This window comes from Bradyrhizobium centrolobii (assembly GCF_001641635.1).
GTDB lineage: Bacteria > Pseudomonadota > Alphaproteobacteria > Rhizobiales > Xanthobacteraceae > Bradyrhizobium > Bradyrhizobium centrolobii.
The window spans coordinates 1-57,274 of sequence record NZ_LUUB01000059.1 but is presented as its reverse complement, the minus strand read 5'-3'; the positions used below and the strand labels follow the sequence as shown (position 1 = coordinate 57,274).

Annotated in this window: 53 protein-coding genes and 3 pseudogenes (1 of these 56 cut by a window edge); 30 read left to right on the top strand and 26 right to left on the bottom strand. The window is 58.8% G+C overall.

Annotation, left to right across the window (positions count from 1 at the left end; genetic code table 11):
- The 3 genes from AYJ54_RS18580 to AYJ54_RS18570 all read left to right on the top strand — a co-directional run.
- Positions 1-13, top strand: the end of a protein-coding gene (locus AYJ54_RS18580; protein WP_201724217.1) for a M24 family metallopeptidase. 1,154 nt of this gene lie to the left of the window's left edge; the window shows 13 of its 1,167 coding nt (coding positions 1,155-1,167); its start codon lies beyond the left edge, outside the window; the stop codon is at positions 11-13.
- A gap of 116 nt (positions 14-129) precedes the next feature.
- Positions 130-1,143, top strand: a complete 1,014-nt coding sequence (locus AYJ54_RS18575) for a succinylglutamate desuccinylase/aspartoacylase family protein (RefSeq protein ID WP_063700889.1) — start codon at positions 130-132, stop codon at positions 1,141-1,143.
- Positions 1,144-1,557: 414 nt separating this feature from the next.
- Positions 1,558-2,277, top strand: coding sequence for a GntR family transcriptional regulator (locus tag AYJ54_RS18570; RefSeq protein ID WP_201724216.1), 720 nt, complete (start codon positions 1,558-1,560; stop codon positions 2,275-2,277).
- 427 nt (positions 2,278-2,704) lie between these two features.
- Here AYJ54_RS18570 and AYJ54_RS18565 read toward each other — a convergent pair whose 3' ends face one another.
- From AYJ54_RS18565 to ehuB, 4 genes are all read right to left on the bottom strand, one after another.
- Positions 2,705-3,466 carry an amino acid ABC transporter ATP-binding protein gene (locus tag AYJ54_RS18565; protein ID WP_063700886.1) on the bottom strand — a complete coding sequence of 254 codons (762 nt, stop codon included), beginning with the start codon at positions 3,464-3,466 and terminating at the stop codon, positions 2,705-2,707.
- A 16-nt stretch (positions 3,467-3,482) separates the two neighbouring features.
- Positions 3,483-4,145: an ectoine/hydroxyectoine ABC transporter permease subunit EhuD gene (gene ehuD, locus AYJ54_RS18560; protein ID WP_063700885.1), complete on the bottom strand. Its 663-nt coding sequence runs from the start codon at positions 4,143-4,145 to the stop codon at positions 3,483-3,485.
- Complete coding sequence (locus tag AYJ54_RS18555; RefSeq protein WP_063700884.1) at positions 4,145-4,792, bottom strand: amino acid ABC transporter permease; 648 nt, start codon at positions 4,790-4,792, stop codon at positions 4,145-4,147. Before AYJ54_RS18555 ends, ehuD begins: the two co-directional genes overlap by 1 nt.
- Before the next feature lie 287 nt (positions 4,793-5,079).
- The gene (ehuB, locus tag AYJ54_RS18550; protein WP_201724215.1) at positions 5,080-5,937 is read right to left on the bottom strand and encodes an ectoine/hydroxyectoine ABC transporter substrate-binding protein EhuB; all 858 of its coding nucleotides are present in this window, start codon (positions 5,935-5,937) and stop codon (positions 5,080-5,082) included.
- Positions 5,938-7,507: 1,570 nt separating this feature from the next.
- On the opposite strand from ehuB, the gene AYJ54_RS18545 reads away from it, so the two are divergent.
- From AYJ54_RS18545 to AYJ54_RS53710, 6 genes and pseudogenes are all read left to right on the top strand, one after another.
- The gene (locus AYJ54_RS18545; protein ID WP_063700961.1) at positions 7,508-8,014 is read left to right on the top strand and encodes an avidin/streptavidin family protein; all 507 of its coding nucleotides are present in this window, start codon (positions 7,508-7,510) and stop codon (positions 8,012-8,014) included.
- 341 nt (positions 8,015-8,355) lie between these two features.
- Complete coding sequence (locus AYJ54_RS18540) at positions 8,356-8,817, top strand: hypothetical protein (protein ID WP_136623789.1); 462 nt, start codon at positions 8,356-8,358, stop codon at positions 8,815-8,817.
- 435 nt (positions 8,818-9,252) lie between these two features.
- Positions 9,253-10,059, top strand: coding sequence for a hypothetical protein (locus tag AYJ54_RS18535; RefSeq protein ID WP_063700880.1), 807 nt, complete (start codon positions 9,253-9,255; stop codon positions 10,057-10,059).
- 227 nt (positions 10,060-10,286) lie between these two features.
- Positions 10,287-10,475: a type II toxin-antitoxin system HicA family toxin gene (locus AYJ54_RS47400; RefSeq protein ID WP_082905725.1), complete on the top strand. Its 189-nt coding sequence runs from the start codon at positions 10,287-10,289 to the stop codon at positions 10,473-10,475.
- Positions 10,476-10,480: 5 nt separating this feature from the next.
- On the top strand, positions 10,481-10,879 hold the full coding sequence (locus AYJ54_RS18530; protein WP_063700879.1) for a type II toxin-antitoxin system HicB family antitoxin: 399 nt from the start codon (positions 10,481-10,483) through the stop codon (positions 10,877-10,879).
- A 632-nt stretch (positions 10,880-11,511) separates the two neighbouring features.
- A pseudogene (locus tag AYJ54_RS53710) lies at positions 11,512-11,883 on the top strand (group II intron reverse transcriptase/maturase); the annotation flags it as partial.
- Between the two features lie 72 nt (positions 11,884-11,955).
- Here the strand turns inward: AYJ54_RS53710 and AYJ54_RS53705 are convergent.
- Positions 11,956-14,184 carry a recombinase family protein gene (locus tag AYJ54_RS53705; protein ID WP_063700875.1) on the bottom strand — a complete coding sequence of 743 codons (2,229 nt, stop codon included), beginning with the start codon at positions 14,182-14,184 and terminating at the stop codon, positions 11,956-11,958.
- Between the two features lie 368 nt (positions 14,185-14,552).
- On the opposite strand from AYJ54_RS53705, the gene AYJ54_RS51325 reads away from it, so the two are divergent.
- A complete protein-coding gene (locus AYJ54_RS51325; protein WP_201724214.1) occupies positions 14,553-14,708 on the top strand; it encodes a hypothetical protein in 156 nt (51 codons plus the stop codon).
- The gene (locus AYJ54_RS18510) at positions 14,705-15,532 is read left to right on the top strand and encodes a group II intron maturase-specific domain-containing protein (RefSeq protein WP_245329066.1); all 828 of its coding nucleotides are present in this window, start codon (positions 14,705-14,707) and stop codon (positions 15,530-15,532) included. The genes AYJ54_RS51325 and AYJ54_RS18510 overlap by 4 nt, the downstream gene beginning before the upstream one ends.
- A 672-nt stretch (positions 15,533-16,204) precedes the next feature.
- Here the strand turns inward: AYJ54_RS18510 and AYJ54_RS47390 are convergent.
- The 3 genes from AYJ54_RS47390 to AYJ54_RS49455 form a co-directional block, all read right to left on the bottom strand.
- Entirely contained in the window at positions 16,205-17,215 is a 1,011-nt protein-coding gene (locus AYJ54_RS47390) for a spermine/spermidine synthase domain-containing protein (protein ID WP_161491878.1), read from the bottom strand.
- Positions 17,216-17,450: 235 nt separating this feature from the next.
- Positions 17,451-17,858 (bottom strand): adenosylmethionine decarboxylase, encoded by a 408-nt coding sequence (gene speD / locus AYJ54_RS47385; protein WP_082905723.1) that lies wholly within the window; start codon positions 17,856-17,858, stop codon positions 17,451-17,453.
- 317 nt (positions 17,859-18,175) lie between these two features.
- The gene (locus AYJ54_RS49455) at positions 18,176-18,487 is read right to left on the bottom strand and encodes a hypothetical protein (protein WP_136623787.1); all 312 of its coding nucleotides are present in this window, start codon (positions 18,485-18,487) and stop codon (positions 18,176-18,178) included.
- Positions 18,488-20,092: 1,605 nt separating this feature from the next.
- Between AYJ54_RS49455 and AYJ54_RS18495 the strand changes: the two genes are divergently transcribed.
- From AYJ54_RS18495 to AYJ54_RS18470, 5 genes are all read left to right on the top strand, one after another.
- The gene (locus tag AYJ54_RS18495; protein ID WP_063681771.1) at positions 20,093-20,932 is read left to right on the top strand and encodes an RMD1 family protein; all 840 of its coding nucleotides are present in this window, start codon (positions 20,093-20,095) and stop codon (positions 20,930-20,932) included.
- Between the two features lie 43 nt (positions 20,933-20,975).
- The gene (locus AYJ54_RS18490; protein WP_063700868.1) at positions 20,976-21,218 is read left to right on the top strand and encodes a site-specific integrase; all 243 of its coding nucleotides are present in this window, start codon (positions 20,976-20,978) and stop codon (positions 21,216-21,218) included.
- The gene (locus tag AYJ54_RS18485) at positions 21,215-21,466 is read left to right on the top strand and encodes a hypothetical protein (protein WP_136623786.1); all 252 of its coding nucleotides are present in this window, start codon (positions 21,215-21,217) and stop codon (positions 21,464-21,466) included. Before AYJ54_RS18490 ends, AYJ54_RS18485 begins: the two co-directional genes overlap by 4 nt.
- 535 nt (positions 21,467-22,001) lie before the next feature.
- A complete protein-coding gene (locus AYJ54_RS18475; protein WP_063700867.1) occupies positions 22,002-22,289 on the top strand; it encodes a type II toxin-antitoxin system Y4mF family antitoxin in 288 nt (95 codons plus the stop codon).
- Positions 22,286-23,581: a type II toxin-antitoxin system HipA family toxin gene (locus AYJ54_RS18470; RefSeq protein WP_063700865.1), complete on the top strand. Its 1,296-nt coding sequence runs from the start codon at positions 22,286-22,288 to the stop codon at positions 23,579-23,581. The genes AYJ54_RS18475 and AYJ54_RS18470 overlap by 4 nt, the downstream gene beginning before the upstream one ends.
- A gap of 110 nt (positions 23,582-23,691) precedes the next feature.
- On the opposite strand, the pseudogene AYJ54_RS54010 reads toward AYJ54_RS18470, so the two are convergent.
- The 4 genes and pseudogenes from AYJ54_RS54010 to AYJ54_RS18455 form a co-directional block, all read right to left on the bottom strand.
- Positions 23,692-24,266 (bottom strand): annotated as a pseudogene (locus AYJ54_RS54010) (alpha/beta hydrolase fold domain-containing protein).
- A 39-nt stretch (positions 24,267-24,305) separates the two neighbouring features.
- Positions 24,306-24,560, bottom strand: coding sequence for a hypothetical protein (locus tag AYJ54_RS51315; RefSeq protein ID WP_201724213.1), 255 nt, complete (start codon positions 24,558-24,560; stop codon positions 24,306-24,308).
- Between the two features lie 57 nt (positions 24,561-24,617).
- Complete coding sequence (locus AYJ54_RS18460; protein WP_063681759.1) at positions 24,618-25,718, bottom strand: NAD(P)-dependent alcohol dehydrogenase; 1,101 nt, start codon at positions 25,716-25,718, stop codon at positions 24,618-24,620.
- An 84-nt stretch (positions 25,719-25,802) separates the two neighbouring features.
- The gene (locus AYJ54_RS18455) at positions 25,803-27,278 is read right to left on the bottom strand and encodes a benzaldehyde dehydrogenase (protein WP_063700863.1); all 1,476 of its coding nucleotides are present in this window, start codon (positions 27,276-27,278) and stop codon (positions 25,803-25,805) included.
- Positions 27,279-27,625: 347 nt separating this feature from the next.
- On the opposite strand from AYJ54_RS18455, the gene AYJ54_RS18450 reads away from it, so the two are divergent.
- Positions 27,626-29,404, top strand: coding sequence for a sigma-54-dependent Fis family transcriptional regulator (locus AYJ54_RS18450; protein WP_201724212.1), 1,779 nt, complete (start codon positions 27,626-27,628; stop codon positions 29,402-29,404).
- Between the two features lie 441 nt (positions 29,405-29,845).
- Here the strand turns inward: AYJ54_RS18450 and AYJ54_RS53700 are convergent, their stop codons facing one another.
- Entirely contained in the window at positions 29,846-30,133 is a 288-nt protein-coding gene (locus AYJ54_RS53700; RefSeq protein WP_347336773.1) for a Fic family protein, read from the bottom strand.
- A gap of 292 nt (positions 30,134-30,425) precedes the next feature.
- The gene (locus AYJ54_RS50765; protein ID WP_063700858.1) at positions 30,426-30,632 is read right to left on the bottom strand and encodes a hypothetical protein; all 207 of its coding nucleotides are present in this window, start codon (positions 30,630-30,632) and stop codon (positions 30,426-30,428) included.
- A 463-nt stretch (positions 30,633-31,095) separates the two neighbouring features.
- Between AYJ54_RS50765 and AYJ54_RS18435 the strand changes: the two genes are divergently transcribed.
- The 4 genes from AYJ54_RS18435 (at position 31,096) to AYJ54_RS18420 (ending at position 32,653) form a co-directional block, all read left to right on the top strand.
- Complete coding sequence (locus AYJ54_RS18435) at positions 31,096-31,623, top strand: hypothetical protein (RefSeq protein WP_063700856.1); 528 nt, start codon at positions 31,096-31,098, stop codon at positions 31,621-31,623.
- Complete coding sequence (locus tag AYJ54_RS18430; RefSeq protein WP_063700854.1) at positions 31,595-31,972, top strand: hypothetical protein; 378 nt, start codon at positions 31,595-31,597, stop codon at positions 31,970-31,972. The genes AYJ54_RS18435 and AYJ54_RS18430 overlap by 29 nt, the downstream gene beginning before the upstream one ends.
- On the top strand, positions 31,969-32,208 hold the full coding sequence (locus AYJ54_RS18425) for a hypothetical protein (protein ID WP_063700852.1): 240 nt from the start codon (positions 31,969-31,971) through the stop codon (positions 32,206-32,208). Before AYJ54_RS18430 ends, AYJ54_RS18425 begins: the two co-directional genes overlap by 4 nt.
- A 205-nt stretch (positions 32,209-32,413) precedes the next feature.
- On the top strand, positions 32,414-32,653 hold the full coding sequence (locus AYJ54_RS18420) for a hypothetical protein (RefSeq protein WP_136623784.1): 240 nt from the start codon (positions 32,414-32,416) through the stop codon (positions 32,651-32,653).
- Position 32,654: 1 nt separating this feature from the next.
- Here AYJ54_RS18420 and AYJ54_RS18415 read toward each other — a convergent pair whose 3' ends face one another.
- Together AYJ54_RS18415 and AYJ54_RS18410 are read right to left on the bottom strand one after the other, a co-directional pair.
- Complete coding sequence (locus tag AYJ54_RS18415; RefSeq protein ID WP_063700848.1) at positions 32,655-33,107, bottom strand: hypothetical protein; 453 nt, start codon at positions 33,105-33,107, stop codon at positions 32,655-32,657.
- Between the two features lie 490 nt (positions 33,108-33,597).
- Entirely contained in the window at positions 33,598-34,413 is an 816-nt protein-coding gene (locus AYJ54_RS18410) for a type IV toxin-antitoxin system AbiEi family antitoxin domain-containing protein (protein WP_063700846.1), read from the bottom strand.
- Positions 34,414-34,617: 204 nt separating this feature from the next.
- On the opposite strand from AYJ54_RS18410, the gene AYJ54_RS18405 reads away from it, so the two are divergent.
- The 7 genes from AYJ54_RS18405 to panC all read left to right on the top strand — a co-directional run bounded on the left by AYJ54_RS18405 (position 34,618) and on the right by panC (position 44,548).
- Positions 34,618-36,135, top strand: coding sequence for a Wadjet anti-phage system protein JetA family protein (locus AYJ54_RS18405; protein WP_136623783.1), 1,518 nt, complete (start codon positions 34,618-34,620; stop codon positions 36,133-36,135).
- Complete coding sequence (locus tag AYJ54_RS18400) at positions 36,125-36,763, top strand: DUF4194 domain-containing protein (protein WP_063681770.1); 639 nt, start codon at positions 36,125-36,127, stop codon at positions 36,761-36,763. Before AYJ54_RS18405 ends, AYJ54_RS18400 begins: the two co-directional genes overlap by 11 nt.
- Positions 36,760-40,200 (top strand): SbcC/MukB-like Walker B domain-containing protein, encoded by a 3,441-nt coding sequence (locus tag AYJ54_RS18395; protein WP_063700844.1) that lies wholly within the window; start codon positions 36,760-36,762, stop codon positions 40,198-40,200. The genes AYJ54_RS18400 and AYJ54_RS18395 overlap by 4 nt, the downstream gene beginning before the upstream one ends.
- Before the next feature lie 34 nt (positions 40,201-40,234).
- Complete coding sequence (locus tag AYJ54_RS18390) at positions 40,235-41,419, top strand: Wadjet anti-phage system protein JetD domain-containing protein (protein ID WP_245329065.1); 1,185 nt, start codon at positions 40,235-40,237, stop codon at positions 41,417-41,419.
- Positions 41,397-41,915, top strand: a complete 519-nt coding sequence (locus AYJ54_RS18385) for a hypothetical protein (protein WP_136623782.1) — start codon at positions 41,397-41,399, stop codon at positions 41,913-41,915. Before AYJ54_RS18390 ends, AYJ54_RS18385 begins: the two co-directional genes overlap by 23 nt.
- Positions 41,916-42,812: 897 nt before the next feature.
- Positions 42,813-43,685, top strand: coding sequence for a 3-methyl-2-oxobutanoate hydroxymethyltransferase (gene panB, locus AYJ54_RS18380; RefSeq protein WP_063700959.1), 873 nt, complete (start codon positions 42,813-42,815; stop codon positions 43,683-43,685).
- 11 nt (positions 43,686-43,696) lie between these two features.
- On the top strand, positions 43,697-44,548 hold the full coding sequence (gene panC, locus AYJ54_RS18375; RefSeq protein WP_063700840.1) for a pantoate--beta-alanine ligase: 852 nt from the start codon (positions 43,697-43,699) through the stop codon (positions 44,546-44,548).
- Positions 44,549-45,021: 473 nt separating this feature from the next.
- Here panC and AYJ54_RS18370 read toward each other — a convergent pair whose 3' ends face one another.
- On the bottom strand, positions 45,022-45,210 hold the full coding sequence (locus tag AYJ54_RS18370) for a hypothetical protein (RefSeq protein ID WP_063700839.1): 189 nt from the start codon (positions 45,208-45,210) through the stop codon (positions 45,022-45,024).
- A gap of 238 nt (positions 45,211-45,448) precedes the next feature.
- On the opposite strand from AYJ54_RS18370, the gene AYJ54_RS18365 reads away from it, so the two are divergent.
- Positions 45,449-45,637 carry a hypothetical protein gene (locus tag AYJ54_RS18365; RefSeq protein WP_136623781.1) on the top strand — a complete coding sequence of 63 codons (189 nt, stop codon included), beginning with the start codon at positions 45,449-45,451 and terminating at the stop codon, positions 45,635-45,637.
- Between the two features lie 396 nt (positions 45,638-46,033).
- On the opposite strand, the gene AYJ54_RS18360 is transcribed toward AYJ54_RS18365, so the two are convergent.
- Positions 46,034-46,759: a sulfite exporter TauE/SafE family protein gene (locus tag AYJ54_RS18360; RefSeq protein WP_063700837.1), complete on the bottom strand. Its 726-nt coding sequence runs from the start codon at positions 46,757-46,759 to the stop codon at positions 46,034-46,036.
- A 294-nt stretch (positions 46,760-47,053) separates the two neighbouring features.
- A complete protein-coding gene (locus tag AYJ54_RS18355) occupies positions 47,054-47,398 on the bottom strand; it encodes a hypothetical protein (RefSeq protein WP_063700836.1) in 345 nt (114 codons plus the stop codon).
- A 200-nt stretch (positions 47,399-47,598) separates the two neighbouring features.
- Here AYJ54_RS18355 and AYJ54_RS18350 point away from each other — a divergent pair, with 200 nt between their 5' ends.
- On the top strand, positions 47,599-47,835 hold the full coding sequence (locus AYJ54_RS18350; protein ID WP_063700835.1) for a hypothetical protein: 237 nt from the start codon (positions 47,599-47,601) through the stop codon (positions 47,833-47,835).
- Positions 47,836-48,272: 437 nt separating this feature from the next.
- Here the strand turns inward: AYJ54_RS18350 and AYJ54_RS18345 are convergent, their stop codons facing one another.
- The 7 genes and pseudogenes from AYJ54_RS18345 to AYJ54_RS18320 all read right to left on the bottom strand — a co-directional run.
- Positions 48,273-48,716: a hypothetical protein gene (locus AYJ54_RS18345; RefSeq protein ID WP_136623780.1), complete on the bottom strand. Its 444-nt coding sequence runs from the start codon at positions 48,714-48,716 to the stop codon at positions 48,273-48,275.
- Positions 48,717-49,100: 384 nt separating this feature from the next.
- On the bottom strand, positions 49,101-49,625 hold the full coding sequence (locus tag AYJ54_RS52455; protein WP_245329064.1) for a hypothetical protein: 525 nt from the start codon (positions 49,623-49,625) through the stop codon (positions 49,101-49,103).
- A gap of 442 nt (positions 49,626-50,067) precedes the next feature.
- Positions 50,068-51,180, bottom strand: a complete 1,113-nt coding sequence (nolL, locus tag AYJ54_RS18335; protein WP_063700830.1) for a nodulation factor fucose acetyltransferase NolL — start codon at positions 51,178-51,180, stop codon at positions 50,068-50,070.
- Between the two features lie 635 nt (positions 51,181-51,815).
- Positions 51,816-53,708 (bottom strand): sulfate adenylyltransferase subunit CysN, encoded by a 1,893-nt coding sequence (gene cysN, locus AYJ54_RS18330; protein WP_063700825.1) that lies wholly within the window; start codon positions 53,706-53,708, stop codon positions 51,816-51,818.
- Positions 53,708-54,643, bottom strand: a complete 936-nt coding sequence (cysD, locus tag AYJ54_RS18325) for a sulfate adenylyltransferase subunit CysD (RefSeq protein ID WP_063700955.1) — start codon at positions 54,641-54,643, stop codon at positions 53,708-53,710. The genes cysN and cysD overlap by 1 nt, the downstream gene beginning before the upstream one ends.
- A gap of 951 nt (positions 54,644-55,594) precedes the next feature.
- Positions 55,595-55,819 carry a WGR domain-containing protein gene (locus AYJ54_RS47370; protein WP_347337220.1) on the bottom strand — a complete coding sequence of 75 codons (225 nt, stop codon included), beginning with the start codon at positions 55,817-55,819 and terminating at the stop codon, positions 55,595-55,597.
- Between the two features lie 412 nt (positions 55,820-56,231).
- A pseudogene (locus tag AYJ54_RS18320) lies at positions 56,232-57,221 on the bottom strand (IS91 family transposase); the annotation flags it as partial.
- Positions 57,222-57,274: the final 53 nt, after the last annotated feature.

Genomic DNA, 57,274 nt, shown 5'->3' with positions numbered 1-57,274 from the left:
CGTCGATCTGTGAAAGTACCCGGCCGGGCTCGGGAGCGGCATTCGTGCAGCAAAAGCAAACATCGTTGCCGATGGCCTTCTCAGACGTGAGACCGACGTAATTTGATTATCTACTAATCAGGGTACCTAATGAAGAGCCGCGTCTGGAGTAAGATCGATTTCTCGGCCATCGGAATGCAGGCCGACTATGCTCGCGTCCCCTATTCGTCGGACACATCCGCTTACGGCTGGATACCGGTTCCCATACTCTGTTTCAACGGCGGCAACAGACCAACGGCCCTCTTGACCGCAGGAACGCACGGCGACGAGTACGAGGGGCAAATTGCATTGCGTAACCTTGCCCGGGAATTGTCATCCTGTGCAAATCTGCGCGGTCGTGTCATCATCCTGCCTGCTCTAAATTGGCCCGCCGTCAGCGCCGGCCGCCGCAATTCGCCGCTGGATGAGGGTAACCTGAACCGTGCGTTTCCGGGCGATGCGGATAGTGGGCCAACCGCAATGATCGCCCATTATGTGACGTCAGAACTGTTTCCTTTGGCAGATCTGGTTATCGATCTTCATTCGGGAGGCCGCTCGCTCGACTATTTGCCAGTTGCGCTGGCAAGGCCCGGTCGAAATGACACTGAGGCCGCCGCGATCTTGCGACTTCTAAAATGCTTTGGTGCGCCGTATGGAGCGATCACGGATGGGGCAGGGGCAGGCGCCGGATCAACTCTCTACGCCGCCGCTGAGCAACACGGAATTCCAGCCCTCACAACGGAGTTGGGTCTTGGGGCCACTCTCTCAGAACGTGGTCTCGGGATCGCAGAGCGCGGTCTGAGGAGGGTTCTGCACGATTATGGAATCGTTCCAGCCGTGGGTGCGATCGAGGCAGGCTCTTCCGTGATCCTCAAGTATCAAAGCCCGCACAACTCCATCTACGCGCCTTGCGATGGCCTGTTCGAGCCGTTCGTCAAGCCCGGCGATGAGGTGAAGACGAACCAGCCGGCCGGCCGTGTCTATCCACTGAGTAGTGCCGTTGCCGAACCGGTCGAACTAAAATTCTCGGCCTCAGGTCTGGTTGCTTACCGCCGCTTTCCGACCTTAACTCACACCGGCGATGCTCTCTTCGGCCTAATGTCGGTGATGGGAGAGGCGGCTTGATAGTCCAGGACGACCGCGCCCGATTTCGAGACCACGCAGGACAATGAGGGACGTTGCAGTTGCGGTTTAAGGACCGTGCGGCGCCTCTTCGCTCCTGTCGTGTGCGAGGCGAAGCAAGCCGGTTCGCCTTCATCTCGAATGAGCCGAGATCGGGAACCTGCCCCATCTTCGGCCAATATGGCGCGGTTTGAGGCACGAAAGTTGACATGTGATGGCAAGCATACTAGGTATGCCATGGCTGGATCGCGAGACATGCCCGTTCGCGTCAGGGCGCCTGGATGTGCGATCGAGGTTATCAGGGCGAATGTCCCTTGGCGCCAATCGGAATACAGGGCCTTTCGGCCAGAGCGAGATTGAATCGAAATGTCGGTAGCACCCTCTCGTCTGCGCCCAACCTCGTCGCTCCACGTCACAGTGCGTGAGGAAATTCTCAAGCGCATTTCCAATGGGACATATCAGCCGGATGCTCCGATTCCCTCCACCGCGATGCTTGGGGAGGAATTCGGAGTCAGCCTCATTACGATCAAACGGGCTCTTCGCGATCTTCAAGCTGCCGGCATGATTGTCTCAGTTGCTGGAAAAGGTACCTACGTCAAAAAGCAGACCAGGATTCTGCGCAAGCTGGATATGACGGCGCCCTCTTTTGAGGGGACCACAATGCAATTACTTTCGGTTACCCGTGAGAAGATTGCAGATCCCGTTATGCTTACCTTCAGTCCTCCGAGGGAAGCAATGCTATGCGTCCGCAAGACCATATTTATCGATGATATGCCATTCTTATACGACTCGACATATCTGTCGGCAGACGTCGCCGATGAGATCGTCGATGAGTTTTCCGAGCGGTTGGTCACTGAAGCGCTGCGCCGTCACAATATCCTTGTGACAAATACAGATCTCATCATTGACGCCGCTCCGGCCACTGGCCAGGTCGAAGACGTATTTGGTATTCCGACTGGATACCCAATTCTTCGACGCTTTTACAAGTTCAGCACGGACACTGCGGACATCTCGATCTATGGTGTCCTCCAAGCTCCCTTCGACCGACTTTCGTGTTCTGTCAGCTTCCCGGCGCGCAATGGACGCGCCTCGCGTCCAGGCGCTTCTAGCGTCGGTTCTTCAAAGCATCGCGCCTGACAACCTCAGCATTCGACGAAAGCCGCAGACGTCCGGTATCCGACTGAGCCGCATCCCGAAACGAGCAGAGTGCCATTTTGACGGCAGCTGATCGGCGGTCGACTATAGAGCGGCGATTCCCGTGACCTTGTAAGCTGGTCTGGATCGAGATGTCTCAACAGCGAGGATCAAGCGGGTTAGTGCGTAGCCAGGCGCTTGCGCAGCATAGGCCTGTGAAAGCCCTTAGGGGACTCGGCAATAGCGCGTGTCGCGAAGGGGCGTGGCCCGAGCCGCGTCGATCTTGTCATCGCCCGCTACTGCTTCGGCGCTCAAGCTCGACAGCTCAATCTGCTCGAGGAGCGGGGTCATGCACTGCGACTGCCGGCCCTACAATTTGCGCCTGAGCCTCGCCATGACGGAGCTTGCGTTCTAACCAGTAGCTTGAGGTTCAGTGCAGCATCTGACCGAGGAATTGCTGCGCCCGGGGATGTTCGGGGTTCTTGAAGAACTTGGAGGGCGCGGCTTGCTCGATGATTCTGCCTGAGTCCATAAAGATAATCCGGTCGGCAACCTCACGCGCGAACCCCATTTCGTGGGTCACACAAATCATTGTCATACCGTCCCTCGCGAGCTCGGTCATAACATCAAGGACCTCTTTGATCATCTCTGGATCCAGCGCCGATGTAGGCTCATCAAACAGCATAAGCTTTGGCTTCATGCACAATGCTCGCGCGATGGCGACACGCTGCTGCTGGCCGCCCGAGAGCTGCGTCGGGAACTTATGAGCCTGCTCAGGAATGCGGACTTTCTTGAGGTTCTCCATCGCAATTTCCTCGGCCTGGTCTCTGGCCAGCTTTCGTGCCCGAACGAGCGCCAGTGTGCAGTTATCCAACACCGTCAGGTGTGGAAACAGGTTGAATTGCTGAAACACCATCCCAACATCGCGCCGCAGCTCGGCCAAGCCCTTCATTCCCTTGTACAGCTCTACACCGTTCACGATAAGGCGGCCCTTTTCGTGTGTCTCTAATTGGTTGATGCATCGGACGAGTGTCGACTTCCCGGACCCGGATGGGCCGCAAACGACGATCCGCTCTCCAACCGCAACGGACAAATCCACATTGTGAAGAACCTGGAACGATCCATACCACTTGCAAAGCTGCTCCATCGTTACGGCAGCATTGCCCGAACAGGAGTTCGTTTGAAGAGCCATCTGTTTCTCCAAGACTTTAGTGAGAGGGAGCTGTCAGTCCGAGCCGGCGCTCGAGCTGAGTAATGCCGGCCACCGCAACCAGGGACATCGCTAGGAAAAGGACACCAACGTCGAACATGGGTTCGGCGTAGCGATATGTATCGGATGCAACGTCCAGCGCGCTTCCGAGCAATTCCGGCACGGAAATGACAGCCAGCAACGGTGTCGATTTCAAGATCGAAATCGAATAGGCGCCGAGCGGCGCAGCGACGTTCCGCAGCATTTGTGGAAGAATAACGAACCTGATCATGTCAGCCCAGCTGAGCCCAAGGCTCTGAGCCGCTTCGCTTTGCCCGGCAGGGACGGCATCGATTCCTGCCTTGAATACTTCGGACATGTACCCAGAGTAATAGAAGCTTAGTCCGAACGAACCGACGAGGAGAGCCGGGAGCGTCACACCGTAATAGGGGAGCACAAAGAAAAGAAAATATATCTGCACAAGCGCAGGCGTCGATCGAATCGCGTCAATGACGAATTGGACCACCGGCCGGACAGTGGCGTGAGATCGTCGAAGCAATTCCCAGAACAGCCCAAGAGCAGCTGCTCCAATGAAGCTGATGATCGCGATCATCACCGTATTGCCGATCCCTTCAAGCACCCGGGGAACGATCTCGATTGCGAAAGAAAAATTGAAATTCATTAGCGGGCCTTTCGAGTGGCAAATCGCCGTTCGACGTGGCGACCGAAGATAGTGACCGGGTAGCAAAGGATCAGGTACGAAAGAGCCAAAGCTGAGTAGATACCGACGGGATTATACCCAAGCTCGGAAATCTGCTTCGCGCGGAATGTCATGTCGGTCAGCGCAATAAGGGAGACCAGAGTGGTGCCCTTGATGAGCTGGATGGCCTGATTGATGAAGGTCGGAAACATCGCGGTAATCGCCTGAGGCAGTTCGATCAAGCGAAGTACGTCGAAGCGACTTAGTCCAAGGGCCAGACCGGCTTCTCGCTGGCCCTTATTGAGCGACTGGAGCGCGGCGCGTACCGACTGGCTACCATATCCGCCAATGTTGAACCCGAGCACCATGGCTCCGACAGTGATACCCGAAAGAAAGATACCGAAAGCAGGCAGCGTGTAGTAAAAGGCGTAGAGAAGGACGATGACGGATGAGCTTCGCCAAAACTCAATTACGGCGGTGACAATCCAGCGTAATGGTCCGGTCGCAAAATGCTGCAGAACGCCCGCAATCACCGCGAATGGTATGGCAAATAAGAGCCCGAGGGTGGCCACAGCCGCGGTTATGCCAAAGCCCTCGTAGATTGATCGAAGTATTGCGAAAAAGCTCACCAGTCCCGCTCCCGTTCACGTGTCTGTCGATCTCGGACACTTATGTTCGTTGCGTAGCCCATGTGCTTGAAGCGAGCGCTGTCTTTAGTCGCGCTCAGCAACTCACAATGTGAGAGCCGAGTGCTGGTGCGCCTCGCCGGCGGTTGCAGGCTCTCCCGCCTAAAGGTCAGTCGTCGAGCATATCCGAGCTATGCCAATCGATGAGCTGCAGCACGGATATTTGGTAGAGAATTTGCCGGTCGCACCAAGGCCCGGCTGGCGAGCCGATGGGATGAACGGAGCTATCTCTACCGATAATTGTCACCGCATAGGTCCTTAGCCGTGAGTCCAGCAGGGACCAACTCCGTGTCGGTGAAGTCGTACTTGGCCATGATCTGCTTAATCGTTCCCGTAGACTTCAGGGTTGCAAAACTTTCATTGTATCGGTCGCGCAGCTCTTTATCTTCCGGCCTGAACACCATGGCGGTGTAAAAGGCTGACTCGCGGCCGTTTTCAACGACGCCTTTGAATGGAAGAGCACGCTCGACCTTACCTTGGACGGCGGGGTCCTTGAGCGCGTTGATCGCAGTGGGAACAGACCAAGCGATGGCGTCAATCCGACCGGCGAATAGCGCCGCAATGATCGATTTGCCGCCGTCAAATTGAAGGATCCTTTCTCTTGGGATGCCTGCCTTGAAGGCGTTTTCAACGTTGGTGGTCCCGCGGGCGCCTCCAATGCGCAGGTCAGGGTTATTGGCAATATCGGTGTAGCTGTGAAGGTTTTTCGGATTGCCCGGAAGAACGACAAGCGCATCGCCAATAGCGAGATCGGGTTCGGTGAATATGACCTGCTGGCATCGTACGGGCGTGATCGCCATGCCAGTTGCGACGATGTCAATACGCCTGGACACGAGACTGGGGATCAACGCAGGAAATTCGACAATTGCGAATTCAATGTTGCTGATTCCAAGTGACCCAAGAACGGCTCTGAGCAAGTCAGGGTGGATTCCGGATATGGAGCCGTCTTCGTTCTTATATCCCCATGGCGCGACGTTATAGATGCCGACGGTGATAGTAGCGTTGTTCCGAACGCGATCGGCGAGTGCCTCGGCCGCGCTCTGGTGGTGAACCGCTGCCGCAAGCGCGAGAGATAGCGCATCTGCCAATACAGCCCTTCTCCCGGTCCTATAATTTTCCATCCCTGGTCTCTCAGCTCACAGGCTGGTCCATTAGGTATACTAGGTATGACCCATTGTCAAACGACAAGGAAAGTGGCGGGTAATACGGCGGGGCTGGCAGCGGGTTGCCCGGACACAGCTACGAACGGCCAGTCTTCCGAATGCTGTCCACCTGCGTCATCCCGGTGGGTGCTCCCGAGATCCTCAAAAACACCGCCATAGCCAACTTCCGCCAGAAGACGGATGCGTGCAGTTCTCGTCGCTCGCTTCTTTCGGCGCCTTGGGAATAGACGGTCCGCGGACGGGCCGGCACGAACAAAGTCGCAATCGAAGTTTGCTCAACTCCGTCCGATGAAGGGCATGCCCTGTTCTAAACAGAAGGATGCTTCAACATTAACGAGTGCACCCTCAGGAGCCGCCACGAGCTCGCGGGCGAAAGGGGGCGCTCAAGTGCAACTGCATCGGCAAGAATTCGAGGCAACTCGACGGCTTTGGGCTGGCGTATGTCGAGTTGTGGAAGGCACCCGGATCTGAGATACACGGCCCGGCAGTGGCGGCAGGACGCATTTGGACAAGTCGATACGTGGCTGCGCGCCATGGGCTTTGCGTAGCTGAGGCGCAAAGCTTCGAGCAGGCGGGCGGCAGGCCCGATGTTCTTGGCGGTTTCGGATCAACATTCGACATCTGCGCCATAGGCACTCGCGCAACCTTCGTGAGATCTATGCCGGCATACCGCGATGCTGCCGATGCGCTTGCTTTGAGGTGCGCTCGGTGCGTCTAAAGAGCCGTAAAGCGAAGCTTTGGCTGTTCCGGTGGGTCTGCGATGAGGCTTGAACCCGCTGATCCGAGCACAGACATGGTCGTTCTCGCTGGTCGAGCGCCGACAGGCGCGTCGGCTTCACTCGGACCAGCCGTTAGGGTCAGCGAATACGATTCCGATGGCCGGCTCAGATTGTTATGTTGATGCGGCCTGCTGGACTCCTGCGCAACGGAGGCGAAAACGACGCAAAGGCTACGTCATCCGCTTATGTTCGCAGGTTTGACGCCCGCAGACGACGATAGTTTCGGCCTTGAGACGCGCCGACATAGCGTCGCGGGTTGTTGGCGCACCAGCGGAACGCGTCACGATACGATCCGTCGCGAGAAGGGATCTATTGGAAAGAGCAGAGCTTGTGGCGGTTCCCAATCTCATCGTTTTGGATCGTCCGCTGGCCCGCCCTTTGCTTGTGCCGAAATCTGCGGCTCAGGCCAGTCGAGTGCGGTCCATGGCTAGGACTTAGTGGCTCGGTTCGTACATCAGACCTCGGGAGACAATGATGCCCTGAGCTGCAGCTGTTGTCTCCCAGGCGCGACGCGCCGTCACGGTAAGTCTCTCAGAAGGAAAATTGCGCCAGCCACGCTTCGCCGAGTTCTGCAAAGGCAAATAGATCGCCAAGCGAATGAGGAAAAATAATCAACTACTAGAAGTGATAGCAGTTTACGCACGTATAAATTGCAACGCTCCAAAATTGGCGCTATAGGCAAATCGCTACCCTTCTGGAGCGACATGGAGTTGGCAATGTCTCACGCAAATTGGAAATGGACGCATTGGATGCTATCGGCCTGCCTGTGGCTGCTATTGGCAGCGACGGCAGATGCCCAAACCTTCTGGACCTGGACGAACCAATACGGCTCAACCCTGACGGTCAACAGCTACAATCAGAGCACCGGCGCAATTTCCGGGACCTATACGAACAAGGCGGCGAACAGCTGCGACCAAGGCGCGCCTCAGACGATGACAGGGTGGCTTGCACAGACCAGTAGCGGCACAGCCATCAGCTTCGCGGTCAACTTCGCAGGCTGTGGCTCGACGACCGTGTGGACCGGACAGCTCAACAATGCCTCGGGCTTTCAGGGGCTTTGGCTACTTTCGCTCGCCGAGCCTGTGGCATGGAATGGCGTCAGCGCCGGCGCGGACACTTTCACTTTCGCAAGCGGCGATAAGTCGAAACTGGCAGCCGCAGGGGGCGAAGCGTTGAGGGGCGAGGCAGTCGAAAAGCTCTCGAACACGAAGAATCGCAAATAACTTAAGATCAGTCGCGTGACGATCCGAATAGGGTCGTCACGTGGGCTGTTCCTCCGCGGAGTTACTGGCCAAGATCATTGCGAGGGCAGGCAGCGATTCGTCAGAGAGAATTTCGTCCCCTCTTGCGCAGACGTATATCCTGAAATTTTATACGGGGTGCCTCGCAGAGTGTCAGGGCGCCTTTCCTCGCCACACGTTTCATCGTCCTCACGCGTGCTCTTGCCCTCAATATTGGGTGGTTGCCGAAACTGGCCGCGTACCGACACCGGTTGTGCTATTCAAGAGCCGTTCAGTCGGCTCAACTCTACCGACCTCGCCTCGAAGAGGTTGGCGTCGACGGAATGACTGTCGAACGGTACCGGTGCGGTCGGGCGCCGCTGCGCTGGGCCACGCAGCTGGTTTCAGAACGGCGAGCTCTGGCTCGCCAGCAACACCATGATCGTGCGCGAGCGCGGCGGCCGGCCCGAGTGGGTGCCAACCCGCTTCATTCCCGCCGTATAAACCTCGAAGCGATCTTCGAGAAGACCCATGCGGCGGTCGCGTTCGCCGTCCAGCACCTGAGCCTGAAGTTTCCGCGCAAGGTGGAGATGGGGCTTGTCGGAACGACGGACGTCGCACTCGCAGTCGATCAGGAGCGAATGCTTCCGATCCGGAAGGAGAAGATCGTCATGCGTCAGGACCTCGCTGACGAAGCGGGCCTCGAAAGCGCGCTGCTCGCGTTCTTCGAGCAGGTGCACGACGCCGCCGGCTTCGCGGGGCCGGCCGTGATGTTCGGCTTCCCACCAGACAAGCCAAGCGCCTGAACGTCGCTAGGCGAACGGCAAGCTTCCAAGGCCCGGCGAGATATTCCCATACCTGCAATCCCGTCACGGCCCCGCCGTACGGTTCGAGCTCGCCTCCCGAACTTCGCTGCAGTTGCTTCAGAGCGCGCTTTCTCCACCGCGCCGTGAGCGGCCTTTGGTAGACGGCTGACCGATTTCAAGAGGAGCAGGCTTGAGACCAATTAAAAAATCTATCGGACTGTCAGGATTGATCCCCGTCTGCCCGCGCCCAATGTTTTTGGAACGTTGTAGGTCAAGCGGTCGAGGAGGCGAACGTGGTCACTGAGATTAAGGCCGACTGTTGAGTTCGGTCGGACCGGGGCCGTCGGCTCAAGAGCCGATGCATGGTCTTTCGGCGGCGCCCGGTCATACCGCTCCGCTGAGTATTAGATTTCGACCCAACTCTGGATCCTTCTGATGACCACATCCGCGCTCAACGTCGCCGAAGCTTCACTGGTGCTCGAGCAGCCGGCCCCAAGGCGCCGCCTTCGGGCTGCGACCACCGTCGCCGCTCTCTTTGGCCTGCTGGCGGTCACGGCAATCCCCCTGAGCGAAGGTTTCTCGGTCGGCGGTCGCGCGGCTGTGGGGCAAAAGCTTTCGACCGTGGGCGCTCGGGTCGAGGATTTCGTACCTGAGGATCGCGGCAAGCTCTCCAAGCCCATTATCGGCGGTTTGATCGCGGGCGCCGCGTCGACCGTCGGCAAGCGAGTGGCAGGCGCCTTGGTCGACGCGTCCTGGCCGGTGGCGCAGGCTTGGTTCGATCGAAAAACCCATAAGACCGACCAGATGATTTGGGCCGGACCGCTTCACATCGTCAACGGTAAGCCCGATGGCCGTGACGACACGGTGACGACGTTGAAGTTCGACGGAGACGGAAATCTGGCTCTCGCATACAGGCTAGCCCGGTTTTCCGCGATAATGGGCTTCGACGTCGGCAAGTTCAAGATGTCGGCGACCGCCACGATGGTGGACGGCGACTGCTCTTGCACCTACCGCTCGTACGGGCCGGAGGTCGAAGTCTGGACCACCGGTGTCGTCCAGCAGACGTGGCGTTCCGAGAAAAACCACCGAATCTACTCCGTCGTCGCCGCAATGGACTCGAACGGACAACTGGCATCGGGCCAGGTCACAGCGAGCTTCGGCGGCGTTACGATGACCCGTCCTGCCGTCTTCGGCTCGTCCCATGACAAGTTGAATGCGGACAAGCGACTCGACAACTATTGAAGTGGCGCTGTCGTGTTCGAGCAGCCTCGGTCGCTCCGGCGGACGGGGAAGGTGCAGACCTTGCCGTCAGGGGCGCGGTTGGCAAGCGTCTGACGTATCGTCTAGCTGAGAGGGACTTCAGTCGCTGGATAGGCGGCTGCTATCGTTAGAATTTTCGGTCCTGAGGTCGGAACCGCTAGGTCAACTTTATGTTGACAATGTACATAGGGTGTGTATAAGTACACACCATGAAAAGCCGGGAAATTATCTCGGCCCTTCAAGGGGATGGATGGTTTGAGGTGGCCCGGAAAGGCAGCCATGTGCAATTCAAACATCCATCCAAAAAGGGCCGCGTAACTGTTCCGCACCCCGAACGGGATGTCCCGATCGGGACACTTAAGAGTATCGAAAAGCAGTCAGGTCTCAAACTGAGGTAAGAGCCATGCGTAACTATATTGGTCTTATCCATAAGGATGCCGACAGCGATTTCGGCGTCGCATTTCCAGACTTCCCCGGAGTGATCACTGCTGGCAAAAGCCTTGATGACGCTCGTGCTATGGCAGAGGAAGCCCTCACCCTTCATATCGAGGGTCTTGCTGAAGATGGAGAAGCCATTCCGGAGCCCTCTGCTCTAGAGGACGTTATGGCCGATGCTGATAACCGGACGGGGGTAGCTATTTTGGTGTCGGTCAAAACCGAACAGCCAAAGGCTATACGCGTGAATGTCACTCTTCCTGAGGACGTTCTGGATCAAATCGACAAGTACGCTGAAGCGCACGGCTTCACTAGATCGGGCCTTCTAACTCAAGCGGCGAAGAGGCTCATAGCAGAAGCCGCCTAATATCAAGGATCCGAACTCGTTCGGGGCCTTTCTTTGTGTGCGCCAGGCATGGCGCGGAGCGCCGTGACTGGCGCGATTTGGCCGGAGTGGTGTCTGGCCGATGACTTGGAGGTGAGAGTCCTCTACGGACCCTGGTGATGGGAACCGTTAGCCGAACAGCAAGGGCGTCGTCGTGAGGCGGGGTCTGAAGGAAGCTGTAAGCAAAGTGCCGGCCTGACGAACAGCCAGCGCATAAGAGGCGTCCGCATCCGGGCGAGGGAGCACAAATTCCCGAAGCCCGATGTCACCCGGAGGGTGCGGCCGTAGATGCGACAGGTATATGGCACGAAGGTCACGCGACTAACCCTGGGAGGTCTGTCGTCCTGCCCCTGGCAACGGGTGTGCTACCGGCGTCGCAAGACGTCGGGACGGGGCGGCAGAAGTCAGCAGAGGCTGTAGTAGCCGGCAGCACCAAGCCGGCGAAGGGCCGAACGTCGAGTACCGGAGGAGGCCGGTCTGTCGATGGTGATAGCAGATGCAGACGATGATGCTGAGATGCGTCATGCCCGCTCCGAGGGCAGCGGCCGGAAGCCGCCAGAGCAGGAGACGGGTGCATCAAACACCACGGCAAGACCGCAACCTTCCTTCCGGAGATGGAAGTGCGGCTGATGGAGAAGATCGTCAGCCGAGATAACATGATGGCGGCCTACCATCGGGTCATGGCGAACAAGGGCGCCGCGGGCATCGATCGGATGACCGTGGAGCAGTTGCAGCCGTATCTGAAGGAGCATTGGCCGCGCATCAGGGAAGAACTGCTGGAAGGCCGCTACTGGCCGCAGCCGGTGCGCGGGGTGGAAATCCCCAAGCCCGGCGGAGGGATGCGCCAACTGGGCATCCCGACGGTGATGGACCGGCTGATCCAGCAGGCGATGCATCAGGTGCTGATGCCGCTGTTCGATCTAGGCTTCTCCAAGGCTTCGTACGGCTTCCGTCCGGGGCGCAGCGCGCACGATGCGGTACTTGCCGCGCGGGCGCACGTGGCCGAGGGTCGGCGCTTCGTCGTCGACCTCGATCTGGAGAAGTTCTTGGATGTTGCGTCATACTACACCTTCAGTTTTTTTGAGAGGGTCGAAGAGGTCCGGAGCAACTGCAGGTACTTGAATTCGTATGCCTTTTGCCCGTCCGCGATAGACGTGAACGGCCTTAAGCTCGCCGCGCTTTACACGTCGCAAGATGGTTTGCCGCGAGACGCCGAGTAGATTCATGGCCTTGAACATCTTCACGTAACCTTCGGGCGCGCTCTCCACAAAGCGCGACCGCAACTCGTCATTGATACGGATGCGCCACGGCGCGCCAGGTGTGATCTGCTCTCCGGCAATGAAGCCATCGTTGAGGCAGCGATGCAAAGTAGAGGGTGCGATCCCGAGAGCGCGTGCTGCTTTCTCGATCGTCATGCACTCGCCGTCCTGCACTTGCTGTCTCGGCTGGAAGCACGGGATCTCCCAGTGCGTCCGCAGGCTCGACACACGATTTGCCGTAAACGACAGTCCTGTGGCCGTTGTACGGCCTTGGCGATTGAGGATGCCGGCGATCTTGGTGTCGGGATAATGTGCAGCCAGTCGCCGCAGCAGATCGATCGTATCGTCGGCGGTGCGGATCGGCGATGGATGCGAGTGCGGCAATGGGACATTAACTTCACTGAAGAGACCGCCGCGCCAACGCAGCGTCAGGTGAGCGTTGTATTTATCGCGCTCGACTCTCAAGGTGACATCGTCGAGCAGCGTGCGGAGCAACTCCTTGCGATCGCGATCGCTCGTCGTGGGAGCGAACCAGATGCGCTTGAGGTCTTTACCGAGTGCAAGGATCGCGTCGCGTTCTTCGTGCGTAAGCGAGCGCGGTCGGGCATGTTCGCGGTCCGAGAGTTCGGATTCGGCAGTCTTCAGTTCCAGCAGAGCGCTTTCCCATTCTGCTTCGAGTCCACGCGCGACGAGTCTATTCTCCGGGTCCACGGCGCGATAGCGTCGCTCGGCGCGCTGCGCGTTGTAGCGCGCACGCTCGACGTCGCGACGGAACTGCGCGAGAGTCGTCTCGTGATCGGCGTCGAATTGCTCGATCGCCTGGAGCGAGGCTTCCAGGCCTGCGGGCGCGAGAGCCGCAAGGAACGCTTCGGCGACAGCCGCATCGATCTGCACACCGCCGATGTTGAGGCAGTACTCGCCCCGGCCGTTGACGATGTTCTTGCCGGCGCAGTGATATCCGGGCGCCGAGAACCGGCCGCTGTAGTGTACGGCCAGGCGCCGACCGCAGTGTCCGCATACGGCGAGGCCTTGCAGGAGTGCTGCGCCTTCTCTCACGGCACCCCCGCTCTGGTGCGGTCGAGGACGGATGTTCTGCGCCAGGCGCTTCTGGTTCGCCTCGAAGGTATTCCAATCGATGTATCCGGCATGATGGTCACGAATGAACACCGGCCACTGCTCGCGGTCGCGTTGTCTGATGCGCTTTCGGATTCGACCGCCCGCATCGAGATAGCATGTCTGCTGGGTGCGGCCATACACATAAACGCCGGCATAGAACGGGTTGGTGAGGACCTGGTGGATCTTTGTGTAAGTGGGGGCGACCCAGCGGAGATCGACAAGGCTGTTGGAGTGCAGCGGAAAGCGCAGGCCTTGCGAGCGGAACCACAGCCACACGCGTCGTGCCGAGCCGAATTCGGCAAAGCGGTCGAAGACAGCATGGATCGCGGCTTGCACCGACTCGTCAGGATGCAACAGCACCTCCCCGTCGGCGTCGCCCCGTACCAGACCCACCGGCAGCCCGCGGTGCAGTTCTCCGCGTGCGGCCTTGTTGCGGATGCCACCGAACAGCCGCGCACGCAGCACATGCAGCTCTGCCTCTGACATCGTACCTTTGAGCCCGAGCACCAGGCGGTCATTGAACAAGCCCGGATGATAAATCCCATCTCCATCACCGATGAGCGTGTGGGTCAGGCCACATAGATCGAGCAGACGGTACCAATCAGCATTATTGCGCGCTAGTCGCGAGACTTCCAAGCCGAGCACGATGCCCACCTGGCCGAGGCCGACCTCCGCGGTCATCCGCGCGAAGCCGGTGCGCTCGGAAAGGCCGGAACCGGAAATACCGAGGTCCTCATCGATGACCTTCACCTGATCGCGTCGCCAACCAAGCCGCGCGGCGCGTTCGGCTAACTCGTACTGACGGGCAGTGGACTCGCGATTATGCTCGACCTGCGTCGTACTGGACTGACGCACGTAGACGATTGCGCATCGGCGTAGGTGCTCAGCGGTGATCTTGCTCAGTTCGTTCATCGTTGTGATCTCCGGCAGTGGCGATTGCTCGGGCGATTAGTCGGGCGAGTCGCAGCACGAGATGTGCGCGCTGCTCTTTATCGAGGGCCTCCCATACGGGTACGGCCCCGCGCTGAGGTGGTGGGTCGAGAAAGCTTAGCTGCTGCATAGCTGTCCTCCGATTCCGGTGGCAGGACAGTATGCGCGGCATCCAATTGCCGCAGCAAAGCGTCGACGATCGTCCGGGCGTGCAGCAGCTCGGCGTGGGAAGCCAGGAATGCCGCTCGAGCGCATTGCGGGCTTGCACGCGGTAAATGTTGTGCGATAGGCAGATCTGTCCACGCGGCCGGTACAAGGGCACGGGTACCATCGGGCAGTACAAGCGTCAGATGAAGTTCGCCGCGTCGATGACACCAGCCAAGCACATTAAGCGCAGATCCCTCAAAGGGATGGCGCGACCGAACGATGGTTACCTGATCGGGATAGTCGTCGAGATGATGAGCGCGGTGGTGGGCAGTCTGTCGAGTAGTCTTTCGACCGGGTGAACCATGACGTGCTGATGGCACGGGTGGCGCGCCGGGTTGCGGACCCACGGGTGTTGCGGCTGATCCGCCGCTACCTGCAGGCTGGATTGATGACGGGTGGGATTACGACGGCACGGAACGAGGGCACGCCGCAAGGCGGTCCTCTGTCACCGCTGCTGTCGAACATCCTGCTCGACGATCTGGACAAGGAGCTCGAGCGACGAGGCCACGCCTTCTGCCGCTATGCCGACGACTGCAACATCTATGTGCGGACGCGGCGGGCCGGCGAGCGGGTGATGGCGTCGATCACGCGATTCCTGATCGAGCGGCTGCGGCTCAAGGTCAACGCAGAGAAGAGCGCGGTTGACCATCCCTGGGTACGGACCTTCCTCGGTTACACCATGACCGCCCACAAACAACCGCGCCTGCGGGTCGCGGCCAAGAGTGTGCAGCGGTTGCGGAGCAAGCTGAGGATGGCGTTGCGCCAAGGGCGTGGACGAACCCTGGCATCGACCGTCAGAACTTTAACCCCCATCCTGCGCGGCTGGCTGCAATACTTCCGGCTGGCGGAGGCCAAAGGGGTGTTCGAGGAACTCGACGGCTGGATGCGGCGCAAATTGCGCTGCGTCCTTTGGCGCCAGTGGAAGCGGCCACGGACACGCCTCAAGCGCCTGATGCAACGCGGGCTCGATCCGGAGCGGGCATGGCGGTCGGCCTCCAACGGCCACGGCCCCTGGTGGAATGCCGGGGCCAGCCACATGAACGATGCCTATCGCGCCGCCTTCTTCGCGCAACTCGGTCTGCCGTCCCTCGTCAGACTGCACCGCCACCTCAATCGTGCCTGACGAACCGCCGTATACGGGACCGTACGTACGGTGGTGTGGGAGGAGGAAGCCGCAAGGCTTCCTCCTACCCGATCCTCTTGGGCGCGTTCCGCAATTTCGGCTTTTCCGTCAGCGGCGGTCGCCAGAACGACAGCCGAGTTTGGCGTGTTCATGTCATCAAGCGTCGCCTTGATTGCCTAGCCGCCGAGTGCTGCAGCCAGGCTTTCCGCCGCCTTGAAGGAACCAAAATAGCCGAGGTCGCGGCTGGTAAGCGGCTGGTCCGCTGGTCCTGTTTACAGGGCGGGATCCTTGTTGCAGTAAGCCCACAGGTTCGGTCCAATCATCGCGATCGTCGTTGAGGACGAGGCCGCGAGCGCCAGCGCTGAACTAGGTGCCGTCGCTGCGACAGACGCGCTCGCGCTAGTTCGGGTCGTAATTCGCGCCATAGGGGGCGGTCACCATCAGATGCGGCGTCACGCCCGCGAGCGCGCGGCCAACGTGTCTCCGCCATATCGTTGGAATTGTACCACAGCGTGGATTTTAAAGTCAGGAAGTCAGGACGCCGCCAACTTTGAAAATGATCGCATTGACAAATCGGGATCTTGTGTCGTGAAACAGATATTGTCCGACGCAGAAAAATATGGCTCAACATAGCCCTCTCACAAACTGGTCGAGGGGGCGCGTCGGGCTTTGTTACTTTGCTTGAGGTACGTGTTCACCTAGTTGTGTGAGTATCTTTTCGAGATCGCCCATCTTATTATCTTCAAAGATAGGCCCGTCCGACGCAAGCAGCCTTTGCGCTTGTGAGCAATGGGTACAACACGACCTAAAGAATTCACCGGTTAAGTGAGAGAGAGATACCTCCAAGCGTTTTGAGATTGTCGAATTCATAGCCGACGCGGATAGTCGGTTCGGGTCGAACCAGTCAGATGCGACGAGAAATCCCCAACCTCGCAAGAATGAGGGAATCAACGCGCTGTAACTATGAACTTGCTCAAAGACGCTCTTGAGCGTTCGCGCCAGCATTGCATGAGCGCGGCCGTCAGCAAAAGAAAACCTCAGCGCCTGAACGGCAACAACGCCGCCAGGCCTCAGCCGCCTTTTGATACGCAGATAAAATTCCCGAGTGTAGAGAGCCAGCGCCGGGCTGTCGGAAACGAGATCGCTCAAATCGATGATAATGACATCATAAAGGTCTTGGTCGTTTACGATGAACTCTCTACCATCCAAGAAAACGACCCTGCATCGGGGATCGTCGAAGGCGCCTCGATGCCAGTCTTTCAGATATTCCCGGCATATATTAATCAGCTCGCTGTCGAGATCAACCATCGTTGCCGTCTCGACCGACTTATGGCGTAGCGTCTGCCAAATGGTCGCTCCTTCTCCCCCGCCGATAACTAGTACAGTCCTAGGTGCTGGATGAGCGAGCATCGCGGGTTGGACCAAGAGTTCGTGATACAGTTCCTGATCCAAAGCAGCGCTTTGGATCATGCCGTCCAAGAAAAGAGTGACGCCATAATTCGCAGTCTCCGCAACGCATACAGCTTGAAAAGGCGTATGGCTGAGATGAATGATGCGGCGCAGACAATAGTTGTATCTATCGAAGTTATCGCTGTCTTCTGAGAACGCAAGATAAGTCGAATGTTGATTGTCTTGCGTTGACATCACGGGTCTGTGCGTATGCGAAGAAGAATTCTCACTCATCATTCGGACCCTGTGCAGTGCGGACGACAAATCCAGATGCAGTGACTTGACGAGATTGGCGCGAAACTATGTCTGCCTGTGAAGGACTATGAGTGTGAGCGGCAGTAGCCCGATGCGAGAGGTCCGGCGAGCCGAACTGATCGGCTCCCTTGCTGCGTTGTGCCCCCGCTGTCGACGGTTCATGACCACCGATCGCATCCCCCTCCCGCGACCACGTCTGGCCGCGGCGCAGCCCTTATGGGCTTTGGTCGTAAGCTCTACCTGCCTGACCGTTACCTCTTCTTACACTGCGGACGTCAGATCGTTTAGGCTGGAAAGCCTCGATCAAAACCGCGACTGCACTTTTTACATCACCGCTGCCACAGACAAAAACATCAGCAGCCACGTAGCCGCTCTCAGGCCAAGTATGTAAGGTCATGTGCGATTCAGCCAGCAACGCTACTGCCGAAACGCCATGACTTGGGAAGAACCTATGCACATGAAGGTGGATCAGCGTCGCTTTCGCTGCGCGAACAGCTTTTCGAATTGCGTCTTCCGCGATGGACGGATCGTAAAGGTGGTTAGCTTCCCAAAGGTCAAGCAGGATATGAGGTCCACCAATAGATTTTACCGGTCCAGTATCAATCGCTCCGTCATCAGTCATTTTGCATTCTCAGTTGAATTTTCGGTCCGATAGACCTTGATTACCTCGTCCATGATCTGGCCGACCGATCGGTCGCTGTGCGCCTGCTGCTGCATGTAGTTCCTGACGGACCGCGCAAAGATCAGAAAATCGCCCTTCCGCCCTATGCGCCGGCTGGCGCTCAATACCGTGCGAAGGAACGCGAGCAGCCAGAATTCGCCGTTGACCTTTCGGGGAGGTAGGGGCTCGCATTATACACGGAACCGACCTCACGCAGACAGCGGAGGTAAGCGGACAGCTTCGCCAGTCTTCTCGCGGTCGTCGGGGATCGAGCAGCATCAGGCGGCCGCCTTGAACATCTCAGCGCTTGCGGCGGTCGACGCCTCATCCAGCTCCGCTAGCCGCGCTCGCGGCGCCCCAGCGGTTTTCGCGACACAATAGGCGCTCACATACTCATCGAAGCGGAAAACGGCCGCCTCCCGGTGCTCAGCGATCCTCATACGCGTCGAAGCTCCGCCGCGCGCGATAATTTGCTTGCGCTTGGCTCGCCGTTCCGGGCTGCCGTTTTTCGACCAACGAAGCTTTCGGGCACGGGCGCGACGGGTGACGTCATAAGGGAACTTTTTGACTTCGACGGTGGTCCCAGCCAACAGTTCGACGCTGCGGGACGGGACGCTCTACGCACTACAAGGGAAATGACGTTGTTCATGCGAATGCTCTTCAATTTGGCCGATCAAAGCCGGAGCGGATTCCAGACCACCAGTTAGCATATACGATCGATTACTGTGTCGTATCCCACATTGACCGCGATCAAATAAGCGCCGGCTCGCGCGAAAACTTCGGCATGCCAATCTGACGCAAGAGAGAAGATTAGGTGCCCAAACGGCGGGCGCATCAGCCAAGGAACGGGTTCGAATTGCGACGCGTTCCGCATGCGAACGGATCGCACAGTGTGATTTAGCAGGAACCTGTTCTCGCGCGGATAAGCGATGAGCGCTTGAAGGCGGGGGGCAATTGCCAACGGAAGACGAGGCGACACGATCGCAGGGGCGACACAAGTTGAGCGAATGGGGCAACCATTGAGAGAGGTATGACGCTGCGGTGAAATCAAACGGCATCGATTCGTCTTCCCTCCCGGGCGCGCTTTGCGCGCACGACATGTACCTTCCGAAACAGCTCAACTTAGCTGATATTTGAAGAGCTAAGAGACTATCAAGTCTGGTAGTATGTCCGCGCCTAAGTCCGACTGGCGCTGTAACGCCCGCGCAGCCGGCGGGTGCTTACGGAAAGGCAATCAGTTTCCGACGAGCACATCCAAATGGATTTATTGCGAGCCCGTTTTGGCGGTTTGAAGCTGTCCTCTATGGCCCGGCGATGGCCTTCCACCGACACCGGCTTCTGCATGAACGTGCGCCTGCGACGAACGGCATCACCGCTGATGCGAGGGTTGGTTCAATACTCTCATGTTCGGCAATTTGGAAGACTATGGGGTGCTGACGACGGGATCTGACGTTGCGGAGCAAACCGCGGTAAAGGTCCACTTCCTTCACAGCCCAATGTTTGCGCTAAGATTTCCGGCACTCCTTCCTGGCAACCAAGAGGAAGCCGGCCTATCAATTCCCGTAGGTTGTTGCGCATGCCCCGGCCGGGTAAATGGACCTTTGCGTCGCAGGACTCGAAGTTGGAGGACGCCGTAGAGGCAGCGCGCAGGCTTTGCCCACAAGGCGTTGACGTCTTCCACGGAACCAAGCACCGAACTGCGACATGGCTTCTTCGGCCCCGTGCAGGGGCTTGATTGGTCCGCAATGTTCGCGCGGCAGAAACTCGAGTAGAAGCGGATAGAGACTCATCAGCCCAACTGCTCATCCTTGACATGCTTCGCTGGGTCGAAGTGTACGCGCTAGCCTCAACCATGAGACGGTCACTTGCTCGTTATTGGCTTCAGCCGCGACAATGCGACGTCGAACCGCTTGACCACGAGCGGAACATGATCGCAGCATTAAACGGCGCTCCCGAACGAACAGTAGGTGCAACTTGCCCAAGATGACAGAAGGCCGACCTCATCGCGATGGAAGTGACTGTGTCCTCGCGTGCGCGCTCCGACGAATGTAATTGACTTTTATCGCGAAGATTGTCGGGACAGTGCGACTGACTACACCCCTGCAAAAATCGCGGCCCTTGCGGCGTGCTGCCGTCGCTTCTCGACGAGCAAACAAGCAAACGGTAATCTGCATCTGTCCAAGCAGGATCTTCGTGTGAACGCCGATCAACTCTCTGTGGGCACGCCCGCAACATTACCCGGGCAGGACCCCACGCCGGGTTTGCGGATTCGCGCTCTGATGCTGGGCGACTGCATCAATGCCGCGGGTCTGGAGATCGGAACGCTGGTGTCATCAACGCCCGTCGCGTTCCGCGTCCATGCTGGACTCGCCGTGATCTTCCGCTACGGCATCGTGGTGCTGATCGGCCTCTTGCCCTCCGAAGAGAAGGCTCTGATCGACATCTTGAAGCCGCGCGTGGTCGGCGAATTCAGCCCCTACGAGGAAGAGACCGTGCAGGCGCAGCTCTGCAACGACGAAACCTCTGAGACGATCCAGCCGGGCGGGCCAATCTGCATCGCCAAATTCTCCGACGACCGGCTGCTCCTGATCGCCGACGCGATCGCCAAAAGCACGGCGCTTACCCGCGACGAGCGCCGCGTCGCCGCCGTCTTTGACGTCATCGAGCCCTTTGCGCGTGAGCTCGCCCAGCGCGGCCGCACGCCGCGCCGACGCAAGGGAATCCTGCAACTGATTGGTAACGTGCTGTTGGTGCAGCAGGGCGTCGCAGGCCGGGTCGCCGTCGCGGAGAAGCCCGACGTACTCTGGGAGAAGCCTGGGCTCGACCGTCTCTATTCGCGTCTGGAGGACGAATATGAGCTGCAGGAGCGTCTCGACACGCTCGAGCGCAAGCTCAAGGCGATCTCCGAAACTGGGAATGCGCTAACGGATATTATCGACACGCAACGCTCGCTTCGGCTGGAGGTCGCCGTGGTCGTGCTCATCCTGATCGAGGTCGTGATCGGCTGCGTCCAGATCCTCACTGGAACTCACTAGCGATTACGTTCGCTCAATCGCGAAGTTCTCAGCGTGTACGAGCATGAACGGTCGCGTGTTGTCCGACAAGCGCTCGAACAGGGCCGGCATCGCCGCGCCCTCAAAGGGCACCAATCTGCTCCGGCACTGGGCGGCGACTGCCATGCTGCGGGGCGGCGCCACGCTCGACATGCTCGGAACTGTGCTCCGACATCGGTCGCCTGATATGACCGCGCACTACGCCAAGGTCGACATTCTCATGCTGCAGCAGATCGCGCAGCCGTGGCCGGGAGAAGCGCGATCTTGAGCCAAGATCTTGCCAGATACGTAGCCCTGCAGCGCTTACTGGGATTCAAGTTCCGCATCCAGCATATCCTGCTCAGGGGCTTCGTCGCCTTCGCCGAGGAACACGGCGACGGGCAGGTTAAGAACGCCCGCGCGCTCGCTTGGGCCGCCCACGCCCCGTCACCGGAACAGCGCCGCATGCCGCGCGGCAATTTGGGTGGAAGCTCCCCACCCAGATTGTCGCGCTATACGCTGGGCATAGAGGCATAGAGATGCTTGTCGAGCGAAACCCGGCATCTGGTCCAAGCGAACTCTCCGGGAGCCGGCACTCCGTTTCGGAGTTCGATGCGGAGATCGGGGCTTGGCGAGGTAAGGCGCGCGTTCTTTATCTCCTCCGAACGACCATTGAGCTTGCCATAGATGCCCTCCACGATCCGGATCAGCTCTTTGGATTCGGCCTGTTGTTGGACCGCGCGGTCGTGATGCGTGGCCGCCCGCAACGGTAGATTCAAGATTATCCTCAGCGCGACTTAAGTCCTCTCGAAGGGGCGGTTTCTCTCGCCATAGACTATTGAAGTCTTCATTTCGTCGTCAGGAACAACTTAAGGAAGAGAAACCGATGAAAACTTAGATTTTGCTAGCTCCGCTCGGATCTGTGGCTGAATGTCGCCCATTGGACTCGGTTATCTCTTGGGAATGTCAGCGATCGCTGACATTTAAGAATGTTGGCGAACGGCGACAATTATCGATTGTCAGCGAGCGCTGACATATGTTAATGTAAGCGAACGCTGACATTGGATCATCCATGCTCATTCGCACCCCCGCCGACCTCGGCGCCGTCATCAGGGACAGGCGCAAACGTCTAAAGCTCGACCAGTCGACCCTAGCCAAGCGGATCGGCGTCAGCCGTCAGTGGGTCATCGACATCGAGCATGGCCACCCGCGCGCGGAGCTGGCGCTCGTGCTGCGGGCGCTCGATGCCCTCGGCATTCCGTTGGATGCCGACGACCAGCAGATGACCAGCCGCGGATCAGCCCGTAGCGCCATCGACATCAACGCCATCGTCGCCAAAGCCAAGAAGAGCAGAACATGACAAACGAGCTTGTCGCACTTCTGGACGGCGGTGAAATCGGCCGCCTGCGCAACGATGCGCGCGGCCGGTTGGCCTTTATCTATAACGATGATTGGCGTGGATCAGCCGGAGCTTACCCGCTTTCGCTTTCGATGCCGCTGGCCGCACAGGAACATGGTTCGGCCGTCGTACAGGCCTTCTTGTGGGGCCTTCTGCCCGACAATGAACAGGTGCTCGATCGCTGGGCCAAGAAATTCCAGGTTTCCGCCCGCAACGTCTTCGCGCTCATCTCCAACGTAGGGGAAGACTGCGCGGGCGCCATCCAGTTCGTTGCATCAGATCGTCTCGAAGCTCTGCGAAGCGGCAAGGACGACAAGACCGAATGGCTCGACGAGGCGGAGATCGCCAAACGCCTTAAGGCCTTGCGCGAAGATCACGCGGCATGGCGCCTGCCGCGTGACACGGGACAATTTAGCCTTGCAGGTGCACAGCCGAAGACGGCCCTTCTATTGAAGAAGGGGCAATGGGGCATTCCATCCGGACGAGTTCCGACCACGCACATCCTGAAGCCGCCCACCGGGCATTTCGACGGACATGCGGAGAACGAGCATATCTGCCTGCGGCTCGCACGAGACCTCGGACTGCCGGTGGCCGATACAGGGGTCATGCGGTTCAAGAACGAGATCGCCATCGTCGTTGAGCGCTACGACAGGCACGTCAGCGGCAACGACATCATTCGAGTCCATCAGGAAGACATCTGCCAGGCCATGGGCATCCTGCCGACCCGCAAGTACCAGAATGAAGGTGGGCCGACCCCGTCCGACGTCGTCGAGCTCCTGCGCACCCACTCCACAGACCGGGCGGCCGACGTGGAGACATTCGTCAACGCCTTGGGGTTCAATTGGCTCATTGGCGGCACTGACGCGCACGCCAAGAACTACTCCCTGCTCCTGGCCAGCGGCCCCCATGTCCGGCTTGCGCCGCTTTACGACGTTGCCAGCATTCTGCCCTACAAAGACATCGACCTGCGCAAGATCAAGCTCGCGATGAAAGTCGGTGGGGAATACAAACTCGATCAGATCGGCTTGCGCCAATGGCAAAAGTTTGCGCGCGAGACGCGCGTCGATGCGGATGAACTTGTTGCAAGTCTGGTTTCCATGGCCAAGCAGATCCCCGACCTTGTAGCGGACATTCACGCGCGCGCGAAAAAGGAGGGGCTTGAGAATGAGATCGTTGAGCGGTTGGCCAGTGCGTTGAGCATCCGAGCCAGGGACTGCGAACGCCTTTTGCAGAAAACGCAAACTGCTCCCTGAGGCAGCCCAAGGACCAGCTGGGACATGGGAGTGCTGCCAAGAATGGCGCATCCCCTCTATCGAGCTGCGATCTCTTTCGCCCGCCGCGCTGGCTGTCGTTCTCTACGCCTTCAGATGCGCTCGCGCGAAGCTCGCTGCCTCCTCGATCGAGGCCATGCCCTCGTCGAGCATCGCCAGGAATGGCACATCCCGTCCCAGACCTTGAGCTCTGCCACGCCACCGGCCTCGCGCAGCCTCCTGGCAATCGTGATGCTGTCGTCGCGCAGCAATTCCCAGGCGCCGACATGGATGAGCGCCGTTGGAAGCTGGGTGAGGTCGCTGTCGAACGGCGTCGCCAGCGGTGATCGCGGGTCGCCTTGCCGACATACACATTGGTGCAGAGCCCCATCAATTGCGGGGTCAGCAACGGCGCATCGGTGATCGTGCGATAGGATTCGCTCGTGCCGGTGAAGTCGAGCGCCGGCGACATCAGCACCAGGGCGCCAGGGCGAGGCAAGCCCGCATCGCGGGCCCGTACGGCGGTCGCGAGCGCAAGATTGCCCCCGGCGGAATCACCGGTCAGCGCGATGGCAGACGCGGCATAGCCACGGTCCAGCGCCCATTTGTAGATGCTGAACGCATCATCATGCGCGCCCGGCGCGGGATGTTCCGGCGCCAGCCGATAATCGGCGGCGAGCACGCCCATGCCTGACGCCCGCGCGAGATTCGCGGCCACTACGCGGTGCTAGCGCGAAGAGCCGAAGAAGAAACCGCCGCCATGGAAGTAGATGATCAGGCGCTTGTCGTCCGCGCCAGCATAGCGGATCAGGTCGCCGCCCACGGGGCCCGCCTCCACGCGCTCGATCATGATCCCCTCGGGAATCGGCGTCTGCGCATTGATCGCCTCGAACCAGCCGCGCATCTCGGGCGGGCCGGCATTTTCGGGCGGCGGAAATTCGGCGCTGATCTTGAGAATGGCTGCGAGCTGTTCCTTGCACATGTCACTCCTTTCGCCGGCGGGGCCGCTCGTTTGCGATGGCAATTGGATTTGCTAGGCTCAGCTCATCCGCACGATCGGCTTGATGACCTCGCCGGTTTCGGAGGCATGGATCGCCTGGTTGATCTCGTCGAGCGTGTAGAACTTCACCAGCTTGTCGAATGGGAAGCGCCCCTGCCGATAAAGGTCGATCAGCATCGGGATGAACGTGTCCGGGGTGGACTCGCCTTCGACGATGCCGATGAGGCGACGGCCGCCACTCATGAAGTGAGTTTCGTTGAGAACGATCTCGGCATCAGGGCCCGAGGCGCCCAGGATGCCGCAGGCGCCACGCGGACCGAGGCTCTCCACCGCGCTGCGGATCACGGCTGGAAGGCCGGTCGTATCGAGCGCAAAGTTCAGCCCGCTGCCGGTGATGCGCATGATCTCCTCGACCGGATTGACCTTGGTCGGATCGATCGTGTGGGTGGCGCCGAGCGCCTTGGCGACGCTCAGCCGCGACGGCTTGGTATCGACGGCGATGATCGTCGTCGCGCCCACGACGACCGCTGCCATCAAGGCCGACAGGCCGACCGAGCCGGTGCCGAACACAGCCAAGGACTTTCCGGGTGAAACGCGCAGCGCGTTCATCACGGCGCCGGCGCCGGTCTGCACGCCGCAGGCTAGGGGGCCCAGCAGCTCAAGGGGCACATCGCTTGGCACCTTCACGACATTGGCTTCGTGACACAGCGCGTGAGTTGCGAAGGACGACTGGCCGAAAAAGTTGCCGTTGACGCGCTCGCCGTCCTTGGAAAGGCCGCTGGTGCCGTCGACCCGCGTCGCGAAGAAATTGCGCGGGAAGAATTCGTGGCAGTAAGTGGTCGCGTGGTCGCGGCAGCTCGGGCAGGTGCCGCAGGAATTGAACGTCATCACCACGTGATCACCGGGTGTCACCTTTGTGATGGCAGCGCCGACGGCCTCGACGACGCCGGCACCTTCATGGCCGAGCACGACCGGCAGCGGCGTCGGCAGCATGCCATCGCGGACGACGAGGTCGGTGTGGCAGACGCCGGTCGCTGCGACTTTCACGAGGATTTCGTCAGCGCGGGGATTTTCGAGATCGATGCTTTCGAGGCTGAGCGGCGCGCCCTTGTCGCGGGCGATGGCGGCACGGATCTTCATGATGGGATCTCCGGTCGGAAATGTTGCGATGGAATTGGGAGAACGGGCATCCGGCGCAGCGCACGCCGGATGCTGTGCGCAGGATCAGAACGGGTAGGGCGTTGCCTGCGGCTTCTCGGAGGTCCACACCCACTGAGTGAACTCCTCCCAGATGGCAGGGCCGCCGATGCGGCTGCCATTGCCGGAGCGGCCGCGGCCGCCGAACGGTGCGAACGGGCCGCCATTTACCGTCTGGTCGTTGATGTGGAGCTGGCCCACGTTCAAACGCTCGCCGACGGCGCGGGCGCGCGCCAGCGAGCCGGAGATAACGCCTGCGGCGAGCCCATAGTCCAAGCGATTGGCGAGCTCGACCGCCTCATCATCGGTCTCGAAGCTGACGAGGCAGGCAACGGGGCCAAAAATCTCCTCCCCGAAGGCGAGCATGCCGGGCTTCACATCGGCAAGCACGGTCGCCTGATAATAGCGCCCGTCATGGCCGCCGCCGGCGAGCAGCCGCGAACCCGCGGCGACGGCATCATCGACGATGGACTGGATCTTTGCGACCTGTGCATCGCTGATGATCGGTCCGAGCGCGACGCGGCCGGTCGAGGGATCGCCGGCCGGCAGATGACGCGCCTTCTCTGCGATGCGATTGGCTAAACCTTCGGCGATGCTCTTCTGCACCAGCACGAGACCGGTCGACATGCAGATCTGCCCCTGATGCAGGAATGAACCCCAGGCGGCGTTGGACGCCGCGATATCGAGATCGGCATCGTCGAGCACGATCAGTGAATTTTTCCCGCCGAGCTCGAGCTGGACCTTCTTGAGATGGCGGCCGGCGACCTCGCCGACCTTGCTGCCGCCGGCGGCCGAGCCGGTGAACGAGATCATCGCGATGTTGGGATCGGCGCACATGGCTTCGCCTGCGTCCGCGCCACCGGGCACGACCTGGAGCACGCCGCTTGGCAGCCCGGCATCCTCGAAGATGCGCGCGATGATGATGCCGCCCGATACTGCCGTGCGCGGATCCGGCTTGTGCACGACCGCGTTGCCGACCGCGAGCGCGGCGGCGATGGCGCGGATCGAGAGCACCAGCGGGAAGTTGAACGGCGAGATCACGCCGACGACGCCGTGCGGCACGCGTTTGGCGGTGTTCGACCGGTCCGCCTCCATCGACGGCAACAGGATTCCGTTCGGCTCGAGCGCAACGGCGGCGGCATGACGCACGAAGCCGGCGCCATGTTCGATCTCGATCGCGGCCTTCGGCTGGATCGAGCCACTCTCGCGCATGATCCAGCCGATCAGCTCCTCGGCATTGCGCTCGAGCAGGTCGGCCGCCTTGTTCAGGATTGCAGCGCGTTCGAGCGGCAGCCTGGCTGCCCAGGCCGGCTGGGCGAGGCGCGCCTGCTGCGCCGCCTCCGCAATATCGGTCGCATTGCCGATGCCGACCGAGCCGAGCACGGCGCACGTCGCGGGATTGTTGACGTCAGTCACGCCGCCGCAGGTAGCCGACCAGTCGCCGAGGAACGCCTTGCCCTGCCATTGCTCGACAGCAATGAAGTTGTGAGCCTGTGTGTTCACCGAAAAATCCTCCCTTGTCCCCGCGCCAAAGCGGGCTCTCGTTGCAGGACCGCGAGGCGATGCCTGCGGCGTTGAGGGAGGGAAGCAGGTCACAAGTAGGCGCCGGCCCTCCTGTTTCCGTTTTCCTCCCGTTGGCCGGGGGAATAGCAAGGCCGGTGCCACGTCCGGTTCCGAGTTGCGGCGGCGTTCCGGATTGGCAAAATAGTTGAATTATTTCATATGGATGGACTCGGCGTCGAAGGGATATCGTCCGTTCGAGATATCACGCCAGCGCCAAGTCTCTTTATGAAATAATGAAATTCCTCTAAGTTCGATTTCACTATTTGATGAAATTGGAAAGCGCAGGCATGCCCGACGAGGAATTCCTGATTTCGCTCGCCGAGGCCTCGCGCCGCTCGGCGCAAATCCTCAGCCGGGGTGCGAGCAGCGAGCTTCACACCGGTGCGCCGCCGACCTTTGATGATCTCGCGGAGTCCCTGCATTTTGCGCTCGGCGATGGCCGCATCTGGCTCAACGACCAGCGCATGGTGTTGATGCAATCGCAGGTGCTGGGGCGGCTGCGTGCCGAAATCATCGACGCCTTCGGCATGGAGACCGCCAAGGCGATCTTCATGCGCGTCGGCTACATGCAAGGCGCGCGCGATGCCGCGCTGGTCCAGAAGCGCTTTCCGCATGAGGACCTGACCCACGCGTTGGCCGCCGGACCGCGGGTGCACACGCTGGAGGGCTTCGTCAAGGTCACCACACGGCACTTCGAGTTCGACCGCGACAAGGGCACCTATTTCGGCGAGTTCTACTGGGACGATTCATCGGAAGCCGCCGAGCATGTCGCGAGCTATGGTCTTGCCAACGAGCCGGTGTGCTGGCTCCAGATCGGCTATCCCGCGGGCTACACCACAAAATTGTTCGGCTCGCCCGTGATCTTCCGCGAGATCGAATGCGCCGGCATGGGCGCGCCGCGCTGCGTGATCATCGGTCAGCATGCCGATGCCTGGGGCGACGACGCGCCGGAGCGGCAGTATTTTGGCTTGGAATGGAAGAGCCGTCCGCTTCACGCGGCGGCCAAGATGCCCGTTGCCGAGCAGGAAACGCCGGCCGAGGTCGATGCAAAGGGCGACGTCGCGGTCGGCGTCTCCGCGGCCTTCGTTCGCACGCGGCGTCAGCTCGAGCGTGTCGCGGCGACTGATGCGACCGTGCTGTTCGTCGGCGAGTCCGGCGTCGGCAAGGAGCTGTTCTCCAGCCAGTTGCATGCGATGAGCCGACGCAATGCCAGTCCGTTCGTTGCGATCAACTGCGCCGCGATCCCGGAGCAGCTCGTCGAGTCCGAACTGTTCGGCGTCGAGAAAGGCGCATTTACTGGCGCCATTGCCTCGCGCGCGGGCTATTTCGAGCGCGCCTCGGGCGGCACGCTATTCCTGGACGAAATCGCCTCGCTGACCTACTCGGCGCAGGGCAAGGTGTTGCGCGCGCTTCAGGAGCGGAAGATCGAGCGGGTCGGCGGCACAAAGACCGTCTCGCTCGATGTCCGCGTGGTCGCAGCGTCTAATGTCGATCTCACGGCAGAAGTTGCGGCCGGCCGCTTCCGGCAGGATCTCTATTTCCGCCTCTGCGTCTTTCCGATCGTTATCCCGCCGCTTCGCGAGCGGCGCGACGACATTCCGCTGCTGATGGCGCATTTCCTCAATCTCTACAGCGCGCGGCACGGCCGGCGTCTCACCGGCTTCAGCCGGCGCGCGACGGACGCGCTGTTCAAGTACAGCTATCCCGGCAACATCCGCGAATTGCAGAACCTGATCGAGCGCGGGGTGGTCTATGCCGACGAGGGTGGCGTGATCGACGTCGGCCATCTCTTCAGCGGTTCGGAGCTTCTGCCGCCATTCTCCATCCAGCTCACCAGCGAAGGCCGGCTCGGACGGATGCCGCTTCACACAGATGGTGTGCCGCCGACGGAGGCACCGCCTGCGTTGTCACCCGACCACGGCGCCTCGTTTGCGGATGTGGAGCGCGCCACTTACGAGACGGCTTTGGCGCGGGCCGGCGGCAACGTCTCAGCCGCCGCGCGGGCGCTTCGGATCAGTCGGGCGCAACTCGACTACCGGCTTCGGCGGCTCGGTCTCCAGCGATAGGCAGCGTTTTGTCGGCCTCGCAAGTTGGTTCTTCCGTCTTCAGCCGGCGATTTGCCTTGCGGTATCCCCAGGCATCTGGTCCATCCGTTCAACAATGGGCATACGCCGCGTATCGTAATGACGAAAGAATTGGTCTCCACCGGAGCCGACGGTCTACATAGATTCGGTCGGCGGAACACGTGTAGTGCTGCGCCATTTTGCCAGTCGTCCAGCCGAAGATCGCCATCAACTGACGTTCGCTCCCCGCGGCGAGCAGGCCGAAGCGCTCGTAACCGTTGCGTCGGTCGAGCAGGGCCGCCGTCTCGGATGTGATTCGTGCCGCAATCAGCGAGCACATAGAAAGTCGGCGCAAGGACCCCGCCTTTCGGGAGGACCTGAAAGTACGGCTCGCGTGCGCGTCGGTTACTGGGGCCCGGCAGGCTGGCACCGAGCTAGGGCGGATCACAGAAGCTTCTGCAACTCGATCCTGAGCGGACCGTTATCGCCAAGGAAACTCGCGATCATCGCGGGCATGAACGTTTTGGCGTTGACTCGATCAAGGTTGAGTGGATGCCCGACATGGCGACTGAGAAGATGCATAAGGGCCAGCTGGGATCTGCCGTTTCCCTCGCGAAACGGATGAATGGCATTGAGTTCAGCTAAGAAATCGGCGGCTGCTCCCAAGAAGTCTGCGACTCCCGTGCCAGGCTTTAACGCCGGAAGCTCAAGCTTCTTGAACAGCTCATTCATGCTTGAGGCGATGTGCTCGGGGTAGCAGAACCAGTTGCCCCCTTTGCTGTACGGACGGTCCGGTACTTCCCGGCCCAGGTGTAAACGTCCTGGAGCAGATGATGATGGATGCTTCTATAATGCCATGGCGTAAAGCGCCCCTCAGGTAGAGGCTCTCGCGATCTCAATGCCATCATTTCGAGCTCGAACGCTTCCAGGGTTTTCGCATCCCTGAGGCGGGCCCGGTTCTTGAGGACAGATGTGCCCTTATAGCAATAGGGATCGTCAAAGACGTCATAACCACTCAAGAGCGCTAGCGGCCCTTCGGCTGGACGTATGCCCTCAAAACCTCAGCCCTCTTTTGGGCGGGCGTCAGTTTCGATTTATTGAGAGCCGACTGACGCTCCTTAGAAGCCTTGCCGAGCTTCAGCCCTTCGACAGCCGAGATGGCCGCAAAAGTCCTGTCTCCCAAGATACGGGAGGAAGAATTGATGCCGGAGCCTTTGCGCTTGTTGGTCATGAGTGAACTATAACACGGATTCTAGTGGGTCGCGAACACGAACTTTCATATACATTGCCAGGTATTATCACCGTCTTAGCGATTCATATGTGGTCGTAAAGGCGCCGAGAGCCAGGGGCAAGTGATGGCTCAGAGGTACAAGCTCCGTCTAGAACTCATTCTGGCTCCGCTTTGGGGGCAAAATCTCCGCTCCAATGTGGTCGGCCTGGGGCCCGGTCGCTGGCTAAAGCAAGGGCGATCCGATCTGCCCTGGGGAAATGTGCCATCGGTGGCGGGACGGATCGCCTGCAAGGCCACGAAAATTGGAAGTACGTCGAAAAGCCTCGCAGCGGCGTTGCCTCTCTGGTTGGTATCGACGTGATCTGTACCGTCTGCCACTCGGTTCAGCATTGAGGGCGTATACGGCAGCTCTTGGCGATAGGCGTTATGTCGCCGACCGGAGCGACGGTTGATTCGCCACCTCATGAAGATCAACAAGTGCACCCGTGCTGCATTCGAGCGGCGTGTCGTGCGCTCCTTCAGAATTTGGTGTTTGCGCAGCAAGAAGAAATGGAAAATCGATTGGGGCCAATTCAAGCCGTTGATCATCGAAGCCAAGGTAGTGCGAGATCCTCACCGCCGGCGACGCGAGGCCGCTGCCGAACGCCGTGCCGGCCAAGCGACCAGCACGAACGAAAGATTTGTGCCATGGGATGCGCCGGTGAAATTGCAGTCTGAGGAAACCGCCAATGCAAGAATGAACAACATGTTTGAAACCTGGGACGTCAATAAACGCATCGCCGAAGCCAAACGCCTAACCGAGTGGTTGGTCGAGCATGCCCACTACTTGCTCTATCTCCGCGAGAACAACGCGATTGTGGTCTATTCCGATGCGCTCTCAAAGCAGATACCACGGTCCTATGCTGCAAATGCATTCAATGCCTTCCGCGAGGCAATGCACCAAATCGAGATGGTGCGGCTCATTGCCTTCTGGGGACCAGCCCCACGTTGATAATGAAACCATCCTGAGCGTTGTCGAGCTCGTCGACGATGACAAGGTTATCAACGCCTTGGCCGATGCAGCGCGGGCCATGTACGGCAGCGCGCCGGAGCCGATGGATCTCAACGCAACCGCTGAAGAGCGAGAGATCGCAGCGCGAATGCTCAAGGAGTACAATGCTGCGCGAGGAGAGGAGCACGCGACCGAGGTTGTCGAAGGTCTCCGCAAAGCGATCGCGGAAGCACGTGCGGTCAAATCATCGCCGCAACTAAAGTCGTTCCGCAATCTGCGCAATAAGCGCGTTGCCCACTATCTCACCAAACCAATGCGGAAAAGAACGGAGAAATCATCGCACCGATGAAGGTCGGTGACGAGAAGCCTGTGCTTGAGGCCTCGCTCAGGATTATTGAGCTGTTGTATTGCTGGGTGAACGGCGTGGGGATTTCGTTCGAACAATCACAAAAGATCAACAAGAAATGGGCGGAGGAGCTTTGGAATGGCTGCAAATTCGATAGAGTGGACCGCTCGAAGCCGCCTGCGACAAGGTCATCGCGTGCTCTGAAAGAGCTGAGTTCGAATGGCTGCCAGCATAATTGAGCACTGCTATCTGGCCGTGGTCGGCTTCTTGGCTGTCGGATATCGTGGTTCGATGATGGGCCTCGGCATATGTCCTTGCGCCACTGCCCAATCGCTGAACTCGTTGAACTCTCTGCACGACGCCTCGTAAGCGGCGACGAACTTCTGAATCGCTCTCGCGATAATGAGAACCGCCTCAGATGGTCGCCTTGTCGGGGCCAGACGGGTGTTTGAGCCAATTGATGAAAAGGTTGAAGTCTTCCTGAGGTCTCAATCGCCGCAGCAGCCGAAAGAGATATTCAACCGTCGACTCAGGCAATTGGCCTTCGCCCGCAGCAGCAAGGGTAATCGCACACTCGAGCTGACCTTTATACAGGTGTTCGATCGCAGCCTTGATTTGTCATCGCTGATAGCCGCTTCGTGGTCTCCACATCTGCCACCGTTCGCTCCGCAGCAAAAGGCCTAAGTCAGGCGGCCCGAAGACGGAAACCGCCACGTCGCCACCAGACGAACAGCAACGCCAGCAGCCCGATCGCGCCCCCCCCGATTATCATCCAAATTCCCAAGCTTCGGCCGTTTGGCACGGCGACAAATTCGCAGTGATAGTTGTAAGTGACGTGACCCCAGAAGTCCTTGTGATTTGTTTCCGAGCCCCGCCAGGTGATAGTGAAATCCGGGTTTTGCGCCCGGTAGGCGGCGGCTCTCGGTTCACAATACTCACCTTGGTTATGGCCGCCATCCGTGGTGCCGGAGTCGAAGGGGATCAACGAAAGGGTGCTGGATGCACACCACGGAAGCGATGGAAACGATTTGCAAGGTGCGTAAGCAGCGTCGCCGAATTTGCCGAGCGCGAGCAGGAGCGCGCTAACCGCCCCTATCAGCGTCGTAGTAATGCCGAGCCATCTAACGACGGCGGTCACCCAATCTGGTGTGGGATCGGGTTTCGGCTTAGGCCTCGGCGTCCTTGGCATGATCACTTCCCCGCTGATCTTAGCCTATGGGCGCCAACCGACCATTGCAACCGAGGCGCGCACGCAAAATGGCCAAGCCGGCGCCGATCATCGAAGAGCCTGTTTGGGGCCCGCGCTGCCCCATCCAGCGCTGTGACAACACTAGCTATGGCCGTCGTTGCGAGAGCTACTTCCCCCGAAAGTTTGGCGCCACCCGGCCGGTAACGTCGGGGTGAATAGGCCCGCAGCGCGTGCCGGCAAGGGCGTCCACGCGCATCCCAGGGGGAGACCCTCGCTCGGAGCCTCCCTGTGCCCCCTGCGGATGCGACGGCATTGCGCATAGGAACCATCCTAGCGCATAGTCGAGCTCGATCGTTTCATCGGGAATGCGGCGTCCGCCGAGTCTCTTCAGGAGATTGTTCGAAATCAACGATAGTTCTCGGTGGGCGATCATTTGCGTTCAGCTCCCTCGTTGCGCTTCTAGCTCCTCCCGACTGACGTTGAGTCTCAACCGCCATTTCGCACTATGAGGACCGTCGGCCGGAAGCGACGGATCCAACGGATGGTAAGTCGCGGAGAGCTTCTCGGTCAGTCTTGCGCGGTCATCTTCGGTTCCTATTTGGCAGGAGTCCAGCAGGTAGCCTAAACGTCGGATCACGGCGCCGACGTTCAGCCGAAGTGCGTAGTCAACGAGTGTTTGTGTTCGCACGCGATCGCGCACTATCCACGTTCCGACGTCTGCTTCGGCGTACCCTCCGCATAGGTCGGGCCGGCGGAGGCAGTCGATAATGGTCCGTTCTACGTCGCTGACCTGAACCGAAACTCCTGGATCGACCCAATGCTTTTCGATTCCGAAGACTTGGGACTCGCGGATATTGACGATTCTGATTTCCGTGCCCTGGACGTTGATGGTGCGGGAGGGGGAACCAACGGCTGAGACGGTCACCACAATTCGTGGCTGTAGCGTCATTCCATGAATGGCAAGTGCGGTGCCATGGGAAAGGTAGTGCAAGCGCTCCCCAGGTAGGTGGTCCGCAACGACAAGGGGATCGCCAGCGTAGACAGTTTCGCTACCTAGCTCCGCAGGCACGAGGGTGTACAAACCCCTCTGGAGACGAGTGACGATACCTCGTTGCTGCGCCTTTCCGAGCATGTTCGAGACCACGTTCTTCGGCGATTGCAGAATTCGCGCAGCATCCTTGATCGTGAAGATCGATTTCCGTTCGTCATGCAGTGTTTGCACCAGCTTAGCGGATTGAGATCCTAGGGTCTTCATAGTAATAACCAAATTATCATCCCGTCGAGATGATAACATATATAGAAATATAAACCGTCAAGGGGATAGCGGTTCCAGCGTTGTTCCCAAAGGGGGGAATCCCGCGGGTGGACAACCGCAGCTTGTCGCCTTAGCATGAACGGAAAGGGAACGGGTTCGGAAGGATAGCCTACCGGAAAAGGCGACTTCCGGGGGGAGTGAGCCTTGTTATTCAGGTACCTCAATGACGATGCGTTTCTGGCGTTTTCGCGAGAGCACAAGCATCTTTACTCCCTCATCTTGCTGGACCTGTACGAGCGCTTCTTTTCGGGCGCTCCCGCTTACCCAACCCCGCAGGAAGTCACGCACACCATCTACGATGTGATGCGGGCCAATCCGTCGCTCTGGAGCGAGAATGACGATTTCGGCGAGCAACTGCCGGAGATCGTTTCAGCTGGGCGCCGGCGCATAAAGCGCTCCGCCAAGATCAAGACAGAGACTGCGGACCGGGCACTCCTCATCGCCCGGCAGCTTTACCAACGACTGATCACTTGGGGCTGGCTGGAAGAGGAGGAATACGGCCTGCGCGTAACCGTCGACATGTCGATGGGACCGCTCTTGGTGATCCAGAGGTTGGCCAGTCTGAACAAGGACGTTTCTCAACGGTTCGGTGGGCTCATCGTCACCGTCCGGGTGAACCTCGAAGCCGTCGAGAAACTCAATCCTCAAGTAGTCGACCGGAAACAACGGGAAGTCGCACTGGCGCTCCGGGAAGCTCGCAACCAGGTCGACCAGTTCACCAAAAGCCTTCGGGCCATATTGTCTGATCTCAAGAGGATCCGTCGTACGGTCATGGAATCGAAGACGGTCGGCGATCGGCTCGAAGCGTTTTTCGAGGAATTCGTTGAGCAACTCCTGTTGCGCGACTTCGAGGCGATCCTGACATTCAATCATCCGTATCGTTTCAGGGATACCATCGTCGATCTTGCGAGGAAGATCGCCCATACGCCCTCAACCATGCAGGTCTTGTCGGAAGAGTATGTATCCAACAGCATCTCTCCATCCATGTCCGAAGCGATCCTCGACGTCGAAGGTGACCTCTTGGCGATTGAGAGTACATTCGGCCATATCGGCGAAATGTTCGAACGGATCGAGGTCTTCCGTCGCCAACTGGAAGCGCGCGTCCGGAACACCATAAAGTATGCCGAGCGTGGCACCCATGGATTGGTGGGCCGAGCGGGCGATCTGGTTCGTCGGCTCGACGGCCTCATTGCCCGCGGTCGCCATCCGAACGCGACAATTGAGTGGAGTCTCGAACAACTCCGATCCCCCTGGTCGGAATTCCACCATGCGCCGAGCCGCGAGCCACGTAAGCCCATCGAATTGCGGCCCCTGGGCGATTGGCCCAGCGATCCGCTCTACGAGATCCGCAAGAAACTACGTTCGCTGTACATCGACCGCATCTCACCCGGCCCCGAGGATGTCCGCCGCTTCCTCGAAACCCAGGTGCCTGCCGCGGGCACCAGAGAAGCCCGTTTCATGACGCTGAGGACGGTGGACGATTTCTTGGCTTTTGACGCTGCGCGAAGGTATGCATTGACCAATGAAATTCCCCCCGAGTTAGGCGTTCACTTCGAGCTCGAGTTAGCTTCCGATCTTCCTCCACACGACAGCGAGTGGCTACGCTGCGCCAACTTCATCGTCAGGCGCCATGCTGCCACGAGACGCCGGCATGCTCAGTGAATTCGAAGCCATCGAGCGGACCCTCGGCACGGAAAAGGCGGCTGATCTCAGGAAGGCGGTGCACTTCCTCCTGAGGCGCCAGTTCGTCTTTGCCGGCGATCCAAGGACGGGCACGATCTACAACGCGATCATGGATGGTCGGTTGAGATCGGTCATCGACGAGTTCTTCGACAGTTGCGGGTACCGCGTGCATCGGGACACCGAAGCGCAATGGGCCGGAATCACAGCTCTGGGTGACGATGTGCCGCTGCCCCGCATGAAGCTTGATGAGACCATCGTCATCCTGGTGCTGGCCGCCCACTGGCAGGACGAGGTGAACGTTGGCGCCGTCGAAGACCGGGCCATAGTCGTTACGACGTTGAATAGTTTGTTCGACCGCTACAAGGACATGGTTCAGCCCAACGCTTCGAGCTCGATTTCGCTTTCGCGGTTCCGAGAGATTTTGAAGGAAGCCTCTCAGCGCAGCTTGGTGGATCTCGGCGAGTTCGACGGCGACGCGCAGGACATCGAAGTTGCAATACGCCCCATGATCAAGCTGATCAGCGGATCGGACGCCTTGCAGCGAATCGAACGTTACGTTCGATCGCAAGAAAGCGCCCCACAGTCGATGGACGGAGACGACTCATGATGGAGTTGCGTCACGTGGCCATGGTCCAATGGCACCTCTTCGATAGCCAAGACATCGATCTGGCAGGACACACCGGCGTATTCGGTGAGAACCGTTCCGGAAAATCAACTATACTCGACATGGCTCAGGTCGTCCTGACTGGCGGAAACCGGAACGTCCAGCGCCTGAATGCGGTAGCGAGTGACAAAGGAAAGAGCCGTAGCGCCTCCAAGCGAACCGTCGTGGACTACTGTCTCGGCGCGTTAGGGGAGGATGAGCGTAAGCGGGACCAAGCTCGAACCTACATTTGCCTGGGATTTGTGGACACCGAGGGAAAACGCTCTCCGGTGTCGATCGGCATGGCGATCGAGGCTCGGCGATCCGAGACGAACGAGACCGTTCTCGGTCGCTTCGTGGTATCCGGCAAGATACTGACGACCGACGATTTCGTCGAGGTACGAGACAGTAAGCGGTTCCCGGCCGACTGGGACAACGTGCGAAGTCGGATCGTGTCGGCAGTAGGACAGGAGAACTTCGTCAACCACCGCGACAAGGCGATCGACTATGTTCGGGAATACATGCGTAAGCTGGTTCCGCATGCCTCCGTGGTGGGTGAGCAGAACGCGAATTCGCTCCAAAAGGCCGTCGTCAACGCGATGACGCTCGATCACGATCAGACGGCGACCGAATTTGTGCGCAACTACATCCTCGAAAAGAACAACATGAAGGTGGGAGAGCTCCGGGAGTCGATCCGCACCTATCGCAACATCAACGACACGATCCGGACGATGCGCGAGAAGCTGGAAGCCCTGGTCGGATTGCGAGGAATCCTTGGGGAGCTAGCCGAGTCCCATGAGCGAAAGGCCCGTGAACAATGGATATCGAAGCGCGCCGATTGGTTCGCGGCACGCGGCGCCTACGCGAACGAGCTGGCAAAATTCAACGAGGAATCGGCGAAACGTGATGCGGCCAAATCGGAAATGGATTTCCTCGGTGAGGAGTTGAAGGGGATTGATGCGGAAATTAGAAGGTTGGACATCGCGATCTCCGAGCATGATGCGAAGACCGGACGTGCGACGCTCGATCAGTCGTTGACATCCGCTACGCAGGCCATCAACCGCGCTGCCATCGAGTTCGAGCGCAGGCTCGATGCCGTCCGGTCCCTGCAGGCGCTGAGCGCGATGAAGGGCTTTGGGTTTGACGAGTTCATTCCGTTGATTTCCGCTCTGACGCGTGCGGCAAAGGACGCCTCCGTCGAGCGACCTGTGAATCTCCTGTTAGATGCTGAATCCCGGTTGCTCGCTTCCGATCGGACGTCGCTGCAAAGGGTCGATCAGGCTCGCAGGGACCTCATACGCAAGGTCGAGGAGGAGAGGGCACGACTGCGCTCCCTCGAGGAGCGTCTTCGGCTGCACTCGAGCGGCGAAGGCTCGGTTCATTTGAGCGACGACACCAGGAATTTGTGCCGCAAGCTCCGACTGGCGGGAATGTCGCCCCGCGTTCTCTGCGATTTGGTCGAACTATCCGATGTCGCTTGGACAGCGGCGGCCGAAGGTCTCTTGGGGCGCGATCGAGAGGCTGTCTTCGTCGATCGTTCCGATATGGCGCGCGCCACCGCCCTGTTCAAGGACGGGCGGCGGGAATTCCGCCGTGCATCGCTCGTGAGCTTGAACAAGCTGGACCCCAACGGTCCCGGTCCTCGGCCGGGTTCGTTCCCGACACTTTTCAAATCCGACGACTACGATGCCATTGCCTTCATCATCAGGCGGCACGGAACGGTTCGGCTGGCCGAGACGATCGCTCAGTTCAACGAGCCAGGCCGGGCTCTGATGATCGACGGCCTTTACGATGACGGGCTCGTACGCACCCACCGGGCCGCCGAGCCGTCGGATTTCAAGATCGGAAAAGCAGCGCAGATTCAGGCTTTTCACGACCTGAAGGAACAAGCCGAGCAGCTTTTGGAGGATTGCGCCCGGTCGGACGCCGCGGCGAGGCTTGCCGATACGGCGCACGTGCAGCTGGGGCGGATATTCGACGACAAGCAGCCTTCATTCAAAGGCATCGTCGAAGAATACCGAAAGTCGACGCTCGAACGTCGGGAGGTCGAGCAGCGCATCGCTGCGTTGGACGGCGCCGGCGATGGCGGTCTGAGGAAGAAAAGGCAAGCTCAACTTGATCTCAAACGCCGCCGCTTAGAAGAGCGAACGACGCAGGAGAGAGAGTACCTAAAGCATACAAGGGCGGCCGATATCGCAAACCACACGATCGAATCCGGCAACAGTACCCCAGGCTCCAAGCTCGGCATGAAGGTCGCTTGGTCCTTGTACGGGCAGTACCGCGTGCTCTATGACCGCAATTCCGGACGAAGCTCTTATCGGGCCCGCTTCGAGGCCCTCTCCGCGAAGCTCATCTTGGACCGCCATCGAGCCATCGCCATCGAGGCTGCGAAGGCGGCAAGCCGGGCAGATGAGGATCGCATCGGGATTGAACGACGCGTCCGACAAGCTTTGGGGCACTACTTCGATAAATTTGGCGTGGTTTCTAACGTCGGGACCGAAAGCGAGCCTCTGCGCGAGGTCAAGCCTTGGGTGGAGTTGTTGATCCGGGAGATGGAGGAGAACGAGCTAAGGCGCTACGAGCGCCAGGCGCGCGAAGCTGCGGACAAGGCGGCGACGCTGCTGCGCGGCGAGTTCATCAATGCATTGACATCAAGGATCAGCAAGATGGAGCGCGAGCTCTCAGCGATGAATCACGGCCTGACCGATCATCCGTTCCACAACGAACGATATTCGTTCCATCATACCCGTCTGGTCGAGTTTCAGCCTATCTTGAAGATCGTCGAGATCAGCAAAACGTCTCCGGAAGCGCTCGACATGCTTTTCAAGGGTGACGAGGTGCCGGAAGAATTTCCGCACCGGGACACGCTGCGGGAAATCGAAGCATTGCTGGAAGATCCCGACAAGGACTTCAGCGTCTTCGAGGACTATCGCAACTTCTTTACGTTCGAAATCCATATGGAAGATATCGTGTCCGGCCGGACGACGAGATGGGAGACGCGCCGCGGGACCGGCTCGGGAGCCGAGCAGCAGGTGCCGATCTACGTGGCGATCGGAGCGTCGCTTGCCTCGGTCTATGGAAGCGGGAGGTCAGGGGCCGGTCGCCCTTCGGGCATGTCGGTGGCGATTTTCGACGAAGCCTTCTCCAAGATGGATGGGAAAAACCAGCGGCAGATGATGAGCTTCTACAAGAAGCTCGGGCTACAGATCGTCATCGCTGCTCCGAACGAGAAGCGCGTCGCGGTTCTCGAGCACATCGATACGGTGGTCGAGGTGGATCGCATCGGCGAAAGTGCACGGGCGAGCGTCGTCGAACTCAAGGAGCGGGCCCGAAAGGAGCTTCGGGCCATGGACCCCGATCTGATGTCCGACGACGAACTCAAGAAGATGGCTGCGGAGTAGGATGTCCAGGCGGTTCACCGACGCACGCGCGCTGATGGCCGATCTTCTCGACCGTCACGAGGCAGGAGCGGAACGGCCGATCGGCTATCCCGATTATGGCAGGTTCGTCGACGTCGTGCAGATGGACAAGTTTACGAAGGAGCTTTGCGAGGCGGAGGAGCAGCGGGCTATCAAGATCACGCGGGAGCGGGGCCTCAAAAGCGATCAGATCAAGCATGTCAGGCTGGAAGAGCCCGCTCTGCTGTACGCGATGCTCAAGCGTCGACCGGTCGGTGAGCTGACCGACGAGGCGACCGGGCGTTTGTTGCAAGGACTGGAACTGCCAGTCCAGTTCGAAGGATCGCTGGCAACCCTTCGGGCCGCATGGTCTCGCGGTCGAGAGTGGCAAGGGTTCTCGCTCGGTGATGTCGATCGCCTCAGGCCGGCCTTCGTCATGGCCAAGGCGATCTTGGAATATCGTCATGCGGGTCTCGACTATCGTACTTTTTCCCGACGGTTTTCCGGGGACAGCAAAGCACTGGAGCGACTGGAAGGACCGGTGGTCAGGATTTTGAGCGGAGCCTTGGAGCTTCCGCCGACCGCTCGCCCGAGGGATGCGCTACGAACGCTGGGTCTCGAGAAGTTCGCTCCACCGATGTTGCTGTCGGGGCGGTTGGATTTCGACATGGCCGAGCTGTCAGCCGCTGCCCCGCTCTATTTCGGTATTCCTCCAGCAGAGGCCACGCGACTGAGATTTCGTGGGCAGCCCCGATACGTCCTGACAATCGAAAATTTTGCCAGCTTCCACCGTCACGTTGCCGAGGCGGATCCGCAGCGTTCCGGAGTAACGATCTATGTCGGAGGATACCCGTCCTTGGCGACGCAGGGCGCCTTGAAAGCGCTCGCCGCCTCACTGCCCGCGGATGTCCCCTTCTTCCATTGGTCCGACATCGATCCGGACGGCGTCTGGATATTCCGCACGATCGAGAGTTCGCTTGCGAGAGAACTGCGACCCCACCTGATGTCCGTGGCGATCGCCAAGAAACTAGGGAAGCCGCCAGCCGACCGGGTCAGGCTGCCTTCCGACGTCGGTTCGTCGGCCATCGCTGATCTCGCCGCATATCTTCGGCACCCGGGCGCCAATTGGCTGGAGCAGGAGGAGCTCGATCCGACGCAGCCAGAAATCCAAGATGCGCTGCGCCAGGAGGAGGAAATCAATGTTGTCGGACGCCAGGATTAGAGCGCATCTGCTTTCGGCATTTCACCGGCTGCGGCACAGCAATGACGGCTGGGTACCTACCTCCGAAATGAACCTCGGGGGCCTTGAGCCCGTCAGTCTCGATCGCATCCGTACCATTTGCGAGCAACTTGAGGAGGCCGACCTCATCAAATTCAAGTCGTTGTCCCGCGGCTCCATTGGCGGCATTGTCGGTGTGTCGAAGATAACCGGTCACGGCTCGGACGTCGTCGAAGGGCTCGTCCGAGCCAGAATAGCGCTTGACTTCGAAAAACCACCGGATGCTGAAACTCGCGTGGCTGAGACGGCTTTGGTCGCTCTGACCAAAGACCCGGTGTCTGTCGCGCCCGAACCGATGCCGTGTGGAGTCGAGAAGACAGAACGGGCGAGCGTCGAGCTCTTCACGTTGAGACCAGCATTGTGGGGCATGAGCGTCGACCTCAAGGAGGCGTTTCGTAGGCTCCGCCATCATGTGGCTCGGAACAAGACGAAAATCTGAGGTGCCACTGAGGCCCCGTTTGTCTCGAATGGTCTGGAATGAGATATTAGCCCTTCAACGAGCGGCGGCTAGGCCATTTCGACCTCCAATGCTGGCTGACGCGAAACCCCTCAGCCTCTGCAACCGCATGCCGAAGCGTCGAGTTTCCGTGCGCGCCCGACCCGACATGCTCGCTTCGCTGAGGAGCATGAGTGACTTTCTTACGATCGGCTCAAGCCGTCAAAGGCGTGTTGTCGACTGACATGTTCAGTGCGGAGGAGCCTGCCACTCGAGCCAGCTTACCGCCGGAATTCATCCGATGCGTTTCACAACTGTCCGGGGCGTCAGCTGACGGACTTTGCGCAAGCTTCACGCATTCCTCGTAGCCACACTGCCGCCTGCAAGGAAGTGCCAGCTGCGGACTCCACCCCAACTGCGGAGGGAATGCTATCTAGTCCATCGCGGGAGCGCACGCCGGACAACATCGCCGATCGATTCAAGCACATCCCGGACTTCGGTGAGCGCGAGGTCGGACGATATTTCGGTTGGCGGCTCGTGGCGCGCGACGCCTAATGCCTGATCGCGCGATAGGGATCGGCCCGGTTGACGCCAGCCGCGACAGCACAGACCTCGCCCAGCCGCGCGCGCTACGATTCTTCTGGTGCGCGGATCCGTTCAATATGCCCGGTCTATACTTCGACGTATTCTCCGCCCGGCGCAACGCAGCGACGCTCTGCCCAAGCGAATCAAGAGAAATTTCCTCCTATGATCGCGCAATCATTAGGGGTTCTAATCCGTCAAAGTGGGGTTTTGATACGCAAAGTTGCTTTTTTTTTCCGCGCAATTGACACTTGCCCCGTTCTCCTTACCAAGCCACGACCCCTCAGGATGAGCCTCACTCGACGGATCAAACTCACGATGAGCCACATTTCGAAGTCGTCTGGCGAACGAGTCACCATTCCAGTGCTGCAGCGATGGAAGGATGAGGGGCGGCGTATCGCAATGACCACCGCTTATGACGCCGTTTCGGCCCGCATCGCCGACCCCATTGTCGACATCCTTCTTGTTGGGAATAGCGTCGGCAATGTCTGCCTCGGATTCGACAACACGCTACCTGTTAGCGTGGCCATGATGAACCATCATCTTGATGCGGTTGCTCGCACAAGGTCTCGTGCTTTGCTCGTGGCCGACATGCCTTTTCTCAGCTTTCACCTCAGCCCGGAGGAAACCATTCGGAACGCCGGTGGGTTCCTGCAGCGGGGCGCAGACGCCATCAAGCTCGAGGGCGGGGCCAAGCGAGCGGCAATGGTGCGCGCTCTGGTCGATTGCGAAATTCCGGTGATGGGCCACTTGGGCCTGACCCCGCAGAGTGTCAATGTCATGGGAGGCTTCAAGGTGCAAGGCCGAACGGCCAATGATGCCTTGCGGCTGCTTGATGATGCGTACTGCCTGCAGGAAGCGGGATGCTTCGCTCTGGTTCTGGAAGGGGTGCCGGCCGAGCTCGCTGCTCGAGCAACTGAGTACTTGACGATACCGACCATCGGAATCGGCGCCGGTCCTGACTGTTCCGGTCAGGTGCTCGTCTTTCACGACGTGCTGGGCCTGATCGAGGGTCATCGTCCCAAATTCGTTCGGTCCTATGCAGACGGCTTTAAGGTGCTGCAGGAGGCGTTGTCGCGCTGGGTTGGGGATGTGCGCGAAGAGGCATTCCCGGCATCAAATGAGTCCTATCGCCTTCCAGAAGGTCTTCGCGATGCGATCGCAAGCTGGACGCCTTCCAGCCGGACCTGATCTAAGCCAATATGCAAACAATCACAAAAGTTGCTGAACTACGCCGCGCTCTTGCACAAGCTCGCAAGGCGGATATGCGCATCGGATTCGTTCCGACCATGGGCTACCTTCACGATGGACACATGGCGCTGGTCGAAGCCAGCCGAGCTCAATGCGACGTCACGATCGCCAGCATCTTCGTCAATCCCACGCAATTTGGACCAAACGAGGATCTCAGCACCTATCCGCGCGACTTTCTGCGCGATGAAAAGCTGTGCCGGGATGCCGGCGTCGAGATCATCTTCGCGCCAGATGCGCAGGAGATCTATCCTTCAGGGTTCGAGACCTTCGTCGAGCCGGGTGAGCTCGCAAAGCCATTATGTGGAGGTTTCAGGCCCGGGCATTTTCGGGGTGTCGCCACCGTGGTATGCAAGCTGTTCAACATGGTGCAGCCTGACGTCGCGTTCTTCGGTCGGAAGGACTTTCAGCAATGCGCGATCGTGCGTCATATGGCAATTGATCTCAATCTTCCGATCGAGATCGTTACGGTGCCGACCGTTCGGGAGGCGGACGGCCTGGCGATGAGCAGCCGAAATCGATATCTTGACAGGCAAGAGCGTCAGCAAGCTCTTGCGATCAGTCGCGGACTGCTGGCGGCCGAGGCTCAATTTCGTGAAGGTGAGCGTAACGTCGGAAAGCTTCTAGCACTTGTCAGGCGGCATTTGGAGAAAGTTGACCGGTTGCAGTACCTCGAGCTCGTCGATGCCGATACGCTCAAGCCTGCGAAAAGTCCCTTGGGTGCTCCTGCAGCTCTTTGCGTTGCGGCCTATGTCGGTACGACTCGGCTAATTGACAATGTCATCCTCAACCCGGAGTTCCCTTAGCGACGCATGGCGGCGGGCTGGTCGATCGCAAGCGTGTCTCCGGCGAACGTTGTCGTAATGTGCCGGAAATAGCCGGAAACGGTCCGGTAGCTCAGTCGGTGAAGTGAATACACCACGGTATCCTGTCTCGACTCGGCTAGGGTGAAGCATACATCCATGATGACCATGGGCAGCAGATTTTGATTCGCCAGACGTGGTTCGAATCCTGCCGCCCTAGTCAACAAAACGTCTGAAAAGCTCCGATTTCATCGCAAGACTTGCAATGTCCTCGTAAGATTCCGACGCAGAGCGGTTCGCAAACATTCCGTTTAGTTTCGAGGGCTACCAAGCTATCGCGGCGGCTCGACGCAGCATGAACGCAGCATGGAAGGCTCTGAGGGTGAGCTTTACGATATCGAAATCTTGGGCCTATTGACGGCCCGGCGCCGCGTTTAGAACGGCTGCCTCAGCGGTCTGGGCGTCAAATAGTTGTGTCAGTTCCAAGGTGTCATACCCTTGAGTGACGCTTCGATTGTCTGCTCCAAAAGGTGGCGCATAATCCCGACCACCTCGGGCGGAAAAACTGCTTTCGCGGCGAACCCCTGCCAGGCGTTAAGACCATTGACATCTAGTTTGATGTCGTTGCCGCTGCTTTTCCTTTCCTTCTCATCACCGATCCTCACGGCCTCTCCTCCGTGCGAGCGACAGTGTCCTAGGGGCTTGTTAGCGTAACACTGTCGTCTCTCAACTACCTGATTTGGTGGGGCTCGCATTCACATACAGTCCGCACTTCCCCGATAGCCTTCGAGCATTCTACAGCGACGACATTACGTCGCTACGATGTGAGCCGCGTTTGTGATGGGGGCAATGCGTATGACTGGGCGCGCGCGCAGAATGCGAGATGCGAAAGAGTTTCGGCGGTTGGAGCAGATCTACCTGGTACAGGCTGAGCACTCGACGGGAGATCTCGAACGAGACAGCTTACTCAATATCGCTCGAGGTTTCGGGCATGCGGCCGGTAAAATCGAAAGACGTTCATTGATTAGTAAGGCGGTGATGATCGTTGCTCTTGCCGTGCTCGTATTATTTGCTGTTTTGTACATTCCCTAGTGTACGTTCGGTCTAACGCGACGGCGACGTAATGCCTATCCCGGTTCAGAATTGAGACTACCGCCACGTTTAACAGCATGCGGCCTGATCCCGATCAGGCCATTTATGACGGCTAGCGCCTCGAGAGTTTTGACTCATATGTGAGATTTCCAAGACGAGTAGCTAGGAGGGGCCAGCACTTCGATGCTGCCGCAGTGCCAGGCGCATCCAGGTGCTTCGGAGCCCTTTAGGTCGGTCCAGGTCTTGAGCCGGAATTCGTAAGGTCGCCGGTTTTCACTGCTTGTGGCGAGATAGGCCACCGCTAGAGAGAGTCGGTAGTATTCCGGAAGCTATCCGCTTTGCTGCTATTTGCCGGCCACGCTCGCGCAGCGGCGAAATATCTCGACCTGAACGATTTCATCTTGTTGCAAAGGCGATGAGCTGGATAGCGGCGGCGCCGAGTACAGCGGCAAGGACGTAGCGCGTTGTCTTTTCCGATAGCCAACGAAGACCAACTGTGGTTCCGATCATTGCCCCGGCGAAAGCGCCTAGGGCGTATAGCCAGGTCTGCGGTGAAGGCATCTGTCCGACGTAAATTGCCCCGACTAGCCCAACCGCGGAGTTCACCCATATGAAGGGAGCCGATAAAGCTGCGGCCTGTTTGGGCGACGCCCACCGCATCGCGATTAGGATCGGCGCGAGGAAAACGCCACCGCCGACACCAGTAAGGCCTGAAACGATGCCGACGCCAGCGCCTGTTGCGATCGCGCCCCAAGATGGCGCGACGCGATTTAGGATGTCTCCCTTCGCTCGACGGAACAACAAGATGGCCGCGACCACAAGAAGCACGACACCGGTGACAGCATCATAAATTTGCTGAGGCAGGACTGTGAAACCTCCAACTAAGGCAGTCGGCATCGAGGCGATGACAAGAGGCTTCAACTTCTTCCAATCAACAAAGCGGCCGCGATTGAAGAGCCACGTTGAATACGTAGCGGCGACGATGTTGAGCAACAATGCAGTCGGACGCATCTGAGTCGATGGAAATGATGAGAACGCCATTAGAGCCAGAAACGCTGTACCTCCGGCTTGCCCGACCGTTGCGTAAAGAAGGGAAACGATGGCAAAGGAAACTGTGAGCATTGTGGGGACTAGATCCGAGCTGATTCATTTGAAGAAAGAACGTGACGAGACGTTCTATTTGCAGGATCTCGCAGAAGACCATCAAATTCATCCCGCTTAGGCATGAAGACCTAAGCATTGCTCCCGCTTTTGTGAGATGATCGAGGGTGTCGGCTAGAACCGTCGCGCAAGCGCCTCCAGTTCGTCCTGACTGATTTCCGCCGCTTCCTTCTTTCGGGACGTTCATGATGCGCTGGCGTTCAGCGCGTCCTGGAAATGGAAGCAGACACGCAAAGCGTCAGAGTTGATGCTATGCTACCATTTCCACGTATCCGGGCTCGTGTCGGTAGCAAGCACACGGATTCCGTAGTCGCTGATGGTTACAATGGCATATGTGTAGCCATCATAACAATTCAGCTGGTACTCCCTGTCTCGCTCCGACCAGCACCAATAGTTCCGATTGCCGCAGGACGGGTAAAACTGCTTTCGCAGCGAGCCCTTGCCAGGCTCAAGACCATTGACATCGAGCTTGATCTCGTCGCCGCTGCTCTTCCACAAAACATGCCCCTTCAGCTCTTCTTTGGTCAGATTCACCACAAAAAATTCGTGCTTTCCTCCGCTCTTCGTCGCTCCTTTTCTGGCCTTCTCTTTCCTTCTCATCACCGCCCCTCCTGGCCTCTCCTCCGCGTGAAAGGCAGATTCCTCGGAGTTTGCTTAGGTAACACTGTCGTCTCAACTACCTAAGTTGGTAGGCTGGCAATCACATCCAGCGCGCACTTTGCGGATAGCTTTGGAGCGTCTCGCAACCGCAACTCCACTTTGCCGCGATCTGAGACGAGTTTGTGATGGGGACAATGCGTATGGTCGTGCGTGCGCGCAGAGCGCGAAATGCGAAAGAATTTCGGCGGCTAGAGCAGATCTACCTGGCAGAAGCTGAGCTCTCGACGAGAGAAATCGAACGAGACGGCCTCCTCAAGGTGGCTCGCGATTGCGGATATGCGGCCGACAAAATCGAAAGACGTGCGTTGATTAGGAAGGCCGTGGTGCTGCTCGCTATTGCTGCCCTCGCGCTATTTGCCGTCTTGTACATTCCGTAGTGGAGCACTCGGCTTAGCGGGGACCGGCAGATATTCCCGCCCAAGTAGGGGCCAGCGTCTGGCCTTCATCGGCACCTACTAGGAATGTATCGCGATGCAATTCGGTGGATTTACGATCGTCAAGGGAAGTGCTTCTGCATGAAGTCGGATGTCCACGTTCAGTCAACGTCAGTCGGGCTGAAGGAGTCCCACTTGCCGTTAGCGGCATCATTCCTGATCCCCGGCCAGAGCTGTTATGTTTTTCTACGTGAGCACGTTATAGACATTCGCCTTGGCGAGCTCCGCGTTCATGGCGCCAAACTCTGGCTTGTCGGAGCTGTTGCAAAGTTTTCGCAGCTCCATCTTCCAAGACGGCGGTGTCCGGTGCCGCTGGCACGTTCCCTTGTAAGGAAACGCGTCATTCCGCATTGGGCTCCTGGTAGGAGTAAGCCCAACTTTCATCGCTCTGGTCGGCCTGCTTCGATCCGGAGGGTCGGCAATTGCCAGGAGCCATAATGAAAATTGACGCCAGCCCCGGCTGGCAAGTTGAACGATGCAAGGGGTGTCAGCCATGGGCTGGCGTACGGCGGAAGTTCGACGTTCGTGAGGGATTTCGCGGTTTCAATCGAATAGATCACATCCCGCGCGACCCGCAGTGTGGCGTCGTTGATCCAGCCTTGAAAAATACTGATCCGGTGGGTCGCCGAGCTCGCAGAAGTGACCTTCCCGAAGAGCTCCATCGCCTGCGCGGATTCGATCTGAATTCGCTCCTGCCAATGCCAATAGGTGTCGAAAAGCCGTTTCGAGAACTCCGTCTGCGTTACGATGGCTCGCTTTGCAAAGTCCTGAAATGCGCCTGTTGCACCGCCAATGTCATCGTTGCTTCCGGCTTCCTTCGTCATCACCATCTCCTTGTCTTGTTACATGTACTCGAGAGATCTGCCTTCGAAGGCGCTGTTCGTCCGGAACTCTTCTATGACGGCGGAAAAAAGAGAATGCTGATTTGCATAGCCCGGCTCCTCGCCCGTATCCGCCACCAACGGGGTGTGCGAGCCCGTTTCTGAAGGGGAAGGCTGAGCGTCGCACTGTGCCGGCTGAATGCGTCGCGCCCGTGTAGAAGTTCGAACATCCATGTCTTCAACCAGACACGCTGAAGATTTTAAATGACACCGATCGTCCGGACCACAATTCATGGGCTGCCAGTTGGCACCCGTCCCAATGGATCGCCTCGAAAGGTGCCGAATGGTGATCGCGCTTCGAGACAACTGAGATAGCCCGTTAGGTGATCAGCCTTGGTCCGGACTGACACCTTCGCCAGGGCTCCCGGGCTTGGTCTCGTGGTCGCGGATGAATGTTTCATATTGCGCAGGGTTAGCAGCCTTCAGGCGTTCCAGTGCGCGCTCAGCTTCATCAAGGACGACAACGCCGTGACGCCGTTTGATTTTCTCCATGCCTTTTGCCATCTCTTCGAGGTGTTTCATTGCCTCTCCAGAACTCGAATCATTAGTGTCCTGCGACACTCTCGCCATCCGGGGGCGCCGGTTAAGTTCTTCGACGGCAGCGAAAAGAGCTTCGAGCTGTTGGCCCAAGCTGAACTGCTCAAAGACCTTCTTTTGGAGTTCTGAAACTTTGACGACGTTCGTTTCGATATCCTGATTTACTGCCCCGCTGAGTGGCGCAAAGAATGGAAAAGAGTACCAGGAGAACCAATTCGGGTTTGACATGGATACCTCTCGACCATCGAGATCGTGGCGTTCTTCTTCAGCTATATTCCAGCAATTGGCGTGCCAATCGACGGGGTCGATGACCACATCCAGGCACGAAAATATAATGCCCATCAGATTGGTGAAGGACAGCTGTGGTCAGAGGGGCGCGGCGATACTTGCGCGACTATAACGATGTCGGGGTCGTCTACCTCGCCCGCCGAGTTGGGCTCGAGCTTGGGTTCAAGCGTTTCGGGGTACTAAGATGGATGGAGCATGCGGCCGCGCCTATGGGCGAGGCCGTGAAGGCGACATCGGTTTCCGCTTGGGGCCGCCTAGCGCACAATCAGCGCGATGCAGTCTTTGGCACTCGCACGAATTCCTCCACGCGGACGATCCCATCAGAACTTGAGGCCGTCGAGAGGTGGGATCAAGCTTCATTACGGGTTGGAATAGCCAAAGGCTTAGCCGATCCCCTCGCGAGGGTGCGATGTCGCGCAGATTTTGGTTCCAGTGAGACGCTGCTGTCGCAATGCCAAGAGGGCAGGGTTTAGTTAGTTACTGACTGAGGTTTGAGCGGCCCCGAGCGTGGCGGCGTTCCGGCAACAACCCGAGACACCCATCCGAGGTCGCGGACAATCCAGCGAACTGTCATCGCGATGACAATGATGGCCACTCCAAGCACACCAGCCATCGAGATTCTGGTCGAGAGATCCCATAGTTCTCCGAACTGGACCAAATCCATAAGACGAAAAACGGTGCCCTGGAGCAGGTAAAGAAGCAGCGTGCTCTGCCCAAGTTCCACCGCGACAAAGCGGGCCACTCGATTTGAAGAGCTGAGTTTCCAGAGCGGTAGCACCGTTTCAAATGCGATCGCAGAGGCCGCCACAGAGCCTGCGAACATCAGCAACACCTGTTCAGCCGATGCTGTATCGCGTATCAGAACGAGATTGTTGTAGGCATAAGTCTCTTTGCCCCAAACAAGAAAGCAGGCGAAAGCAAGCGCTGCGAGTGAGAAGATCAAGGGAGATTTGTTGCGTGGGAGAACGCGCGCTCGCCATTCGGTCGACTGGAAAAGCAAGAATCCCAGACAGAAGAACGGGAAAGTGTATCTTATCAAGGGCAATATCGAAAAGGTGACGGGCAAGATTGCGACCGCAATTGCAGACATGCCTATGATCCACATTGATCGACGACGGCAAATCGTTAGAAGGACCTTTATGACAAGGAAAGATGCAAATGCCGCCCATATGAACCAGTATGAGCCAATAAAATCCTTCAAAATGTCTGCGTAAGTTATACTGTTCGAAGGCGAAAATGCAGCTACCTTAGCTGTCTCCATAAAGGCGCACCAAAACAGCGTTGGCAGCAATAATTGTATCGCGCGCTCATTGATACTACGAATGAGCGATTTTCGCAGGAGAGCTCTCGAAGACAGATATCCGCTTATCGCCATAAACAGAGGCATATGAAACATGTAGATCGACTTGAAATACGGCGAATACCAATAATCATTGTTTCGGTAGATGACATATTGCAATAGATGTCCAACGATCACCAAGACAATGAGTATGCCTTTAGCAAAATCAAAGCTTAGATCTCGGTTGTCTGCTCCGGCTGAGTGCGAGCCGTGCCCCGTCGATAGAGTTGTGTGACAAAGCATAAAACCTCTAGACTTGGTTGTGCCCTTGTACGGTTAGCGGACGACTCGTTCTTTGAATATAGTTGTACGACCTCTTGGGCCGACTATGAAGCGGTGGGCTGTGTCTGGGCTTTCGGAGGTCCGCTCGCTAATCTGACCGGTCACGTGTCTCGTTTCTTCGCCATTGCGAGCGACGGTCCGCCAGCCGCTGCGACCTCGCAATGGATGATGGCATAGGCATGGACATGATCGGCGCAGGTTCCGCATACTAGGAGCGGCCTCGCATGCGCTAAGTGAGTGAGCAAGGACGTCTGCTTCGTTGCGGCGGCTCTGAATAGAACAAAATCGTCGAACATTGTTTGAGCTGGCAAAGAAGCTTCCCCTGCTCACCCGTGGTCATTTTCGCGCAATCCTGTCAACAATGGTTCGGACCGGGTGCATTGGTACAGCCTGCAGCGCGCGACGCCACTGTTCGATCCGGCACGAAAGGACGAATGGTCGATCCCCGGCGAACTAGAATAGGGGCCTGTGTCAAGCCGTGAAACCAGAACGAAAGCCGCCAGGTTCGGGCAGCAGGGGCATGGCGGATGAGGACATTCACGACCTGCGTGACCAGAGTCCAGCTTGCGACAAGGTCGAATGGTGCCCTAGTTGAGCTATGTCAGAGAAATAATCTCTCTTGCGGCAAGCGCATCTAGAACCTGATCCGCCAACTGTTCTGGTGGCTGGCCCAAGGTCTTCAAGTGTACCTCCGGCGCGCGCGGCGCTTCGAACGGGGCGTCGATGCCAGTAAAGTTCTCGATTTTGCCTGATTTTGCCCTCGAATAAAGTCCCTTTGGATCGCGTCGGACGCACTCATCTATTGGCGTGTCCACAAAGACCTCGACGAATTCGCGCTTCCCAACGAGCTTGCGTACCAGGTCCCGCTCGGTCATGTAGGGCGAGATAAACGAGCAAATGACCATCAAGCCGCTGTCGAGCATCAGTTTCGCCACTTCACCGGCTCGTCGGATGTTCTCGATCCGATCCGCGTCAGTGAAGCCGAGATCGCCATTGAGGCCGTGACGGAGGTTGTCGCCGTCCAGCAGCATCGTGTGATGCGACATCGCGAACAGCTTCTGGTCGACGATATTGGCAATCGTCGACTTGCCGGCGCCCGAAAGCCCGGTGAACCAGATGATGCATGGCTTCTGCTGCTTGAGCCCGGCACGCTCCTGCTTGCCGATCGTTAGCGGTTGCCAGGCAACGTTGCTGGCGCGGCGGAGCGGAAAATCAATCATTCCCGCGCCAACCGTTCGGTTGGTGTAGCGGTCGATCACGATGAAGGACCCGGTGCGCCGATTCACGTGATAGGGATCAAAGCTCACAGGCAGAGTGGTCGCAACGTGGCAGAAGCCGAATTCATTGAGCCCGAGCGTCGTCGCCGCAAGAGGAGGCTCGCCGGTATTGACGTCGATCTTGTATTTGATGCGCGTGACGTTGCCGGAGGCAATCGATTGCGTGCCGATCCGAAATGCATAGGAGCGGCCCAGTACCATTGGCTCCTCATCCATCCAGATCAGATGAGCGGCAAACTGGTCGGCGACCGTAGGGCGCTGGGTTGGACCTGCGAGGACATCGCCGCGGCTGACATCGATCTCATTTTCGAGCATGATCGTTACTGCGTCGCCAGCTTCTGCAGCCGCAAGATCACCATCATAGGTCACAATTCGCTTCACGCGCGAGCTGCGCCCCGATGCTGCCACGATAATTTCGTCGCCAACCGCGATGCTTCCCGAGGCGATCGTGCCCGCATACCCCCGGAAATCCAGATTGGGGCGGTTCACCCACTGTACCGGAAAGCGGAAGGGCAGGTCGGTCGTCTCGGACTGAATGTCGATAGTCTCGAGGCAATCCAGCAGAGACTGGCCATGATACCAATCGGTGTTGCCGGATCGGTAGATGATGTTGTCGCCGTATCTGGCGGAGATCGGGAATGGAACGATCGACTTGAAGCCGAGCGCCGAAGCAAAGGCGACATAGTCGCGCACGATGCCGTCGAAGACATCTTTTCGGTAGTCCACGAGGTCAATCTTGTTTACGGCCAGGAGGACGTGCCGGATGCCCAATAGTGAGCAGATGAACGAATGGCGTTTGGTTTGCACCAGAATCCCTTTGCGCGCATCGATCAGGATGATCGCGAGCTGCGCGTTGGAGGCGCCGGTTGCCATATTGCGGGTATATTGTTCGTGGCCCGGCGTATCGCCGACCATGAACGATCGGCGCGGCGTGGTGAAGAACCGATAGGCGACATCGATAGTAATACGTTGCTCGCGTTCAGCTTCGAGGCCGTCGACCAACAGAGCAAAGTCGATGTCTTCGCCCGTCGTGCCGTGCTTGGCGCTGTCGCGCGCGAGCGCCCGTAGCTGGTCCTCATAGATCATCTTGCTGTCATGCAGGAGTCGCCCGATCAGCGTCGATTTGCCCTCGTCGACCGAGCCACAGGTGATGAACCGCAATTGATCTTTGCTAACGGCCTCGCCGAGGCAACCCGCAGCATCCGTATCCATCAGAAGTATCCTTCTCGCTTCTTCTTCTCCATTGAAGCGGCCTCATCCGTATCAATGAGACGACCCTGGCGCTCCGACACTTTGGTAAGCCGCATTTCGGCTACGATGTCCTCGATGGTAGTGGCCTCCGATTCGATGGCGCCGCTCAGGGGGTAGCACCCAAGCGTGCGGAAACGGATCGTCCGCAACTCGGGGGTCTCATTTGGCCGGAGCGGGAGCCGCTCGTCGTCCATCATGACCAGGGTGCCATTCCGATGCACCACACGTCGCTGTTTCGCAAAGTAGAGAGGGACGACGGGGATGTTTTCGAGCATGATGTATTCCCAGATGTCGAGCTCTGTCCAATTCGACATCGCGAACACCCTCATCGTTTCGCGTTGCCGGATGCGCGTGTTGAACAGGTTCCAAAGTTCGGGCCGCTGGTTGCGCGGATCCCAGGCATGTCCTGCCGCGCGGAACGAAAATATGCGCTCCTTGGCACGGCTTTTCTCCTCGTCCCGCCGCGCGCCGCCGAATGCCGCATCGAATCCGTAGATCTCGAGCGCCTGCTTGAGCGCGTCGGTCTTCATAACCTGCGTATGCAGCGCGGAGCCGGAGTCGATGGGATTGATGCCGCGCGCAATGCCGTCCTTGTTCACGTGGACGATCAGATCGATCCCCATGCGCCTGGCCGTCTCGTCGCGAAAGGTGATCATCTCGCGGAACTTCCAGGTCGTATCGATGTGCATCAGTGGGAAGGGCAACTTCGCCGGATAGAATGCTTTCACCGCAAGGTGCAGCATGACGCTTGAATCCTTGCCGACCGAATAGAGCATCACCGGCTTCTTGAACTCTGCGACAACCTCGCGCATGATTTCGATCGACTCGGCCTCGAGCCGCCGCAAATGCCGCGGAAGCGTGCGCGTTTCGAGTCGAGCTAAGTTCTGCACGTTCATCTTGAACATCCTCGAGATGTGCCCCACGCGATGAGCTTGCCGTTGCGGATTCATGCCGCATCTGAGGGCTTGACTATGGGATCAGTAATTCAGCGTGGCTCGCTGCGGTATCTCATCCTCGGTCGGTCCAAGCGGGGGATAGACGTCGGCGCATCGCCTTCGCCAAGAGCATAGAATTCTGGTGGGCGAACCTACGAGCTGTAAGATGGGAAACTGACTGACGGTCAATTCATTCCTTGGTTGCCGCCTCAACATACGCTGGTTTATCGTGTCGCAAAGCCGTTGCGGGTGCGCGCCGGCGCAGCGCGATCGGGCCGTCCTGCTGAAGGGTAGGGCATGATCCTCCACACGCTTTCGAGCTTGCGGTTGCCCTCGCCGCCGGTGTAGAGCTGGTCAGAGCTGCCGAAAGCCGCGCCTACGACCGGGTTGCCGTGTTTATGATGAGATACTCCTCGTAGTTTTCCCGACGGGAAAACTACCCTGTTGCTCAATGGCTGGCACTTTTCCTACCCGGCAGTAGGTGAGTTGGTGAAATCGATTTTTTGGATGTAGTGCATTCAGATCGCGGATAGTGACGCTTCCTGCGGTCCTGATCTCAATCTCCTGGTCGCATCCGATACTTTGATGAAAGTCTCACGGCGGCAACTCCGGTGGCCGGTGAGCGATGAATTAGGTGGTTTGCAGTGCCGCCCTTCATACAAGGCTTTCGTAGCCCGCAGACAGTCTCGTGCTGGACCAGCAAAACACCTGATTGGTCACTCGACCCGCTAGCCGGAGCAGTTAGCTCTTGGAAATTCAAGGTCTCGATTGCCGTGTGAGCGATCTGTTCTCAGGCCTGTAGGCCCGCTACGATAGATTATGGAATACTTTTGCAATTCTTGGAATATGACTGAAGATGACTTCGGATTACCTTAGTATACTTTCTTCGGCACTTCATCCATCCCAGCCATCTCATGCGGGGTCGCACGTTCGCTCCAAGCATGGCGAATGCCGCTGGACGTAACCACAACGGGTTTTTCGTCTGAGCCAAGACTCAAGAGCCTCGACGGCCTGCACGAGACCATCGAACAGATCGAGCTGCCGTCGACCGCGCCCACCGAGACGGCCCCATTCACGCACCAATGCGGTATCGCCAAAGAGCGTCGGCTCGATCGTAAGCACGTAGAACCGCGCCATGTTACGGGACGCTCGAGCACGAGATATTGCACGGTGAGTTCGAACATGCATCAGAATCTTGAGGGTTCTGTGAGGTCGCGGGGCAGGCGCGGAGCCGCGCGCTCGGTCGGGCGTGCGACCTCATAGAAGCCGGATTGAACGAAGCTGCGGAGTTGTGGGCGCTATGGGAATAGTGCAGCGGGTGCGGCTGCTGGGAAGGCGCGCCTGTGGTCGCTGCGCGTCGGCGAGTCATTCATCGGATGTGAGGGGCCGGATTGATCGGTCCAAGGGCGCGATCCAGCGAGCGACTTGCTGCGCTGGGATGCGTGGCCGAACGATTGGCAGGGTGTTCGGTGACGAGCGCGGCCACGGCGACTTTGGGCGTTGCCGTGGAGAAGGTGATCACAGAAGCGGTGGATGGTGCAGGCGCTGGTCATGACGTATCACAACGAAACGGATGGTCGCGGGCGCAGGCTCGCGGGACGACATCGACGCGCCGCATGGTGCCGCCACAATGCGGGCAGACGGGGATCTCACATTTGGTGAGGGGATCGTCGCCGGCTTCTTGATCCGTCGGAGCGTTGCGGACAGCAAGGAGTTGACGGCAGAGAGCGATTTTATCGTTGCGTCCGCCATTGGCAAGGAAGCCATAGTGGCGGATGCGGTGGAAGCCGTCCGGCAGGGAGTGCAGGAGAAAGCGACGAATGAACTCGTCGGCATCAAGCGTCATGACTTTGGTTTTGCGGTTCTGCCGATAGTCCTTCCAGGAAAAGCTCACCTTGCCATCGGCAAGCGAGATCAGCCTACTGTTCGCGATGGCGACGCGATGCGTATAGCGGCCGAGATAAGCCAGCACCTGTTCCGGCCCACCAAATGGCGGCTTGGCATAGACGACCCAGTCGGTCCGTCGAAGTTGATTAAGGCGCGCGGCGAATGCAGTGGGATCGGCGAGATGGGCGAGAGCGCCAAAGAAGCCGAGCTCGCCAGCCGCGAAGGCAGCTTGCAGCTCTTGCAGAAACAGGCGACGGAACAGCCGGGAGAGGACGCGCACTGGCAGGAAGAAGCCGGGCCGGCAAGCGACCCAGCGTGTGCCGTCGAGCGAGGGTCCACCGCCCGGCACGACGCAGTGGATATGCGGATGGTGTTGCAGGGTCTGGCCCCAGGTATGGAGGACGGCGGTCACGCCGAGCTGAGCGCCGAGATGCTTGGGGTCGGCTGCGATGGTGGTGAGCGTCTCGGCCGCGCAGCGGAACAGGATGGCATAGACGGCGGCCTTGTTCTGAAAGGCGATCTCTCCGGCGGGGGCCGGCATGGTGAAGACGACGTGGAAATACGGTACGGGAAGGAGTTCAGCTTGCCGTTCGGCGAGCCATTGCGCGCGCGCCGCGCCCTGGCACTTCGGGCAATGCCGATTGCGGCAGGTAATGGGTGACGCCCATTACCTGCCTTATGGGCAAAGCCGGTAATGGGGAGCTG

Excerpts from the sequence above, each read along its gene's own strand:
- ehuD (WP_063700885.1), bottom strand. The coding sequence starts at position 4,145 with ATGAATTTCAATTTTTCTTTCGCAATCGAGATCGTTCCCCGGGTGCTT.
- AYJ54_RS18450 (WP_201724212.1), top strand. The coding sequence starts at position 27,626 with ATGCCCGACGAGGAATTCCTGATTTCGCTCGCCGAGGCCTCGCGCCGC.
- AYJ54_RS18460 (WP_063681759.1), bottom strand. The coding sequence starts at position 25,718 with ATGAAGATCCGTGCCGCCATCGCCCGCGACAAGGGCGCGCCGCTCAGC.
- AYJ54_RS18355 (WP_063700836.1), bottom strand. The coding sequence starts at position 47,398 with ATGAGAAGGAAAGAGAAGGCCAGAAAAGGAGCGACGAAGAGCGGAGGA.
- AYJ54_RS18490 (WP_063700868.1), top strand. The coding sequence starts at position 20,976 with ATGAACGGTCGCGTGTTGTCCGACAAGCGCTCGAACAGGGCCGGCATC.
- AYJ54_RS53700 (WP_347336773.1), bottom strand. The coding sequence starts at position 30,133 with ATGAATGAGCTGTTCAAGAAGCTTGAGCTTCCGGCGTTAAAGCCTGGC.
- AYJ54_RS47400 (WP_082905725.1), top strand. The coding sequence starts at position 10,287 with ATGAAAAGCCGGGAAATTATCTCGGCCCTTCAAGGGGATGGATGGTTT.
- panC (WP_063700840.1), top strand. The coding sequence starts at position 43,697 with ATGCAAACAATCACAAAAGTTGCTGAACTACGCCGCGCTCTTGCACAA.
- AYJ54_RS18540 (WP_136623789.1), top strand. The coding sequence starts at position 8,356 with ATGACTGTCGAACGGTACCGGTGCGGTCGGGCGCCGCTGCGCTGGGCC.
- AYJ54_RS47370 (WP_347337220.1), bottom strand. The coding sequence starts at position 55,819 with ATGGCGCGGTTCTACGTGCTTACGATCGAGCCGACGCTCTTTGGCGAT.
- nolL (WP_063700830.1), bottom strand. The coding sequence starts at position 51,180 with ATGCTTTGTCACACAACTCTATCGACGGGGCACGGCTCGCACTCAGCC.
- AYJ54_RS18475 (WP_063700867.1), top strand. The coding sequence starts at position 22,002 with ATGCTCATTCGCACCCCCGCCGACCTCGGCGCCGTCATCAGGGACAGG.
- AYJ54_RS18535 (WP_063700880.1), top strand. The coding sequence starts at position 9,253 with ATGACCACATCCGCGCTCAACGTCGCCGAAGCTTCACTGGTGCTCGAG.
- AYJ54_RS18545 (WP_063700961.1), top strand. The coding sequence starts at position 7,508 with ATGTCTCACGCAAATTGGAAATGGACGCATTGGATGCTATCGGCCTGC.
- AYJ54_RS18345 (WP_136623780.1), bottom strand. The coding sequence starts at position 48,716 with ATGACGAAGGAAGCCGGAAGCAACGATGACATTGGCGGTGCAACAGGC.
- AYJ54_RS18435 (WP_063700856.1), top strand. The coding sequence starts at position 31,096 with ATGAAGATCAACAAGTGCACCCGTGCTGCATTCGAGCGGCGTGTCGTG.
- AYJ54_RS18390 (WP_245329065.1), top strand. The coding sequence starts at position 40,235 with ATGGCCGATCTTCTCGACCGTCACGAGGCAGGAGCGGAACGGCCGATC.
- AYJ54_RS18565 (WP_063700886.1), bottom strand. The coding sequence starts at position 3,466 with ATGGCTCTTCAAACGAACTCCTGTTCGGGCAATGCTGCCGTAACGATG.
- cysD (WP_063700955.1), bottom strand. The coding sequence starts at position 54,643 with ATGAACGTGCAGAACTTAGCTCGACTCGAAACGCGCACGCTTCCGCGG.
- AYJ54_RS53705 (WP_063700875.1), bottom strand. The coding sequence starts at position 14,184 with ATGAACGAACTGAGCAAGATCACCGCTGAGCACCTACGCCGATGCGCA.
- AYJ54_RS18425 (WP_063700852.1), top strand. The coding sequence starts at position 31,969 with ATGAAGGTCGGTGACGAGAAGCCTGTGCTTGAGGCCTCGCTCAGGATT.
- AYJ54_RS18350 (WP_063700835.1), top strand. The coding sequence starts at position 47,599 with ATGGTCGTGCGTGCGCGCAGAGCGCGAAATGCGAAAGAATTTCGGCGG.
- AYJ54_RS18400 (WP_063681770.1), top strand. The coding sequence starts at position 36,125 with ATGCTCAGTGAATTCGAAGCCATCGAGCGGACCCTCGGCACGGAAAAG.
- speD (WP_082905723.1), bottom strand. The coding sequence starts at position 17,858 with ATGACTGATGACGGAGCGATTGATACTGGACCGGTAAAATCTATTGGT.
- AYJ54_RS18385 (WP_136623782.1), top strand. The coding sequence starts at position 41,397 with ATGTTGTCGGACGCCAGGATTAGAGCGCATCTGCTTTCGGCATTTCAC.
- AYJ54_RS50765 (WP_063700858.1), bottom strand. The coding sequence starts at position 30,632 with ATGACCAACAAGCGCAAAGGCTCCGGCATCAATTCTTCCTCCCGTATC.
- AYJ54_RS18470 (WP_063700865.1), top strand. The coding sequence starts at position 22,286 with ATGACAAACGAGCTTGTCGCACTTCTGGACGGCGGTGAAATCGGCCGC.
- AYJ54_RS51325 (WP_201724214.1), top strand. The coding sequence starts at position 14,553 with ATGAAGTTCGCCGCGTCGATGACACCAGCCAAGCACATTAAGCGCAGA.
- cysN (WP_063700825.1), bottom strand. The coding sequence starts at position 53,708 with ATGGATACGGATGCTGCGGGTTGCCTCGGCGAGGCCGTTAGCAAAGAT.
- AYJ54_RS18360 (WP_063700837.1), bottom strand. The coding sequence starts at position 46,759 with ATGCTCACAGTTTCCTTTGCCATCGTTTCCCTTCTTTACGCAACGGTC.
- AYJ54_RS18410 (WP_063700846.1), bottom strand. The coding sequence starts at position 34,413 with ATGAAGACCCTAGGATCTCAATCCGCTAAGCTGGTGCAAACACTGCAT.
- AYJ54_RS51315 (WP_201724213.1), bottom strand. The coding sequence starts at position 24,560 with ATGTGCAAGGAACAGCTCGCAGCCATTCTCAAGATCAGCGCCGAATTT.
- AYJ54_RS18575 (WP_063700889.1), top strand. The coding sequence starts at position 130 with ATGAAGAGCCGCGTCTGGAGTAAGATCGATTTCTCGGCCATCGGAATG.
- AYJ54_RS18530 (WP_063700879.1), top strand. The coding sequence starts at position 10,481 with ATGCGTAACTATATTGGTCTTATCCATAAGGATGCCGACAGCGATTTC.
- panB (WP_063700959.1), top strand. The coding sequence starts at position 42,813 with ATGAGCCACATTTCGAAGTCGTCTGGCGAACGAGTCACCATTCCAGTG.
- AYJ54_RS18395 (WP_063700844.1), top strand. The coding sequence starts at position 36,760 with ATGATGGAGTTGCGTCACGTGGCCATGGTCCAATGGCACCTCTTCGAT.
- AYJ54_RS47390 (WP_161491878.1), bottom strand. The coding sequence starts at position 17,215 with ATGAGTGAGAATTCTTCTTCGCATACGCACAGACCCGTGATGTCAACG.